The sequence below is a fragment of the Polyangiaceae bacterium genome (assembly GCA_015075635.1).
Classification (GTDB): domain Bacteria; phylum Myxococcota_A; class Polyangia; order Polyangiales; family Polyangiaceae; genus JADJKB01.
The window spans coordinates 2,575,005-2,629,929 of record JABTUA010000001.1 but is presented as its reverse complement, the minus strand read 5'-3'; the positions used below and the strand labels follow the sequence as shown (position 1 = coordinate 2,629,929).

Genomic DNA, 54,925 nt, shown 5'->3' with positions numbered 1-54,925 from the left:
CATCGCCCTGGGGTTGCCGGCCCTGGCCACGCTGCTGCTCGTGGGCGTGGTGCTCTGGGCGGTGCAGCAGGCCAAGAAGGCGCGCAGCGTCGCCGGCATCCTGAACAGAGTGGAGACCGCCGAAGATCGCAAGGCGGCGCTCAGCGAGCTCGACGCGTCGTTCAAGAAGAAGGACCCCGCTGCCATCTTCGCCCGGGCGCAGCTCGAGCTGCAGGAGGATCCGAAGAAGGCGCTCCGGACCCTGGAGCAGATCGACCTCGGCAAGGTGCAGGCGACGGTCGCGGACGAGGCGCGGACGCAGCGGGCGATGATCCACCTCCTGATGGGTGACGTGGGCGAGGCTCGCCCGCTCGCCGACGGCATCGAGGTGAGCCGCCACCAGGACGCGAAGTCGCGCGCGATGATGACCGCGGTGATCGGTGAGGCCTGGGCCCGGAGCGGTCAGGCCAAGAAGGCGCTCGACACGCTCCAGCTGATCGACCCCGAGGATCCGGAGTACGAGCCGCTCCGGCCGCAGCTCTATCGCGCCTACGCCTACGCCTACGCCCACACCAGCGACCTCAAGAACATGAAGAAGTGCGTCAAGCGCCTGGGCGACATCGACATGCGCCTGCTCGGCGGCTTCTTGGCCAAACGCGCGCACCCGCTCTTGCAGAAAGAGGCCAAGCAAGTGCTCGAGCGCAGCGGGCAGATGCCCCGCAAGATGGTCGTGCAGCGGGGAGTCTGAGGCCTCAGGCTTCAGGCTTCAGAGCCAGGGGCACAGGGGGGAAGGAGGACAGGCCCCAGGCGGGGAGGGGTCAGGGCTCAGGAAGACCGAGCGGCTTCGCGCCTGAAGCCTGGCCTGGATCCCGAACCCTGAGCCTTGACCTGAAGCCTGCCCGCCTCCCGCCTTTGGCCCTCACCCCCTGTCGGTCCTGTGCTCCTGGCTCTGAGACCTGAAGCCCGCCCGCCTGCTCCTCACAGGCCCGCGAGCGTCGCCTTGCCGGCGGGGCGGATGGCGATCTCCGGGAGCAGCTCGGCGTAGGAGACGACGCGCAGCTCGGGCATGTCGAGCTCGATCAGCTTCTTGACGAAGCGGCGCACGTCGGGCTGAGTCAGGACCACGCTGGTCGCGCCCTCGGCAGCGTCGCGTGCGCGGCGCACGGCGCGCACCACGTCGCGGGCCGCGGCGGGGGCGAGCGTCAGGAAGCTGCCGGCGGCCGTGCGGGAGATGGCGCCGCGGATCGTGTCCTCGATCATCGAGTCCAGCAGCAGCACCTCGAGCTCGCCGCTGCCGCCGGTGAGCTGGTGGCTGAGCGGCCGGCGCAGGCACGAGCGCACGTACTCGGCGAGGTTCAGCGAGTCTTTCTCGGCGTGGGCCACCTGCGCCAGGGACTCGAGCACGCCGCGCAGGTCGCGGACGCTGACGCCCTCCTCGACCAGGCGACGCAGCACGTCGGCGAGCAGCACGACCGGCACCGGTTTGGGCACCACCTGGCGCACGGTCGCCGGCGACACCTGCTCGAGCTGGTCGAGCAGCACCTGGGTCTCCGAGATGCCCAGGAAGTCCGCCGCGCGGCGCCGCAAGACCGACAGCGACTCTTCGACCAGGTGGGCGGCGACGTCGGAGTCGGGCAGACCGGGGGAGAGCACCATGGACTTGGCCGGCACCTCTCCCAGGCAGAGCACCACCGTGCGCTCCGGGAGCTCGTCGCTGACCGCCACGCGCCCGGCGGGCAAGGGGACGCCCAGATCGCGGAACAGCACCTCCTGGACGGCGGAGGCCGCGGCGCGCACGCCGGCCCGCCGGAGCTCGCCGCCGCGCGTGTCGTCATCGCAGAGCGGCGCGAGATCCGGGCTCACGTCGAGGGACCAGGGCACCACGACGGGCACGAAGCGGGGAGGGGCCTCGGCGTCCTCGCCGCGCTGCACCGGCTCGTTCGCGCTGGCCTCGCCGATCGGCGCGCGGCGCGTGCCGGAGCGCGAGGCGAAGAACAAGAGCGCGCCGATGACCAGGAACGGCAGCGCCGGCAAGCCGGGGATGGCCGCCAGGATCAACACGAAGACGCTAGCCACCCTGAGCGCGCGCGGCGCGCCGAAGATCTGCGTGGCCAGCTCCTGCCCGAGCGGCGTGTCCGGCTCCTCGCTGGCGACGCGGGTGACCAGGATGCCCGCGGCGGTGGCCAGCACCAGCGCCGGGATCTGAGTGACCAGGCCGTCGCCGATGGTGAGCAGGCCGTAGCGCTTCACCGCGGTGACGAGCTCCAGGTCCTTCATCCCGACGCCGATGGCGATGCCGCCCAGGAGGTTGATCAGGGTGATCAGGAACGAGGCGATGACGTCGCCCTTGACGAACTTCATCGCGCCGTCCATGGCGCCGTAGAACTGGCTCTCCCGGGAGAGCGCCCGCCGCCGGCGGCGGGCCTCGTTGCCGTCGATGGCGCCGGAGCGGAGCTCCGCGTCGATCGCCATCTGCTTGCCGGGCATGGCGTCCAGCGTGAAGCGCGCGCCGACCTCGGCGACACGCTCCGACCCCTTGGCGATGACGACGAACTGGATGATGGACAGGATCAAGAAGATCACGCCGCCGACCACGTAGTTGCCTCGCACCACGAAGGTGCCGAAGGCGCGGATCACCTCGCCCGCGTCCGCCTGGAGCAGGATGAGGCGGGTCGAGGAGACGTTGAGCGCCAGGCGTACCAGCGTCGTGAGCAGGAGCAGCGTGGGGAACGCGGCGATGCGCAGCGCGTCGCTCACGTACAAGGTGACCAGCAAGATGGCGACGCTGGCGGCCAGGTTGGACGCGATCAGCAGATCGAGCACCCAGGTGGGCAGCGGCACGATCATCAGGCCGACGACCGCCATCACCAGCGCGGCCAGGGCCACGTCCGCGGTGGAGAAACGCTTCTTCTGAGCGCCGAGGCGCAGGGCTGTGGGAGTGGCCATGTTCAACTCGGTGCCGAGAACAGCGCGACGACGCCAGTGTAGAGCTGGAGCTGGGCGCGCCCGCGGTGGGGAGCGATCTCGAAGGACGAAGCAAGGCCGGCGAAGGGCATTTCGCCGAAGCGCGCGCGCAGGATCTTGGCGTCCACGTCTGCGGCGCCGTAGAGCGAGCTGCCCCGGCCCGCGCAACTGACGTAGATGCCGAAGCGCGGCGCAGCGCCAGCGGCGGTCCGGAGCGCGTCGCGCGCCGCTGCCTCGAGATCCGCGCGCGCGTGTCCGGCGTCGCGCACCGCGAACGCGATGCGCGTGCCCTCCCGCGCTTCCTCGGAGATGAGCAGGCCCCGGCGCACCGGGTCGACGCCCTGCACGGCGCGGACGAGCAGCTCCGAGCGCCCCTCGCCGGGCTCGTCGTCGCTCAGCACCGCGAGCACCAAGGGCTGACCGGCCAGCGACTCGCCCACTGCGGACAGCACGTCGAGCGCGGGCTCGGACTCGATGCGGGTCACCAGCGCGCCGCGAGTCTCGGTGATTCTACGGAGCGGCATCAGGAGGCGGCACGCGGGCGATGTCCGGATGACCGGCGGGGAGAGACCGCGCACGAGCAGTGCGGCGGCGCGACCGGAGCTGACCCGGCCCTCGGCGTCCACCACCACCGGATCGAAGCCCAGTGTGCCGGCGCCCAACAGGTGGCGAGTGACTCGGGCGTCCCACAATGGCTCGAGGGACGAGGGGGAGAAGCCCTCGGGGCGGACGAACGCGATGGCGGTCGGCGCGCTCTTGGCGCTGCGATCGGAGAGGGCACGGCTCAGCCCCTCGAGCGCCTCGTCGGCGCCGCTGGCCCCGACCACCAGCACCTCCGTACGACCCCCGGTCCAGAGGATGCCCGCCGCCGCAGGCTCGTTTTCGACCTCGCCGCGCTCGGTGAGCACGCCGGCGCCGGAAGCGATGAGGAGGGGCAAGCCCGGCGCCGCTGCGACGAGCTCGCGCCCCAGCTCCGAACCGAGCTCCGAGAGCGCGCCGCTGGTGAAGACCAGCGCGCCCGCCGGGCGCTGGACGCGGCCCAGGGCAGTCGCGAGCTCGCGCGCCGCGCGGGTCGGGCTTCGCGTCTGGACAACGAAGCTCACCGCGCCCGCCATGGGCCGCCACGTTATTTAACGGCGGCGCCGGCCGCAAGGGCCTGCGCGGTGCGACTCCGCTTTCGCCGGGCCGCCGGTTCCGCTAAACGTCGAGGCGAGATGGGCGAGCCCGGCCGACTGAAGATCACGTCGTACGGCGCGACCGACTTGGGCAAGCGGCGTCAGGTCAACGAGGACGCCTACCTCTGCGACGACGAGCTGGGTCTGTGGGTCGTCGCCGACGGCATGGGGGGCCATGCGGCGGGTGAGGTGGCGAGCCAGGAGGCGGTGGACACCGTCTACGGCATGGTGAAGCGGGGCAAACGCGCGCTCGAGCTCGAGGGCGACTTCAGCGAGGAGAAGGCCCGGGCCGCGGCGCGGCTGCTCGAGGGCGCAGTTCAGGCCGCGACCTACATGGTGTTCGCGATGGCGGAGCTGGATGCCAACAAGGCCGGCATGGGCACCACGCTGAGCACGATGATGGCCCTGGGCGACTTCGCGGTGCTCGCTCAGGTCGGCGACAGCCGGATCTACCGAGTGCGTGGCGGTGAAGCCGCACAACTCACGGAAGATCACACACTTATCGCCTGGCAGCTCAAGCAAGGCCTCATCACCGCCGAGGAGGCCAAGCACAGCCGGCACCGCAACGTGATCACGCGGGCGGTGGGCAATCGCGACTACGTGCAGGTCGACACCCATTGGGTCGAGCTCGAGTTGGGCGACCAATTCCTGCTCTGTAGCGACGGGCTCCACGGCTACCTGCGCACCGCTGAAATTCCCGACGTTACCGCGCTCGGCGGCGAGGCTTGTGTGCGCAAGTTCATCGAGATCGCCAACGGCCGCGGCGGTCGCGACAACATCACCGCCGTGCTGGTCGAAATCACCTGACGCGGGCGAGCGCGAGGTGCCGGCCGGAAGCGGCGCGCGATCCGCCGCGTTTATTTGGCCGAACGCACCGACCTCCGATAGCGACGAGGTGAGGAGCATCGATGAAAGCGCCGCGTATCGGAGTCGTCATGGGCGGAACCTCGGCCGAGCGGGAGGTCTCCCTCAGCACCGGCAGAGCAGTGGCAAAGGCCCTGGGCTCGGCGGGGCGGAACGTGGTCGAGATCGAGCTCGGGCCCGGGATCGACACCGTGGGGGCGCTGCGCGCGGCTCGCATCGACGTGGCCTTCCTGGCGCTGCACGGCCGCCTGGGTGAGGACGGCTGCATCCAGGGCCTGCTCGAGATCCTCGAGATCCCCTACACGGGCTCGAGCGTGCTCGCGAGCGCCTTGGCCATGGACAAGCTGAAGAGCAAGGAGCTCTTCCGCCTGCACAACGTGCCGACGCCGCCGTACTACGTCTTCGACGCGGAAGGCCTGGCGGACGTGGAAGAAGTCCACGGCTCCTTCGGCTTCCCGGTGGTGGTCAAGCCACGGCGCGAGGGGTCGAGCTTCGGAATCGCCAAGGCGGACAGCCCCGCCGCTCTCGCTCGGGCCATCGCGGACGCGCGCCGCTACGATCAGAGCGTGTTGGTCGAGCGCTTCATCGCCGGCAAGGAGATCTCGGTGGGGATCCTCGACGGCCGCGTGCTCGGTGCCATCGAGATCGCGCCGAAGAGCGGCATGTACGATCACCACGCCAAGTACACCCCGGGGATGACCGAGTACTTCATGCCAGCGCGGCTGCCCGCGACCCGCTACCGCGGCGTGTTGAACCTCGCGGAGCGTGCCGCGCAGGCGCTGGACAGCGCCGGCGCCGTGCGCGTCGATCTACTGGTGACCGAAGGGCAGAACGAGTACGTGCTCGAGGTCAACACGCTGCCGGGCATGACCCCGACCAGCCTCCTGCCCAAGATCGCCGCTGAGGCCGGCTACTCCTTCGCCGATCTGTGCGAAGCCATCGTCGATCGCGCTGGCTTGGGCGTCGCGCAGCCGGCGGCGCCCGCGGAGCACCCCGCGCTCGGAGCCGAGTCCGAGCCGGACACCCTGGCCGTCGCGGTCTGACGACTTTCGCGGCCGAAGCCCGAGTCTGAGCGGTCCGCTACTCCGCCCGAGCCGCCGCCGGGGCCTGGCTGCAGCGGTCTCGCACCGCGCTGTTGTGCCGGTCCACCATCGACTTGACCGCCTCCGGATCGTCCTCCGGCGGGGTGAAGACGTAACGGCTCTGGTCGGCCTTGGCGCGCTCGCCCGCGCCCGGGCTGACGATGATGCCGGCAATGCCCAGGCCGAAGCCGGCGGCGATGAGCGCGCTGGCCCCGGCGACCCGCCCGCCGTTGATGTCCTGTTCCTCGTCGACGCTGCCGTCCGACGCCGTCGTCTTCTTCGTGTCGAACGAGGTGGCGAACAGGTAGGAGCCGATGCCCAACGCGATGAGGCCCGCGCCGCCGAGGCCTGCCGCGAGCAACTGCTTCTGGTCGTGGCGCTCCACCCCAGCCTTGTGCCGCTCGACGATTGGCGACGAGCCGAGGCGCTCGGCGAGGCCGGGGATCTTCTCCGGGTGGTCTTCACCCACCCGGTACACGCCGAAGCCGTCCTTGCGGGCGACGCTGCTCCGCCCGCTGTGGCTGACCTCTTGGCTCTGGGTGGGGGCGAGCACCAGCCACTCCGTGGATTCGCAGGCATTCTTGGCGTTGCCGCTCTGCGTCGGAAGCTCGCCGGGCAGTCGGACGACCGTGGAGGCGCAGCCCAAGGCCGGGACCAAGAGCGCCACCCACAGTCGTCGCATCGGCCTGGGGAGTACCACGCTTCTCGTCCCTCGTCACCGCCCGGGCTAGCATGTTTGGGCCTTGGGCAACGCGCACGAAGCCGGACGGGTGGTCGGCCGCTACGTGCTCTACGACGAGATCGCGTCGGGGGGCATGGCGACGATCCACCTCGGCCGCATGATTGGCCAGGTCGGGTTCGCGCGCACCGTCGCCATCAAGCGTCTCCACCCCCACTTCGCCAAGGACCCGGAGTTCGTGGCGATGTTCATCGACGAGGCGCGTTTGGCGGCGGGCATCCGCCACCCGAACGTGGTCTCCACCCTCGATGTCGTGGCGCTCGAGGGGGACCTGTTCCTGGTGATGGAGTACGTGGAAGGGGACTCGCTCTCTCACCTGATCAAGCGCGTGACCGCCCGGGACCAGCGCATTCCGCCGGGCGTGGTGAGCGGCATCGTGAGCAACGTGCTCTACGGCCTGCACGCCGCACACACGGCGAAGGACGAGCGCGGCGAGGCGCTGCACATCGTCCACCGCGACGTCTCCCCGCAGAACGTCCTGGTGGGTCTCGACGGCGTGGCGCGCGTGGTCGACTTCGGTGTCGCCAAGGCGTCGCGGCGCATCATGGAGACCGAGGCCGGACGCATCAAGGGCAAGTTCCGCTACATGGCGCCGGAGCAGGTGAAGGCGGACAAGTTCGACCATCGGGTGGACGTCTTCGCAGCGGGCATCGTGCTCTGGGAGGCCCTGACTGGGCGGGGGCTCTTCGTCGCCGACGAGCCGATGCGCACCATGACGATGGTGATCGAGCACCCGATCGAGCCACCTTCCAGCCTGGTCCCGGGGATCCCGAGCGCGGTGGACGACGTGGTGCTGCGCGCGCTCGAGCGCTCGCCCGCCGAGCGCTACCAGAGCGCCCGCGAGATGGCGATGGATCTGGAGGACGCGCTGCCGCCGGCGGTGCCGCGCGTGATCGGCGAGTGGGTCGACGGCCTGGTCGGCGAGACGCTGCGCAAGCGTGCCGAGCGCCTGATCGAGCTCGGCAGCGAATCGAACGCCTCCGCTGCCGGCTTGCCGCAGCCGGCGACGGTGCCCGACGCGGTTCCGAGCGCGCCGCTGCCCGCTCCGCTGCCCGTCGACGCGGCGCCGCCCATCCCCGCGGCGCCCGCGCCGCAAGCCCCCGTGCCGCTGCCGGTCCTCGAGGCCACCCCCGTGCCGGCTCATCCGCTGCGCACCGAGCCGAGCTCGCAGGTCTCCGAGGTCTCCACCGCCGCCTGGGACACGGCAGCGCAACGCTCGCTGTTCCCGCTCCGACCGAACAAGCAGCTCAAGGTGGTGCTCGGCGCGGTGGCGGGCGCGATGGCGCTGTTTCTCGTCGTCTTGGTCGTCGTGCTCAAAGGCCGCGCTCCGACCGACGAGGCGCCGGACGTGCTCGGTCTACCCCCGACCGGCGCCGCCCGCCCGGAGGTACCCGTAGAGGCGACCCCGCCGCCCGCGCCGGCGCCCGTGCCGGCACCGCCCGCCGCGACGCCGGAGCCGACGAGCGAGCCCGCGGTGCCGGCGCCGAAGCCCGCGCCCGCGCCCGAAAAGCCTCCGCCGACGCCACAGATCTCAGCGGCCCCCGCCGCGCCCAAGGCGGCGCCGAAGCCCGCTGGGGACTGCAACCCACCGTGGGTGATTGACGCGAACGGCATCAAGAAGTTCAAACGGCACTGCATGTGATGGCGAAACTGATTCTCTCCCAAGGGCTGGCGCTGGCCGTTGTCTGCACTTGCGCGAGCGCGTTCGCAGCGCCCGGGACCCCGACCAAACCCGAGTGCTTCGACGCGCACGAACGTGCACAGCTCGCTCAAAAGGAGAAGAAGCTGCGCGCGGCCAAGCAGGACTACTCGATCTGTGCCAACGCGGCTTGTCCCAAGCTGGTCCGCAGCGAGTGCGAGGCGGAGCTCCCGAAGCTCGACGCCGTCCTCGCGTCGGTGATCGTGTCTGCGCTGGACGCGGGCAAATCGGACAGCACCATCCGCATCAGCATCGACGGCACGCCGGCGGAGCAGGCGTCCGGCCCCATCGAGCTCGAGCCGGGAGAGCACCTGCTCCGCGCCGAGACCAGCGACGGGCGCAGCGTCGAGAAGCGGGTGACGCTCCCGGAGGGCCGGCGCAACGAGAAAGTCACGCTGGACGTCCCGGCGGCCGCTCCCGCCGCTCCCTCGCCCGAGCCGCCGCCTGCCCCAGCGCCTGCGCCGAGCCGCATCAGCCCCGCGGTGTGGGTGCTCGGCGGCGTCGCGGTGCTCGGGCTGGGCGGCTTCGTCGGCTTCGGCCTCTCGGGCAAGGGGCAGGAGAGCGACTTGGACTCCTGCAAGCCCGACTGCAAGCGCGACGACGTGGACGCGATGCGCCGGAGCTACCTCCTGGCCGACATCTCGCTGGGTGTCGCGCTCGTTGCCGGCGGGGTGGGCGCCTACCTCTACGTTTCCGGGAACAAGAAGCAGCAGGAGCAGGGCGTGTTCGTGCGCGCGGTGCCATTGCGGCAAGGCATGGGTGCGCGCCTGGGCGCGAGCTTCTGAGCGTCAGGGGCAGGTGGTCGTGTACTTGACCTTGCCGTTCGCGTCGGCGGCGAGCTTGCTGCAGGAGCCCGGACACAGCACTGCGGTGCCGGCGTTCTCGAACCAGCCGTCGCCGGGCAACGGCCCGCCGGGGCAGCCGGCAGCGCTCGAGTGGTGCGTGAGCGTGAAGGGAGTGCCCCCGACGTCGAGCGTGAACGCGACCTCCGCCGCCGTCTTGCCCGCGGGATAGCTGAAGCGACACGGCGTGACGGCCGAGAGCATCGCGGCGGTGATGGCCTGAGAGGTGGTCGCGCTCTGTACGGCGACGCTGCCGCCCGCCGCGGCGAAGCCGTTGATGAAATTGAGGTCCGAGGCGGGCAGCGCGATGAAGTGCGAGGTCACCGCCGGCCAGGCCGTGCTCAGGATTTGGTTCAAGACCGCTGTCGCGCTGCTACAGCCGCCGCCGGCGGTCGCCGACGTGACGTCGGTGATCACCACGACGTCGAACTGTGTCGCCGGCTTGGTCGCGAGGTACTGTGTACCCGCGTTCTTGCCGCCGTTGAACGTGCCCTCCAGCACCGTTTGGAGCCCGACCGTGGTCGCGGTCAGGGAGGTGGCGACCGCGCTGGCGAGCCCGGGCAGGACACCGAAGCCGACGGCGGGCGTGCTGTAGCCGCCACCGGCGCAGCTGCCTCCGGCTTGCAGACCGAAGTACTGGAGGCCGAAGTCGATGCCGGCGGCCTGCGCGCTGGTGGCGAAGGCGTTGATCGCGCTCGACGCCATGGGGAACTTGTTCTGGTCGGCCATGCTGCCGGAACGATCGAGGAAGACGTAGGCCGCCCGTGGCAGCGCGCTGGCGTCGCCGGTCGTGGGCGTACAGGTCGTGCCGCCGCTGCCGCCGCCGCTGGGAGCGCCGCCGCCGCTGGGAGCGCCGCCGCCGCTGGGAGCGCCGCCGCCGCTCGGAGCGCCGCCGCCGCTCGGAGCGCCGCCGCTGCCTGCGGACCCGCCGGTGGAGCCTGCGGACCCGCCGGTGCTGCCGCCGGCGCCGCCCGCACCCCCGGAGCTCTTCCCGCCGCTTGCCGAACCGCCCAGGAATTCGTCGTCGCTCGGGGCGAGCAGCGAGCAGGCCGCGAGGCAGAGCGAGGCGAGGGAAACGCCCCAAGTTCCGAGCCGCGCCGCCATCGCCAGCGAGCTTAGCACGTGGGCCCGCTCAGGGGCCGAGCATCGCGGCGATCTCGGCGGGGTCGCGGTAGCTCCGGAGCGTCTTCACCAGCTCCTCTCGGCTCGACCAGGGCAGGACGTTGCCGCGCGGCGTGGCGTACTCGAGGTACAGGTTGTCGTCGCTCGACACCAGGTCGCCGACGCCGAGGCCGGCCTGGCGCGCCGAGTCCTCGATGAAGCGGCGGAGCCCCTTGTCGGTGACGATGACGTCGTCGAGCAGCGTGGCCAACAGGCGGTTGTTCGGGATGCTGTCGTGTACCGTCGGATCGGCCTGCATGCGCTCGAGGTGGGCGCGGGAGGCGACGAGGGGGCGCTCGGAGGCGACCAGGATGCCCTGCCCGCCGCCGTAGAACAGCGTGACGTGGTCGAACTCGTCCGCCAGCGTGTGCAGGATGGTCGCGAAGTCGCGCCGGCTCATGTGGTGCAGCTGCACCCACTGCTGGAACACCCCGCCGGGCTCGAGGCGCGAGTGAACCAGCCGGTAGAACTCTCGGCTGTACAGGTTCGACGCGCCGGCGAACCAGACGCTCGACAGCTCCATGCTGACCAGGCCGTAGCGCTCGGTGGTGAGCAACAGGAAGTTGCGGCCGTCCGCCAGGTGGAGCTTCACCTTGGGATCGTCGAGGGCGTTGCGGTTGATGCTGCCGAAGTGCTGCTTCGCGGCGCGGGCGATGGCGGGCGAGATCTCAACCATGTCCACGCCCTGCCAAGGGTAAGCCGCGATGGTGCCCAGGGTGGTGCCGGTCCCGAGACCGATGACCAGCGCGCGCCGGTGCTCCGGCACGAACAGCGAGGGGTAGTGGGCGAAGAAGCGCTGGGCGTTCATCTCCCAGCCGTTGTTCCCCTGGAACTTTCCGTTCGTGTACAGGGTCAAGACGTCGCCGCGCCGCGCCACCGTGGTGACCCCACCGTGGACGTCTTCCTCCATCATCAGGAGCTCGTCCGGCGGCCGCTCGCTGTCGAAGTAGACGTTGGAGCCGCTGGTCAAGCGAGCCAGATCCCAGCGCGGCGCGCCGAGCGCGAGGAGCAGGGCGAGCGCCGCGAAACCGAGCGCGAAGCGCTTGGCGGTCGCCGAGGTCGTCAGCGCCGTGGCGACGCCGAGCAGGGCGAAGACCACCGCGCAGGTCGCGAGCACGCGCTGCGAGCCCAGCGCGGGCAGCACGAGGTACCCGGTTACCAGCGAGCCGGTCACTGCTCCGATGGTGTTGACCGCAGTGAGGCGCCCGACCAGGCGCCCGACGCCGGCGTAGCGCGCGACGCGCGACAAGAGCAGCGGGAAGGTCAGCCCCATCAGCGAGGTCGGCAGGCATAGCACCGCGAACGCGACCAGACCCCGCACCGCCTCGCGGCCCTCGAAGCTCGCGACTTGCTCGCCAGTGCCCTTGAACACCAGCGGCAAGCGATCCCAGAGCGGCAGCGTGAGCGCGAGCAGCGCTCCGGTCAGGACCAGGCTCGCTGGCAGCGTCGCGTCGCCGTAGCGCCTGCCGAGAGCCGGAGCGCGTGACGCGCCCACGAACAGGCAGGTGAGGAAGACGGCGAGGATGAGCCCGAACGCGTAGGCGCTGTTTCCGATGATCAGCGCCAAGAGGTGCGTGAACACGACCTCCGCGGAGAACACCAGGTAGCCCGAGGCGAAGGCCAAGGTCGTGAGCAGGACCTGCTCCCGGGAGCCGGGATCGGCCTGGGGGACCGCTCTGGCCTCCGCGTCCTCTCGAGCTTCGCTCGGCCCCGAGTGGGCGGGCTCGGCGAGCAGGGCGCCCCTGCGGCCCAAGAGCAGGGAGAACACGCCGATGGCGCCGCTCAACGCCGCCGCGGCGGCGAGGGTCTTCGTCAGCCCCAGCGCCGGCAAGATCGCGTAGGCAGCGGCGAGAGCACCCAGGGCGCCGCCCAGCGTGTTGGCGGCGTAGAGGATCCCCAGGCGGCGCGCGCGGCGTGCGGCCTCCGCCGGCGTGGCCGCGGCCCCTTCGCCGAGCGCTCGTGACAGGAAGGGCAAGGTCGCTCCCATCGCGGTGGTCGGCACGATCACCACCAGCATGGCCAGGCACCAGCGTGCGCCGCTCAGCACCACCAGCGAGCCCGGCGCGGCCTGAGCGACCTTCACGTAGAGCGGGGTCAGCGCCTGGAAGGCGAACGGGGCGAGCGCGACCGACGCTGCGACCGCGAGCTCGAGCACGCCGTAGGCGAAGAGCGGGTTCTTGATGCGAGAAGAGAGCTTGCCGCCGAAATGCGCGCCGATGGCCAGGCCCGCCATGAACGCAGCGAGCACCGCGCTCACGGCGTGCGCCGTGGAACCGACGATGTAAGTCAGGTACTTCGAGAAGCAGAGCTGATCGACCAGCCCGGTCGCCCCGGAGACGACGAACAAGGCGACCGGGATCCAGAACGGGGTTGCGCCGGGCGCCGTGCTGGTGCGCGACATTCCGGACTCGACGGCAGGGGCGAGGGGCGTGGACAAAGCGCGCGCACCATAGCGGAACGGCGCCGAACGAGACTCGGGTTTTCGGCATTTTGACGCGGGATCGAGCAGATGCGCTTGGTCCGCGCGTCGGTAAATGGCAGGACAGCAGGGCATGCGTTCCCACCCGATCGGGGTCGTGGCGGCCGAACAGGCCCTGGCTCGGGCCACGGACCGACACCGCAAGGCCCCGCTGGCGTTGACCACCGAGCCCCGAGGGCTCGGACCCTATCGAGGCTACGGCGAGGTGCTCTCCCAGCTCAGCGAGCTGGGCCGGCGCGGCGCGCACGTTTCGGTGATCGGCAAGAGCGTGCGCGAGGAGCCGATCTTCGCGCTCTCGGTGGGGCCGCCGGACGCTCGGCGTACGACCGCGGTGCTGAGCGGGATCCACCCCATGGAGTGGATCGGCGTCGAGACCCACTTCACGCTGCTCGAGCGCTTGGTGGAGCGCCCGCCCACGGATCGCCGGGTGGTCAGCGTGATCGTCGCCAACCCCGACGGCGTCCTGCGCGTGGAAGAGAACCTCCGGCGCGGGCGCCGGCGCTTCGTCCGACACAACGCCCGGCGCGTCGATCTGAACCGTAACTTCCCGAGCTTCTGGGGCAAGCGGAGCTTGGCTCGTCTGCTCTTCAAGCCGATCTTCTCTGCGGGGAGCGGCCCCGCGAGCGAGCCCGAGGTGCGGGCCATCGTGAGCTGCTTCAAAGGGCAGATGGTGGACCGCGCGCTGTCGCTGCACAGCTTCGGCGGGGTGGTGCTGTACCCCTGGGGCGGCCGGGTGTTTCCGGCGCTCGATCGCAGCGAGCTCCGCCGCTGGGCCCGTCACGTCGCCCGCCGTGCCGACCCGCACCAGCCTTACCGCGCCGTTCAATCGTCGCACTGGGTCCCAGGCTTCACGGCGCCGGGCATGGAGCTCGATTGGTTCTACGACAAGCACGGCGCGCTCAGCTTGTTGGTGGAGTGCTCGCGGGGAGGTCTGGGTCTGCCGCGCCTTCGACCCAGCAAGCTCGTCGAGCCGTTCGCCTGGTTCAACCCGCCAGCGCCCGAACGGGTCGCGCCCCACGTGGCTCAGGCGGTCGAGCGCTTCGTGCGCGGTGCGGCGCGGCCCTCCGACTGAAAAAAAGTCACTGGCGCCGTGACAACTCGCCCTGCTCCGCCGTTCAATCCATGAGGTGGACGCGGACGACCTGACGGGGCTGGCGCTGCGGGTGCTCGACGGCGACACCCCGGCCTGGCACGCCTTGTGGCGGCGGGTCGAGCCCCGTATCTGGGCGCTCACCGGCAGGTGGCAGATCACCGGTCCTTTGTGCAAGAGCCCCGACGACCGCCGCGAGATCGTGCTCAAGGTGATGGCGAAGCTGCGCGAGGGCGGGTTCCGCCGCCTTCGAGCCTTCGTCACCTCAGCCGGTGGCAAGAGCGAGGCGGCCTTCGCGGCGTGGCTCCACACGGTCGCGACCCGGGTGGCGGTGGACTACACCCGGGCGCACCCCGAGCACGTCGGTCGCGGCGAGCAGGCGCGCTGGGTGCGCCTGGTTCCCATCGACGACGTGCCGCCGCCCATCGCCGACAGGGACCTGGCGCGTCACGCCACGGTGCTGCGCGTGCTCGAGCGAGCCCGCGACGATCTGAGCGTGCAGCAGCTGACCGCGCTCTCGCTCTGGCTCGACGGCGAGTCGAACGAGACCATCGCCGAGCGCCTGGGGTCGGCGACTCCCGCCGCGGCGGAACGCGCTCTGCGCGCCGCGCTCAAGCGCCTGCGCGATCGCTACCGCGAGCCCGCCGTCGAGGCCGAGCTGTCTCCGGAGGAACCGTCATGACCCAGTGCCCGGAAGTCGATGTCTTGCTCGCGCGCCAGGCCTCGGCGGAGGAGCACGCGGTCGCCTGCGCGGCGTGCAGCGCGGTGCTGTCGCTCGCGGAGCTGCGCGACGAACGCAGCGCCAGCCGCGGTGACGCCTGCGTGGAGGCTGAGGTCCTGCTCGCGCTCCAGAGCGAGGACCTGCTCGACGCGGAGCAGGAGGCAGAGCTCGCGACGCACCTCGAGAGCTGCGCGGAGTGCAGCGAGGTGGCCGTTCGAGTCCAGTCGAGCGCGGGTGCCGTCGCCGACGAGGTCGCTTCCGCGGCGGGAGCCGAGGCGCCCGCCCGTCGCTCGTTCGGCCTGGTGCTCGGTATCGCCGCCGCGCTCTGCGCAGCAGCGGCGCTCGGGGCGCTCGCGCTGCGCGCGCGACCGCGCCCAGCGGAGACGCCGGTGTCGGAGGCGCCACGCGCGGCAGCCCCGGCGCCTGGCCTCGGTCTCGAGCGTCCCGCGCTCGCGCCGAGCGTCGCACCAGCGCCCGCCCCGTCGGTCGCACCGCTGGCGCCGAGCCCGCCGGCGCCCAAGCCAGTCCCGACGCTGGTGGATCCCTGGGCGACCTCGGCGCCGAAGCCGCCGGCGACGAGCCAGCCGCCGCCGCCGGTGCAGGGCACCGGCTTTCTGACGGTGATGTGCGTGCCGACCTGCGACTCCGTCTTGGCCCAGGGCAAGAACCTCGGCGCCAGCCCGGTCGTGCGCGCGCCGCTGCCCAGCGGGCCGGTGAACCTCGAGCTTCGGCGCGGCGCCATCAAGCGCTTCCTGCGCGTGCAGATCGTCGCCGGTCAGACCACCGCCCGGCGCGTCAGCATGAACCCCGAGCCAGAGGTGATGGACCCCTGGCGCTGAGCTCGAGAGCTTCGAAGAATCGACAGCGGGCGGAGGGTAGGCCGGCTTCGCCGGGCGACCTTCAGTCGCCGCCCTTGAGGGCGTCCTTCACGTCTTTCTTCGAGAGCTCGTCGAGCGGGCTCGCGCCGGGCTTCAGGGCCTTGAGCTTGCCCAGGTAGCGGAACTTCCCGTCCACGTAGGCGAAGGACCACAGGCTCGAGCCGATGGTCTTGCCCGGCTCCACGCAGTTGATGGTGTAGATGGCGGTCGGCGCCTTCATCGCGCGGATGGCCGCCTCCTGGAGCGAGTTGGCGTTGTCGTCGTCGGGGCTCGTGTGCTTCTCGATCAAGATCTCGGTCTTGCCCTTGGCTTGCGCGGCCTTGAAGAAGCTGCCGATGGTGCCGAGCTTCGGCACATCCGTCGCGTAGTCCGAGGCGAGCTTGGAGGCGTTGTCGGCGCCGAAGGTCTTGGTGAAGAATCCGCTCGGGTCGGGCAGAGCGAGGTCCTTGCCCATCTTCTCGCCGTCGCTGTCGCTGGCGGTCGAGAGATCCGTGGCGAGCTGCTTCAGTCCTTCTTCGGACTCGGGGTAGCTCTTGCCGCCGCCCAGCATCTTGCAGGCGAGCAACGTCAGCGCGAGCCCGAGCATCAAAACGAAAACCTGGAGCCTCTTCATGGTCTGTCTCCCTCCGCCGCGGGAGCTTAGCCGCAGTCTCGGGCTAAACGCGCGATAATTGCAGGGGCGCTGCCTGCCGCGGGGGCCTAAGCTCTGCTCCGGTGTGTCATGGGAGCGTGGGACGTCGGCACCTTCGACAACGATACGGCTTGCGACTGGGCCTTCGAGCTGCACGGCACCGAGGATCTGTCGGTCGTTCGCCATGCCATCGAGGCGGTGTTGGTCGCGGGGACCGACTACCTGGACGCCGATCACGCCTGTGAGGCACTGGCGGCCTGCGAGGTGATCGCGCGCCTCAGGGGCAAGTGGGGAGAGCAGAACGCGCACACCGAGGCCCTGGACAAATGGGTCCGTACACACCCGCTCACCCCGGCCCCGGAGCTGGTCCAGCACGCGCTCGAAGCCATCGATCGCATCGTCGGGCAGCCCTCCGAGCTCCGCGAGCTCTGGGACGAGAGCCCAGACGCCGACAAGTGGCACGCGGCCGTGGCGGAGCTAAGGGCTCGCGTCGCGGGCCACGGGACAGCGGCGTCCTGAAGCTGGGGGCCTAGGTCCCGCAGAAGGTCTGGCGCACCCGCTCTTCGGCCCGAGGCGCTCTGGCGAGGTGCGCGGCCTCCGGTTGGTCGTCGTAGGGTCGCCCGAGCACCCGGACCAGCGCATCGAAGGGCGCGAAGTCGTCGCGGCGGACCGCGGCTTCGATGGCTTCGGCGATGCGGTGGTTGCGCGGGATGAACGCGGGGTTCTCGCGCCGCATGGCCGCCGCGCGCGCACGGGGCTCGCGCTCCTCCCGCGCCAGGCGGCGGCGCCACGCGCGCGACCAACCGTGGAACGCCTCCGGGTCGCGGAACAGCAAGGCGATCCGCGAGTCCTCCGCGGGGTCTTCGGCGGCGGCGCACAGGCCGCGGAACAGGAGAGTGTAGTCCACCTCACTCTCCGCCATCCGATCGAGCAGGTCGGCCGCGAGCGCGGCGTCGTCCTGCTCTGCTCGCGCGAGGCCGAGCTTCGAGCGCAGCACCCCTGCGTGCGCCGCGGCGAAGATGGGCTGAAAGCGCTGGAGCTGCTCGGTCGCGACGCGGACGGCGTCGTCCTCGTCGTCGGCTAGGAGGGGCAGCAGGGTCTCGGCGAAGCGCGCCAGATTCCACAGGGCGATCCGGGGTTGAGCGGCGAACGCGTAGCGCCCAGCGTGATCGATGGAGCTGAACGTCTTGCCCGGAGCGTATTCGTCGAGGAACGCGCAAGGCCCGTAGTCGATGGTCTCGCCGGAGATGGCGGTGTTGTCGGTGTTCATCACCCCGTGCACGAAGCCGACTCCGAGCCAGCGCGCGACGAGGCTCGCCTGGGCCTCGACGACGCGCTCGAGCAGAGCCCCCGCGTCGTCGCCGGTGCCCACGGAGCCGGGGTAGTGCCTGCGGAGCGCGTGCGACGCCAGCGTGGCCAAGGCATCACGATCGTCACGCGCGGCGAAGAGCTCGAAGGTGCCGACTCGGATGTGACTGGCGGCGACGCGGGTGAGCACTGCCCCGGGGAGCGCCTCTTCTCGAAACACCTGCTCGCCGGTCAGCACGACCGCGAGCGCACGGGTCGTCGGAACGCCGAGAGCGGCCATCGCTTCGCTGACGACGTACTCGCGCAGGACGGGACCGAGCGCTGCTCGCCCGTCACCGCGGCGCGAGAAGGGCGTGGGGCCGGAGCCCTTGAGCTGTACGTCCACGCGCCGTCCGTCTGCCGTGACGAGCTCCCCCAGCAGGATGGCGCGCCCGTCGCCGAGCTGAGGCACGAAGGAGCCGAACTGGTGTCCGGCGTACGCCAGGGCGATGGGCTCCGCTCGGTCGGGCAGCGCGTTGCCGGCGAGCACCTGCGCTCCGGCGGGCGACTCGAGCTCGTCCGGATCCAACCCGAGCTCGAGAGCGAGCGCGCGGTTGATCTTCACGACGCGCGGCGCGCGGACCCTGGTCGGGGAGACGGGCGCGAAGAAGCGGGAGGGGAGTCGCGCGTAGGTGTTGTCGAAGGCGAAGGTCATCGCTGGAGCGCCGGCGACGTAGTGCCCGCGGGCGTGTCGTCAATGGACCCGGCGCTGGCAACGCGATTCGAGCAACGGCGTGAGCCACGAAAGGGGCGAGGGACTGCCGGAAGTCCGTTGGGGAGCGAAGTGAAGCTGAGCGTCCGTATCTGGAGGAGTTTAGAACGGCGCTGATCGAGGTGGCAGCGGAACCAGCACAAGGCGAGGGTAGGGGCCGGTGGGCCGTAGAACGCGGGGCGCATTGTTGACTGAGCAGCCGTCCAGGCTCAATATGTCGAGCAGATGCTGCGTGTTCTCCTCTTCCCCGACACAGGCGCGTGGGTCGCACAGGCCCTGGAGCTTGACGTGTGCGCGCAGGGCGTCACCGAGGAGCAGGCAATCGAGAACCTGGACGCCACGATCCACATCCACGAAGCCCTCGACTCGGAAAGCGGTGCGGAACCGCTGGCCGACGTGAAGCGTGTGCCCCCTGCGATCTTCGAGCGCCTGTACCAGGCCGCCCTGCCGTGGGATCGCGGCAAGCCTGGGCTGGTCGTTCGACGGACACCCCTCGAACAAGCATCTGTCGCGTAGTCGAGCCTGCGTCCAGTGCGCCATCGACTGCCCACATTCGCTCAGCTTCGCGATCACTTGATCGAGGAGTACGGCTGCACCGAGAAGCGCATCGACATCCTTCACCCCGTCACCAAAAGACCGGTGCGCGGGGGCTGCTTCTTCCGACAGGTCGCCGGAGAGAAGCAGCCGCGCAAGTACCCCTACATGGACGACGACATCGGGCCTGTCGTGAGCGAGTACTTGCTCCGCCACCTCTGCGGAAAGTTCGCCGTGGACGCCGACGAAGTGCTCGACTGGTTCGATCGGCACGAGTGACGTGCGGCGGCTTCAGCCGCGCCGCAGCCGAGCGACGAGCCGCTCGCGGACGGCTTCCCAAGGGGCCCCTTGCGAGCCACCGGAGAGCACCCGCTCTGCTCGACCCTCTATCTGCGCAGCCCAAGCGTGCCCGGCGTCCTCGTCTTCGCCTTCGTCGAGGCTGGCCAGCAGAGCAGCGGCGAGCTTGGCTCGGTCTTGGGCGGTCAGCTCCAGCGCGTCGCTGAGGACTTTCTCGGCGTTCGAGGGTCTCACGTCGCGAAGCTTAGCACGCGGAGCGGACTCCAGTGCCGCCAGCGCGTTCCCGCCACGCCAACTGCGCGGGACGCGGCAGCTGGTGGAGGCCCGAACCGGTCAGGCTGCGACCGCCCACGAGGTCGGGTCGCTCGCTGTTGAGAATCCGCCCAGTCGAACTGAACGCGGCGATAGCCATTGACGGTTCGCTATGCCCAGGTACTTTTGATCAGGTCGAGATCATCAGCGGAGGGCGACATGGGGTATTCGCGAGGTGGGTTGATCCTGTCGACGTGGGCGATCTCGACAATCATGGCGGGTTGCGCGGTTTCCGATCCGCCGCTCATCGGTAGCCCCAAACAACCCCACGAGTCCGGCGAGCAGGCCGAAGTGCACGCGGTCGTAGCGCGGCGGCTGAACGGAAGCGTGAATCTGGTGGTGGGGCACCGGTTCACCGGCCCGAACTTCATGAACAACGTGGCCGGTAATCCGAAGGACATCACCTACGACCAGTCGCTGCCCGGCGGCGTTTCGTTCCGGCGGGGTTCATCCATCAACGGCTGGTCTTACAGTGCAAACGGTGCGTCCTGGCAAGCACCCGGCAAGGTCTACCCCCAGTTCGTGTGGGGTGAACCGGTTGCCATTCTCTGGAGTGATCCGGCCCTCGCGGTTGGGTTGACCAACCCATCGCTGGTTGCCTACGCGAGCCTCGCCGTCAGTCGGCAAGCGTTCGACTCGGTCGCGGGCACATCACAGACCTCGCTCAACGGGTGGCCTACGACGTTGACCACCCCGGATGGGATCAATCTCGTCGACAGCGTCTGCGTGGCGCTTTCGTTCGACGGCGGAGTTCAGTTCGGCGACCTCACGTGCATTCGAGAACCGGACATCGGCGATTACGGTACGGATCAAACGACCGTGGCGATCGGAGCTGGCGGTCGCGTCTTCGTTGCGGCGGACGATTTCAGGACATCTACCACTTTGGGCCGACTCCTATTGTACGAACTCGTTTACACCGGCGCGAGCGAGCCGTTCCTTCAGAAGCTGCCGGTCGACGCGGACATGGAGACGTACTCAAGGAGTCCGGAGCTACGTCGTGATCAGAGCGGAGTTGTGTGGCTGTCGGGAATGAACGATGCCGGAACCGTTCGGCTCTGCCAGGTAACAAGCGACGGGTGCACGTACATCGGCCAGGTGACGACGGGAGCCAAGGTCTTTGCCTCCCTCCCCGCCGGGGTCGTGACCGACAAGAAACTCCGGTCGGGCGTGAGCGCCGACTTCGCCGTGAATCGCACTCAGCTCGCGGGCTCGACGGTTCGCGAGTTCATCTTCGTGTACTCACGTGTGGAGCCTGGCGGCGATCCGGATGCTTCACGAACCTACGTGGGCGTCACGCGCTGCTTCCGGTTCGGGCTGGAGGGCGTCCTGAGCTGTCAGGATATCGATGCATGGGGCGCTCGGCTACGCGCCGGCTACCAGACTCAGCCTCGAATCGAGTTCGTCGACAAGAGCCCTGGCCAGGATGGCTCCGGCGCGGACTGGCGCTACGCGTTCTATGAGTTTGGGCGCGACGAAATAGCCCAAGGGCACGCCCAGGTGACTCTCGCGACGCTCTACGGGACGCTGCCAAGCGCGGCGGATCCCACGGTGGTCTTCTCTCCTCTGCCCGGACCCGACCCGGAGGTGTGCCCCGCCTACTATGAATGGCAGAACGCGCACTACTGGGGCGATTACTTCGCCCTGCTCGCGGTTCCGCCGGTGCCGGGAAACGCAAATTGGCGGCACTTGGCGATCTACTCCAGCGACGAGCAACGCGGCTGCGTGCCGAGCCATCCGCTTCAGGGGCGCAACCTTCATGTGGTCGCCTGGGGCTGGGTGGATTGATGCTCGTCCGTGTCTGCGTTGTTCTCGGCGTGGCCGCCCTCGGATGTGGGGGGAACGTCGAGCTTCCATCGACGGGTAACCCGGCGACGGGAGGTACGGGTGGCATGCCGGTCGACGCCGGCCCCGACGCGATCAACCCGCCCGACGCAAGCGTAGACACTGGAGCTGGGGGAACGACTCCAGGATCTGATTCGGGCCCAGAGAGCCCGGACGACAAGTTCCCGTGGGTGTGCAAGGATGGCGGCACGGATCCCCTCAAGAGTTGCTGCAACGGGCACGTTTGCCTGGGAACCTGCGAATCAGGTTCCTGCCATTGCGGGGGCATAGAGGGTGGCTGCGTCCTGCCATCGGTCTGTTGCAACATCGGATCCGAGAAGGAGGCACAGCTCGTATGCGGTGGATACGGCGTTTGCTTGCCGTGGAAGTAGCCGTGTGCCTTCCGATCTGGGCATGCGCCGGCACAACCAGCTACGAATCGTCCGCTGACTCCGGTTCACCCGACGGTTCAAGCGGTGCGGGCGGGATCTCTGGCGAAGCATCGGCCGATCACGCGGTGCCTTCTGATTCCTCGGAGAGCGCCTCTGGATCGTGCGCGGAGGTGGGCACGGGGCCAGGGATCGAGAGCTGCTGCGAAGGGCAGCGCTGCCACGGGTCGTGTCAAGAACCGACTCCGTACTATCCAGCGTGTCGTTGCGACGGCGCTGTGTGCCCGCCCGGCGCGGCGTGCTGTTGGATCGCCAATCCAGATACGGGAGACCCGTTCGGCCCGTTCTGTGTTGCGCCGGAGGATTGCATCGCACCGCAGTAGCCCCAGGCCACCGGCGGCTGATCCGAACAGCATGGATCTCTATGGCAATACCGCATCAGCGAGCACCCGCAGCAGGTTCTCCACGCTCCCCCTGCTCACGGCCCTTCCCGTCCGCGAGCGGAAGCCGTCGTCGGCCAGCACCTGCACGATCCCTCGGATGCTCGTGCAGCTCCTGCATCCGGGCGCTGGCTACGCAACGCGACCGGCGAGCGCGCACAGGATGTTCCAGACCGTCCCCTGAGTGAGCGGCCTCCCGACCCGCGATCGGTAGCCTTCTTCGGCCAAGCACTGGACGACTCCACGGATGCTCACACCCTCGTCGCGCAGGTCGCGAATGCGCGCGATCACGAGCTGCTCATCGACGTCCTCCACGAGCTTGCCGTTATCGTCGGCGCGATAGCCCCAGGGCAAGTTGCCAGCTCGTTCACCACGGGCCTTCTTCGCCTGGAGCGCTGCGCGAGTTCGAGCGGCGATGATCTGCCGCTCGTACTCGGCAAAGGCGTCGATGATCTGGCGCATGAGGCGGTCGGTCGGTGAGTCGTCGCCGGTGCCTTCGCCAGCAACTGACACGATCCGTGCGCCGGCTTGCCTGACCTTCATCTCCAGGTAGCCGGCGACCAAGACGTCCCTGGCCAGCCGGTCTCGTTTGGCCACGACGAGAACACCGGCCTGGTGCTCGTGCAGAGCGGCCAGCGCGTCTGCAAGAGCTGGTCGTTTGCCCGGCGGGAGCTTCCCGGTGAACCCCTGGTCAAGATGCCAGCCGACGACATCTACACCTTCCCGAGCGGCCCACGCTTCGATCGCGTCGCGCTGAGCTTGCGGCCCGATGTGCTGCTCCTCCTTGCTCACGCGGATGTAGGCGACGGCACGCTGGGGATCGCCCGTCGTTCTACGGTTTCGGGCTGTCGTACGACTTCTCGTTGTCTTACCACCGTTCGGTTGTACGACGGAACCAGCTCGTTTCCCGCTGTTTTCGGGATCAAACATCGTCGCCCTCGCTTTCGTCACGGCGGCTCGGGAACTGGATAACCGTCCCGTTCGTGGGCTCGAAGTCGGGCGAGTTCCTGGCCAGCATGTAGATCTGCTTTCTGCCGTCCTTCGGATCCGGACGGACAACGACTATGTTCTGCGCGATCAACACCCTCATGCTCTGAACGAACCTTGAGGTGTTGCCTCCTACTGCTTTGCGTGTATCCCGTCCGCTCGCCCCCTCCGGATGCCCCTCCAAAAAGGCGATAATGGCCGCACGTACGTCGGTCTTGTTCGTCGCCGCAACAACAGGCGTCGCGTCGGGGTCGTACTCCACCAGCCGAAGCCCTCGCGCTCGCCGCGTCTCCGGAGCGATGCCACCCACTTCTTCGATCTCGAACATGAGGGGAGCAACGGGATGCGGCACTGCTTTCACTTGCTCCACGACGAAACGACCGCGCTCGGGCGACGACACGCGGAGCACGCAGCCGGCGCTGTCCTGAATCGCCGACGAGCCTCGACCGTATCCAGTGCCGACGCGTTTTCCTTCGTGATGCACCCAGACCACCGCGACACCAAGCTCGTTCGAGAGTTCACCGGTCATGGCCAATGCGTCGCCAATTCGAGGATCGTTGTCCGTCGCCGAAGTTGCCCTCGAAAGCGGGTCGATGATCACGAGCTGCTTTCCCTCCATCGCTTGTCGTAGATGGACGCGAGCATCGGGTTCGTCGAGCTTCAAGGCAGGGTAGGAACGGAACCAGATGCCAGGCGCTGCGTCGAGATCGAGACCAAGGCCGACGACCATCTGTCGATACCTGACTTGCATCTCGTGCTGGCCAAGCTCGTAATCGAGGTGCAGTACTTCTCCGGCTCGAACGTCGTACTTGCTGAAGAGGGGCAGGTTCAGCGCGACGCAGCTGGCGATGTACGAGGTAAACAACGTCTTACCTCGACCTGATTGACCGAAGATCACCGTCGGCCGTCCAGGCGCAATCGCGAGTCGTTCCGCCACGTATTCCACCCTGGGAAGCGGCTCGTGCGCCAGATCGGCCAGACAGATCGCTCCTGACGTGAACGGGTTCTTCTCGGTCTGGTTGGTGTCTTGTTCCTGCGTATTCGCTTCGGTCGTCTCATTCTCGTTCTCCTTCGTTTCGATGTTGTTCTCGGTTTGCTCGATGAGTTCGTTCATGGCCTGCATGGACTCCTCCTGCTCGACGACATCGCTCGGGATGCGTCGCTTTTTGGTTTCCGGTTTTGTTCTCAAGAAAGAGCGGTTCCCGTGGATGGAAACCGCGAAAGATGGATTGCTCGCGCGCGTGTCGTCGGTACGGTTCAGCTCATGACCATCGCCGACGAATTGGGCGCGCCCGAACTGCAACTGCTCAGCGACGTGCTCGAAGGCGACGTCACCGCAGCGCTCGCACTCGCAACTGCGCCGGGTGGTTGGCGGTCGCTCGATGGCGATGAGCTACGCGCTCTGGAACTTCAGGAAAGCCAGGTGCGCGCGATTACGGCCATGCAGATCCTGGTGCTGCGGACATGGCCTTCAATGCCGCGACACAAGCTGATCGACGCCGAAGAAGTTGCACGGGTGTACACGCCTCGACTTGCCGGCGAGCTGGACGAGATTGTCGTCGCCGTTGCGCTCGATGGTGATGGCTACCTGAGGAGCGAGGTCGAAGTCGGCAAGAACACTGCGGGAGGCTACGGACTCGAAGCAGCGACCGTTCTTCGCAGCATGATCAAGTGTGGGGCTGAAGCCTTCCTGGTCGTCTTGAACATGCCAACCGGCCAGCCCAGAACGATGCCCGACCTGATCCACTTTGCAGAACGACTGGATGCGGCGGGCGAAGCGGTCGGGATCCTATTGAGCGACGTAGTCGTCATCGGGGCGAGGGACAGCGGGTGGATCAGTCTGCGGGCGGAAGGCATCGTGGGCGCGGAAGACGACGAAGAGGCCACCGAGTGAGACGGAGACTTGGCTGCGTGCCGTCGCTGTCGTCGCTGCGCTGACCGTTGAGCCCGAGAGGTTCCCGAGCGATCATCTCCTGGTGATGCAGGCTCGGCTGACACTGGCGCTCTTCGCCGTCGCCGTGTGGCAATGCAGCGAGATGTCGAGCGAGCCCGGCGGAACCGGAGGAATGGCCGGCGCAGGCACGGACGGCGGCGCTGATGGCTCCATCGACGCGGACGCCGACACTCCGCACCTGAACCTCGGCGACGTCCAACTCTATGACGGCCCCGAGTACGACGGCGACCAGTCATGCGCTCCAGACGCAGCCGGATCGTTCGGGGCCGTCGTCTCATGCTGCGAAGGCGTCCCATGCGAAGGGCATTGCCTCCTGCTCAACGGGAAGTGGCAGTGCAGCTGCTTCGGGATCGATGGTGGCTGCGCGCAGTTCAGCAACCACTGCTGCAAGGGCGGCTGCAACGACTGCGTCTACAAGAGGTGATCTCAGGTCGTCTCGGTGCGGTACTCTCTGTCGCCGAGGACACCCGACATGAAGCTCGTCGTCGATCCCCGCCACTGGCTTGACGAACACGGCAACATCCCGCTGGAGCCGGCTCGCCTGCGGCGCAACATGCTTCGCATCGCGCGGATCATCGAATATGGCGGCCCGCTGAAGCCGGACACGATGCTGGAGACCTTGATCGAGTGCTCGCGCAAGCCGAAGCGAAAGCAGTGCCCCGGCCTGCTGTGGGTCGAGAAGATGCCCAACAACGCCATCGCCGCGCACTGTCCCGTCTGCAAGCAGGAGGAGATCTACGTCCACGACTGGGAGACGACGGAATGGGCGGACGGGCCGATGGAGCCGGTGCCGGTGGAAGTGCCGGTGGATCGAAGCGTGAACTGAGCGGCGGCTGGAGTGACCTCGATGCTCTCCCTCGAAGAAGTCCAATCTCTCGCGGTCAACATCTGCGTACAGTTCGGCTTCTGCTTGTCGCCGGAGGCTCAAGAGCGTCTCGCTAAGGAGCCGCCTGCCGACGCGGACGAGTTCACCGTCCAGGTGTTCTTGGCCGAGGGGTTAAATCCATCGACCGCCGACCGAAAGCTCTACCGGCGCGTGAAGGCCGTCGTGGAGGATGCGTTCAAGGCGAGCGAGAAGGCGCGCGGGCAATCGGAGGACGACCAGAGGCTTCGCTTGGGCCGGGAACGACGATGATTCTCACCCTTCAGGACGACACTGTGCTTCGTGTCTACGGGTCCCTTGAGGCTGTTGTCATGGACGTCGAAGCACTGGACGCCGAAGAAGTGCTGCGCGAGGTGTTCGATGAGCGCGGCCAGCGGTACGTGGTCGAGTGGCTGCAACCGAACAGCGAGGTAGAGATCGCCGGCCCCATCAAGGTCGTCGGAAGCGGGCGCTACCGGCTTGTTCCTGTTGGCCAGCCGGACTTGGACGCGCTCCGAAGCTTCATCGTGAAGGCTGCGGCAATCGAGCCAGCGTCTGCCGAGCACGAGGTTCGAGAGCTTTGACGCCGTCTCGTGAAAGGCTGGCGGGCCTCAATCGGAAGCAGCGTCTGAAACGTCGGACACGACGTCCGCAACATCGCCGCTCGAATCCGCGGGAGCGCCATCGCCGGCATCGTTCGCGCTCGCATCGGCGCATGCCGCCGGCACGGAGCACATCCAGCCATCGGGCATCCCGCATTCGAACGAGTGGCAGTCGCAGGTGACCTTGCCGCAGCTCATCTCCCACTCGCACGTCCGGTATCCGGTGCAGCCAAAGCCGTCCGGTGGTGGCGAGGCGGGACAGGGGGCAATGTTGCAGGTCGAACCGCCGAACCCCGGATAGCTGCCGGTGCCGGAGCTGCCACCGCCGCCCGAGTCCTTGCCGGCGTCCGATGGGGTTCCGGCCTCGTTCGTGTTGCCGCATGCGCTGACGATCGCCAAGAAGGCCCAGGCCGCGCGGGAGCGAGTCACTTCGTTGGAGCTTGAGGGACGGGAGCGACCGGCGCAACCCAGCACGTGTAACGCGTTACACGTCCGTTAACGCATGCTGGACGGAAGCTCGGCCCGCGCCTTGGCTCTCGGCTCGCTGGTGCGCTCGGCCGTGACGGCGCGCTGCTGCTCGACCCTGATCATGTCGTACTTGATGGCCGGCGTGGCCTGTCCTGCTTGGACGGCCTGCACCTGGGCGGGAGTCGTACCGAGCCAGATAATCATCGTGATGGCGGGCATGCGTTCCTCCAGGTGCTCCGACTCCGGGGACCGGTTGCTTCTTTGGGCAGCGAGTTATTCGGCGAGCAGCTCCACGGCAAGCTCGGAGTGCATGACCTCGCGGCGCTGAAGTTCGAGTTCGAGGGCGTGGCGGAGCTTCTCCAGGTCGGCGGCGGTCACCGGCTCGGGCGTGGCCACCACCAGCGCGAAGCCGATGGCCGGCGGCTGGATGGGCTGCATCACCGCAGCGGCGGGGCCCAGCAGGCGCTTGGCGCTGGCCGTGAGAGTTTCGCGGACGAGGTCTTGGTCATCGGCGAGGCCAGTTACGATTACGAAGGTCTCGATGTGCACGCCGAGTTGAAGGGCCGCGTGGGGCTTTCCCCTCGACGATCTTTTTCTGCGCTCTGCACGAACACCGGAAAGTCGAACGGCATTCGAAACCGGAGCAATTCGAAGTTGCCGCTTCGATGTGGTCGTTGCGGCTGGTGGTGGGGCCGGCCGAGATCGCCGGCCTCACCAGTGACACGCTGATATCGCCGGATTACCCAGGACGACCCGGAGCCCATCCCGGAGGCAAACGCGCTCATATCGCGTCCGTCCGGAAAGTGATGGAAGGCCAAGGGGTTGCGGCGGGTATGTGTGCTCGCGCGAAGGGGATATTGCCCGCAGTGGCAGCGCAAGTGCGCGACAGCTCGTGGATCTGGCGATGCGGTTGGAGCTGCTGGCCGCCGAGGTCAGCGCTGTGATGTTGGCGGTGGCGCTGGTGATCGCGCTGACGCTCGCGCTGGTACTCGCGGTGGTGCTCGCTGTCGTCCCTGTCCTCGGCCCGCGCGCTCGTTGTTCATGCCCCAGAGTGGATAAGGGGGTGGGATTGAAAAAAGAGGGAGAGAACCTTGCCGGCTCTTTTCACAATATGGCTCCGTCTGCGGAGCCATGGGGGGCACGGCGAGACCGACCGTCAGGGCGGGCGAGAGGGAGAGAGCGAAGCTCTCCCCCGTCCGTAGGGGGGATCAGTTTCTGACCGGTTTTTCGTCATCGTCCCATCGTCCAACTCTACAGGGGACGATGAGCGGGACGATTGGCCGCCGGGCAGTTTCTCCGGCCGGGATAACTCCAGCTGGACTTTCAATGCGCCGGTGACATGCGCCGAAAAAGCATCCCGTATTAGCACCGCCCGCCTTTTGGCAGCGCAGAAGCTTGTCGAGAACTCCTGGGCAATTCGCTGCATCAGATCAAGCGAGATTCTTCGTGGTGTTCCCGTCTCGGTGCAAGCCGGGGCGGGAGCGGTTTTGCCACATGGGGTCGAGCCCAAACCGCAAACACCAAGAGAATCCCCATGCGCTTGATCGTTGATCGAGACGATTTCTACTTCCCGCCGCAAGACTTCGATGCCGCTTCCATCATGCAGACCCCGCCCGAGCCCCCGGCCTACACCATCCCCGGCATGGCCATCGAGCCCGGCCCAGTGACGCTGCTCTCGGCGCTCACGAACCGAGGCAAGTCCCTGCTGCTCACGCACGTCGGGCTCTGCGTCGCGACCGGCCTGCCCATCCTCGGCCAGCTCCAGACCAAGAAGTCGAAGGTACTCTGGATCGACGGCGAGCTTGGGCTCAAGAAGTACCGAGACAACTACTGCCGCAAGGTCATTTCTGGCGCGCCCGAGCTTCTGCCCGAGCCAGGTCAATTCCGCGCCCTTTCCTACTTCGGCGACGACAGCATTCCCGACCTCGGACACCCCAAAGACCTTGAGCGCGTGGCTGAGCTGATGGACGGCCGACAGCTCTGCATTATCGACTGCCTGCGCCGTTTCTACACAGGCGACGAGAACGCGAGCGAGAGCGCCGACATCTTGATCAAGCTCGGCGGCATCAGCGCTCGAACCGGCTGCGCCATCATCCTTATCCACCATCATCGCAAGCCTGGAAGGAACGGCGGCGGCGATGGGGAGTTCGCCATGCGCGGTTCGATCGCATTCGCTGATGTGGCCGACTGCGTCTATCGCATCTCCCGCAACAAGAACGAGATCCTGACGCTGCACCAAGACAAGAGCCGAGCTTCGCAGCGGATGAAGCCCCTCTCCTATCGCATGGAAAACGCCGGCCGCTACTTGGGCGACGGGGTGGGCTACGAGGGCGTTCGGTTCGTGCCGGTGGCTCAGCAGAGCGTCGTCGAGGAGAAGGGCACCGCCGAGATCATTCTGGACGTGCTCCGCTCCTCCCCCATTCCAGTCGCCAAGACCGAGCTGGTCGAGAATGCGGGACGGAAGGCTGAGACCACTCGTCAGGCCATCGACGAGCTGGTGAAGGGCGGCAAGATCGTCGAGCAGAAGCAGGGTCGCACGAAGCTCTACAGCTTGCCGGAGGACGCCGCGGCAACGGGCGACGTGCCGACCGCCGCGTGAAAGGGTTTTCGTTCGGTTTTCTGTTCGCTTTGAAACCGGAACATCTTGCGATTTCGTCGAATTGTCGCGCGACGCATGGGCAACCCAAAACGACGACCAATTAGAAGCGCAAAACGATCTGTCGAGAGTCCTCGGCGAACTGCCTCCGAATTCCAAGGAGGCAAACGATGACCCCAAGACAACTACGAGCAGCAGAGAAGAAGGTGCAGAAGAATCTGCGAAAGAAGATGAGCGAGCACCTGGCCAAGCACGCGCGGGGCAGCTCAATCGCGCAAGACCAGTTTCCGGTTACCGCCGAGTCGGAAGGAATCAGAAGACGCGCCGCATTCGCGTTCAAGTTTCTTCGCTCCGTCGGGTATGGCAATCGACACTGCGCCGCTGCAAGTGAACTCGGTCAGCAGATTTTCGCGTCCGTGAATGGAGCCAAGGTCGTCGCATACGTGCACTGCTACGACTTCGCGCGCTGCCTGCCGAAGTTCTTGGGCCCCGATTCGTATCTGGCTGCAAACCACATTTCCGTGGATGGGCCGCCAGACCGTCCCGATCAGCTCAACGCCCACATGCTGCTTCGCGTGGGTCAGCACTACTACGTGGATCTCACCGCGAGCCAGTTCGACCCGACCTTCCCTGAGCCCTTGGTGCTTCACTGTGAGGACGAGAATCCGACGAAGCTCCGATACAAGCACGGAGAGACGACGCTCCTCTACGTGTTCCGGCCCGGCGACAGGCAATTCGAAGAGCATCTCTCGCGCGTTCAGTCGAACCGAGATCCGGATGCACCTGTGCTGCTTGTCTTCGCGGACGATCAGCCTTGACCAATTCGAAGCCGAAAACGATTCGTCGAGAGCCCGAAGCCAAGCGCCTTTCTTCAACGAGGCCGAGAAAACCAAGCGGCCCAGGAAGAAGACATCATGAGCAAGAATAACTCCCAAGATAACCGATCCAAAAGAACCCACGTTCGGGCCGTCACTGTTACTGTCCCAAAGTCGGGCGTGCCGTTCGACCCTTTGGCGCTCGGGAAGGAAATCGTCGCAATCCTTGCCGAACGCAACGTCGAGGAGCCCGTGTACTCGGCGTCGATCGAGTCCACCTCCACCGGCACTGTCGTAGTCGCGTTGCGCAGCATGTGCGGCGGAATGCGCTTTGAGTCGCCCACCCACCTGCCCGAGAGATTCACCGACAAGGCGAGTATCCTCAAGGTCTCTGCGAACTTGCCCTCCGAGAGTGCGGCGTTCGTCAGAGATTTTCTCTCCATGCTCACAGTGGAAGGCCGGATTGAATTCTTGCTGGGCGCTCTCCGGGAAGTAGGGACCGAGAATCCGGCACTGGCGCTTCGGGCGGCGCTGGCGCTTGCCGACGACTGCTATCAGGCTGCGAAGGGACAGATGCTCGATGCGACTCATGAGCAGGCCGGGCCCTAAGCGACGTGGCCGACTCCCGCGGACGCGCTACTACTCGTGGCGTGGCCGGCTCCGATCAGCATCACTACGTCAGCGAGTTCTTGCTCCAGCCGTGGCGACTCAAGAGCGGCAAAGTCAAATACTACGACTTCGACAACGGCCGCCTTCATCACCGCGGGACGGGCGAGGTGTTCTGTCTTCCCGGCCTGAACACGGACGGGGCGGAGAAGGCTTTCAACAGGTACATCGAGACTCCCGTGTCCCGGTTGCGCGAACGGCTCTTGAGCACGCCGGTGGGCACGCGCTCGGTCAACATCGATGATTGGGCGGCGTATCGCGCTCTGTACCTCCTCGTGCTGATCCAGGGCGCGCGAGCTTCGGAAGCCTTCGACGGGCCCGTTCCTAGCCTGTCCAACGCCGACCTGTTCGAGCTTGGCGAAGCAGCCCTCGACCACATGGTGCAACTCTCGGTGCAGCGGTTCCAGCTCATGCTCATCCCCGTTGGCGACCCCGACCGACTCTTCTTTCCGTCAACAGGCATCTTCGGCTTGCCGCTCCCTGATGAGCGAGCGCCGACGCGGTTCAGCATGTGCATTGGAATGCCGCTGACGCCCAGCGTCCTGGTGGCGCTCACGCCGACCACGGTGCTGGCCAATGCCACCCAAGGCGTCACCCATGTCGCGCAGATGTCGATCGGTGCTGAACGTGCTCGCCAAGTGATCATCCCGCCCGACTACGTCGCTCACGTCGGCAAGCAGGATTTGATCGCGACGATGAACACCGAACGGGTGAGGGTCGTCGCAATGATGCAGGACATCCAAGAGCTACACCTGCTCCTGGAGCGAGCGCACGAGATAACTGGCCTGCCGGCGCGTCCCTGACGACCATGAGCCTGCTCGACTTCGTCAATCTTCCCGACGTGAAGCAGGAGCTGAACCGCATACTGCCCGACTATCAGCGTAACCAGCGAGTCGTCCGCATCGTCGAACCACGCAATGATGACGGTGGTATTCGGCGCACGATTGGTACCGCTTTTGACTACGCGTTTCGGATCGAGCTGGAGCGCCGCATTGGCCGAGTCCAGCAGAAGTCGTGGGTCGCCGAGGCTGGCTTGGCAAACCTGAAGCGCAGAGCAAGGGTCTCGCCTACGCTCGCTCGCATACTTCGAGCGGCCGGTCTTCCGTACAGGCGCACTCGAAGGCTTGGCCCGACGATTCGCAAAGTCGAGGCGGCAATTCGCGATGCACGGGCGTTCACCAAGAGGTACGTCCGAAACCCATCACCTCGATCGCCGACGAAGCTCAAGCTCGCGGCTCACGCGTTCCGTCTCGCTCGTCTGGACGCTATCTACCGAGCCGGCCGCCACGACAAGCTCTTCGTGAAGCCAAAGGCCAGCGACCTCGAAGAGATCGTGACCATGCTTGATGCCGTGCCTTGGGCAAGCTTCAAGAAGCGACGAACTTGCCTGAACCCGACGTTCGGCGAATTCTCGCAGGCAGTGGGCGGAGCCGATGCTGACGTGATCACCGGCGACATGCTGCTCGACATCAAGGTCAAGCAGGACGCCATCATCGACAAGGCCGACATCCGCCAGGTCGTTGGGTACCTGCTGCTCGCTCGCGCGGCTCGCCGCTCCGGTGCGAAGCTGCCGGAGCTGAAGACCATCGGCATCTACTTCGCCCGCCACTCCCACTTGTGGACGGCGTCGGTGGCGGAGATGGTGGCGAAGTCGGAGTTCGCAGAGGTCGAGGCGTGGTTCATCGAGCGCGTCATGGTGAACGGGCCGTAACCTTCCCTGAGACCCCTCGTTGTAGGCCGAAAGTCCGCGGTGGCCATGCTGGGCATTTCCCTGCATGCCCGTATGGCACTCTACATCTACTCCGCAACCAACAAGATCAACGGCAAACGCTACATCGGGAAGACGAAGTTCGACCCGCCGACGCACAGGTGGAATCAGCACCTCGCGGCCGCGAAGAAAGGCCCGAAGGACAACAAGCGGTTCCAGCCGTACTTCCACCGCGCGATCCGAAAACATGGCCGCGACAACTTCTCCTTCGACATCATCCACACGTTCGACGACAACGAAGTCGATGCTTGGATGCAGGCCGAGAAGGACTACATCAAGAAGTACCGGAGCAACGAGCGAGACCATGGGTACAACCTGACCGATGGCGGTGATGGCGTGCCCGGCTGGAAGGCGAGCCCTGCTGTACGTCGTCGAATGAGCGAGCGCCGAAAGGGTAAGTACGTTGGCAACAAGAACCCCTTCTGGGGAAAGCGTCACTCGGATCGCGTTCGGAAGCTCCTTAGCGGGAAGGCCGCCAAGCGAACGGGCCGGCGCAACCCCTTCCACGGCCGGCGTCACTCCAAGGAGTCGCGGGCGAGGATGGCCGAGAACCACCACGACAAGCAGTGCTACCTCTCCGTTGAGCAAGTCGAGGAAGCGCGGCAACTGTACGCGACCAGCGAGTACACGTACGCCCAGCTCGCCGAGAGGTTTGACGTCACTCCCTACGTCGCAGAGAAAGCAATCTGCGGGCTCGGGGCGTACGCCAAGGTCGGGCGACAACTACCGCGCCGAGAAAACGGATGGATCAAAGCGACGCGGCCCACACCTCGGCTGCTCACCGATGACGAAGTTGCGGGCTTTCGTCGCCGCCATCGAAACGGCGAGGACTTGACGACGTTCGCCAAAGAGCGAGGCGTCAGCATCAACTTGATCTCCAGGGCAATCCGAGGGTGCGCTCCGTACGATCGTGTCCAAGTGGAGCCGCCGATTGCTGCGTCCAAGATCTCGGCATCATTGCCCGAGGAGAACGTGGACGAGGCGCGCCAGCTCTACTCCACGGGCAAGTACACGTACGAGAACCTCGCCAAGAAGTTCCAGGTGAGCAAGTCCGTTGTGCAGAACGCGATCAGGGGTAAAGGCCGGTACGGCAAGATCGGCAAGCCGCTTCACGCCAGGTTCGGCAAGTGGGCGAAGAACCAGCGGCGAGCGGCGAACGCGAGGTGAAGCGGACGGCGAGGGGAAGAAGGGAAACGCGCTCCGGCCTCGGCCGGGCGCGCAATCCAATCATCCCCACCTCTTCCTATTCAATCACCGAACCAGTAGGACGCTCAGCAGAACTTTGGAGCGCCGCAGTTCTTGCACTTTTCGAGATCCACGGGCGTGAGCTTCTGGCAGAACTTGCACCGCACGACGACGACCTGCCGTTCGATCGTGTGCCGCCGCACTCCGGTCGGCTTCTTCTTGGTTTTCTTGGCGGCACGCTTCTTTGCCCTTCGCTCCGCTTTCGCGTCGATGGCACGGGCGATCCCCTTGGCGGTGCGGTTGAAGTCCTCGCGGCACTTCTCCAGGTCAGCTTCCCCGCTCAGCCAGTGACCAAACTCGACGCGCACCGACGATCCCGTGAAGAGCACCTTGAGCTTGTGGGTCGCGTTGCTGAGCTTCGTCGCGTACCACTTGCCGCCGGTGAACTTGAACGTGAGGCGCTTGTCGTCCTCGTCCGTCAGCTCGTATCCGATGGCCGCGAGGTAGTTTTCGACGGCGCGCTTTGCTTGGTCGATGTCGTCGCAGTCGCAGTGGCGCTCGATGCGCAGGGTGGCCACGGGATGGGCGTGCTCCTACCGGCTTTCGGCAGCGGGGTTTCTTCCACGCTCACCGAGGGAGGGACATCAGGCCCGACGTCGATAGCCAGTACACGGCTGTCGTAGTTGCTCCGATGCCGGCCGCGCTGGTTTGGCCAGTGGCGATTACGACGGGCTTGCCTGAGCATCCGGCGACCGGGCACTTCATCACCGTTCCCGCAGTTGGGTTCGTCCAAAACACGTCGCCGCCCTGCGCGACCACGCTGGACGGAACCGTCGCGTCGTCCTGGGAGGAGGCCAGCACCGTGGGCGTTGCTGAGCAGCCCGTCGAAGTGCACTTGGTCAGGATCGAGTTGTTCGTGCGCCAGACCACGTGGATGCCATTGACCGAGAGCGCGTCAGGCTGCGTCTGGCCGGAGGCGATGATGGTCGGGTTCCCTGCGCAGCCTGCAATTGGACATTGCCCGATGGCCCCGGTGTCGTAGCCAGCCCAGTACGCCGACGTGTCGTCAAGCGCCACCGCACGCGCCATCGCCTGGACGAGAGTGACCTTGCTTGAGGCGCACTTGCTCAGATCGCCTTGGCACGCATACACCGTCGCAGCCTCACCCCAAACGATCGCCTGATTAGGGGCTTGACCGCCGAAGGCGAGACCGAAGCTCGAAGCCGCGCTCACCTGAACGAGGCCGTTGCTTACGAGGCTCAGATGGACGCCAGACGCGCTGCTCCGGCCGTATTGATTGCCGCTTCCGTCATTGCCGAGGGCTTTGGGCTCGGCAACGCCGGTCTCGGGAGAGGTCGGCCCACCGGCGCAGGCTTTGCTCAGGTCGCACTTCTTGATGTCCCACGCGCCCGAAGATTCGCTTGTGAAGAAGGCGACTGACCCGCGAACGGCAAGGTTGCCTGGCGTACCGTTGACGTCTGCCAGTTTGGTCGGTGCTGGGCCAGAGCCACCAGTACCACCAGCGCCAGCGCCACCTCCGGTGCCGGCCGCGCCGCCGCTCGTGGAACCAGCTGTTCCCCCGGCTCCCCCGCCGCCGCCGCTCCCGCAGTCGCACGTTCCCCAAGTCCCGCTTGGCTCGCACGTCTGGCCGCCTTGGCATGCACCTGGGCCAGTACATGACCGAGTGTCCCCCGCTGTGCACGTGGCGGCACCGCCCGTGCCTCCCGTCTGTGCGCCGCCGGTGTTGCCGCTCCCGCCGCCGCCGCTGTCGTCCGACCCGCAGCCGAGCACGGACACCTGAAGCATCGTCGCCCCGACCGCCAGCGCGGCAGCCATTCTGATCATGGACATCTTCGTCTCTCCCGAGCGGGCGCACCCCGCCCAATCAAAGCGTAACGGCCCGAAAATCAGGCCGTCAAGCAAAACCAGACTATCGGCTGTTATTCAGAATTGCCCTCGCGAGTAGTCGAGCCATGTGCCCGACCGCACTGCAAAGGCTCTCGAAAGCATCGCGGCCAACGTGCGCCGGATCCGCACAGCGAAGGGCATCACTCAGGAGAAGCTCGCCGAGGAGACCGACCTTCACCTGACCTACGTGCAATCGATCGAGCGCGGCACGAGGAACATCTCCGTCGGCGTGCTGCTGGCTCTGGCCGACGCGCTGGATGTGCCGGTGGGTCGCCTCCTTCGAGACGCCAAGCTTGAGCCGCCCAAGCGAGGCCGACCGAAGAAGCGTCGAGTTCGTCGTCGCGAGCCCTGAGCGACGGGCCAGCCTCAACTCGGGCTGTCTCCGACGCGCGCCTTCGACAGCCGCCAAAGCACGACTCTCAACGCTTGCCCCACCGTTTTGCCTTCGCCGCGCTGGACAAGCTCGATCTTCTGGCCATCCCCGGAGAAGACGAGCACATCAACGACATACTGGCCATCTTCGTGAGCGAGGCAGAGGCAGCTCCTGTTGCTTGATCTTGAGAGCACCATGAGCGCCAGCACCAGCAGCTCCTCGACGTCGGTTACGGGTCGTCGTCGCATTGCATTGCCCCCAGCAGCCCGTGCAGAGCGTCGCCGACCGTGGTTCCGTTCCCGGTTTCCATGCTGACCGTGAGTTCGCCGTTCTCTTCAAGGATCACGTCGGCCATGTAGCCTTGACGGGAGTGGCCAATCCGAATGCGGCCCGGACACTTCATCAGATCGAGCAGCACGAGTAGGGAAACGACCGCGCCTTCGGTGTCGTCGTTCATGGCGTGACCTCGATGAAGCGACGCTTGGTAGACGCGCCAGGAGCCTTGGCTCGGAGCGCAGCGACATAGTTCAGGAAGATGTCGCCCATTCGTCGCGGAGAGATGCCAGGCCCTTCGTCCTTGAACTCGATCTGTCGCGCCAGCTCGGTCGGCAACGTAACCCTGACAGGTTTCTCCGGCGTACCAACTTCACGGTGAGCATCTCGTGCGTTGCAGAGATACTCACGAACGCAGGCCCTGATTGGATCCTTGTACAACTTGTTGCGCAAGAGATCCAAAACGATGTGCATGTCTTGCTCGCGGATGCCCATCTGTTGGGACGCGAGCGGTTCGGTGATTTCGACTTCGGGAGTTTCGAACTTGAGTCGCATCCCTCCCTCTCAGGCCAAGGCTTGGCCTTGGCCTGGGCCACCATCACCTCCCTCGCCAAAGGAATATATCCATCTCCCCGCGCTCCTGATCACCGGCCTCGCGTGCGACTGTCTGGAGCGCAGCGACAACCGAGCACTGCTCGCAGAGCGTCGCAGCTCTGCAAGACGGACCGCGCGCGAGAGGTCCACTGCCCCGGTGCCTGATCGGAGTTGCCGAGATCGAGGCCGAAACCTTTCAGAGAATGGCGGCAACCGACCGAGCGGAGCGCTGCGGCGTGCTAGTCTCCCCACAGGAAGATGGCCTTGCCGGTTTCGATTACCGAGAAGCTCAGCTACAGCACGGTGCGGATCGAGTGCGACTACAAGGATGGGGGCCGCGGAACCGGCACCGGGTTCTTCTTCCGGTTTCTGGAGAGGGGCTCCACCCACATTCCAGCGATCGTGACAAACTGGCATGTCGTCGAAGGTGCGCAGGTCGGTCGCTTCCAAGTGCACTTGGACGACGGTACCGGTGGCCCGTCGGGCCAGCACGTCACGGTCGAGTTGCCGGACTTCGCGACCCGGTGGATTCGGCACCCTGACAAGGGAATTGACCTGGCGATAATGCCGACGGCCCCACTTCACCGTGAAGCCGAAGCCAAGGGGAAGAAGATATGGATCATTCCTCTTGATCGATCGCTCATCCCCACCCTCGCCGATCTCGATGACTTGGCGACGGTAGAGGACATCATCATGGTCGGCTACCCGGCGGGGATCTGGGATCCGCTGAACAACATGCCCATCTTCCGAAGGGGTATCAGCGCGACCCACCCGAGACTCGACTACAACGGACGCAGTGAGTTCGTTGTGGATGCCGCGTGCTTTCCCGGTTCAAGCGGCTCCCCGATCCTCTTGCTCAACGAGGGCATGTACTGCAAGAAGGATGGGGGTACGGTGATCGGCACGCGGTTCAAACTGCTGGGTGTTCTCTACGCCGGGCCGCAGTACATGGCCGACGGCACGATTCAAGTCGTCGATGTGCCGACGCAGCAGCGCGCGATCTCCAAGACCAGCATTCCCAGCAACCTCGGGTTCGTGATCAAAGCCCAGCGGATACTCGACTTCGAAGAGCCACTGAAGCCGTTGCTCCCGCCAGCCGACCCAACGTCGGGCTCCTGACCTCAGCGGCGCAGTCTGCGAACATCCCCCCGCTTCTGTTGAGCGCCTTCGGGGGACTCCGGGTCTGCACGCCCCTTCACGATGGATGCGGATCTCCGAGCCAGATCTGTTTCCGGTCAGCGTAGTCGTACAGTTGTTCGAGAGCCTGGGTCATCGCGGAGAACGAGAGCGATTGCCCCGCCGTCCTGACCGCGTGGATCACCTCTTCGTCGAAGAGAGACGAGTCCATCCGACCGACGAGGGCCTCCGCAAGTTCCCCGATCCGCGGATCCCCGTCGAACATGCCCTCGTACTGTTTGTCGGCGATGATCGGGTTGAGCAGCGCGATTGCGGGGGGTTTCATGTTCCACCCAATGTAACGACTGTTCTTGAAGCTCCGCGGCTTGGCCCTTGGCTGGTGCGTTTCAGCGCAGCGCAACCAAAGTAGCTACGAGGAGCGCGAGCATGCTCAGCAGTCCGGCCATGGCGCGCACCACGATGCCAAGCCCAGTTGGTTCGGATAGGTCCCAGGCCGTTGCGCCGGAACCTGCGACCACGACGGGCACGATCTCGTCGTCGATCTCTGGCTCGGCCATCTCGGAGACAACGTCTTCGACGACTTCGGCTGCGGTGCGGTAAGGGCCGTCGCTCACGCTGGGAATTATACCTCTTGGCCGGAGTCCGTCAGCTGGCGTTTCGCTGAGTGGTACACTTCGGGCATGTTGGGCCGGTTGTGCTTCTCATGCTCGCTTGCCGTCGTCGTCACGGGGGCGGTCGGATGCAGCGAAGAGTACACGGAGTGCCACGCGATGGGCTGCCTCCATGGGGCATCGTTCGCAGGAGAGGTTACGGACGCGCTGGGCCCCGTCGTCATCGAGTTCTGTTTCAACGACCAGTGCGAGAGCGGCAGCGGGTACCTGGGCCCTAACAACTGCGCCAACTTTGGAACCACCGAGCCTGCGGACGTGATCTGCTGCTTCCAGTACAAGACTCCTGCCGGGACATGGGTCGTTTCGGGCGACGCGAGCCTCGGGACACCTAAGCCCCACCAGGGTGACCGCTACCGCCTCAGGGTGAAGGACCAGCAGACCGGCGCGCTGCTCGGCAGTGGGGACGCTGAAGTGCAATACGACAACTATTATCCGAACGGGCCGGAATGCGGGCCGGAGTGCAAGCGCGCCACGTTCGGCGTCGCTCCCCCTTGAGACACGGATGCAATTGTTGCTCTTCGCCGGCTGCACGTGTGGCTGAGACCGGCCACTTCAGTCTTGGCGATCGAGCTACGGCCGGTGGGTCTTCCCGAGGGCGATTGTCCGTACAGCCTCGATCTCATTGGCCACTCTCTTCGCCTGCTCTGGAGGGTCGAGGTCGGCGAGCAAGTCAATCGGGACAATGGGTCGCTCCACCCAGTCGAAGACCTGAAGCTCGGCCCCTTCCACGACGCGCCGGCCGCTCGCACGAACTGCCTCGATGTTGACGTAGTCATCGCCGGTGAGCTGGACAATGAACGGACTGGTGCCGAAGCGCGCCGCGACGCGAGCGTACAGGCCCACGTAGAACTCCTTCGCCTTGTCGGGCTTGCCGTCTGCGTTCTTCGGCCAGACAGCGACTCCTTGCCCGTCCATCTCGCACTTGATCTCGCTCTTGTGGCTCCTGTTCAGCAGGGCTCGAACGTCCCGGAGCAGGTCTTCGGCCGCGGTGATCGCTTCGAGGACGGCACGATTGGTGAGGTGCATGATGTGGTCTTTGGTGAGCGGTTTCGCGACTGCTTGAGCAGACGGTCGCAACAGGTACAAGAACGACCGGAGAAGAAACTCGAAGACTGGGTCGGTCACCGTGGCCAAGTGGGACGCGAGCAAGCGTTCCATTGCAGACCAGCCCATGGCCCTGACCAGAACGCCGCCGTAGGACTCTCCTTCCTGCGGCAGTGCTGCCGCGCGACTCCCCATTCGGGCGCTCGTCTCGCCCAGTAAGTGGGGCAGTCTGCCTTCCGGTGCGTGCAAGACCAGCGCAGCGACGCCAGCTGGATTCTCGCGCTTCCATGTGGCGAGTGTCTTGACGTACTCGTGCGGCTGGTTGTCAGTGAACGGCGCGCCAAGCTTGTTCTCGACCAATAGGCGCAGCCGAGAGTCCACGGTGATGGAGATGTCGGGAACGCCCTTTTCGCTGCCGTCCTCGTCCTCCGCGCGGACGACCGCGTCGAGCGGCAAGGCGTTGGCCTCGGGCAGCACGGCGCTCAAGTAGGCCGCGAGCAGCTCCTTGTCGTGCAGCAGGCCGGCCAAGAACTGCGTGATGGATTCTTCCCCGCCGCCCGCAGTGATCGCGGCGGCGAGGAAGCTTGGGTCGCGAGCGACATCGGCCACGTAGTCACGATACTGGTCGAACCTGGCACAGTCCACCGACGGCCTGTCGTTCAAGTTCCGACCGCGGCCCCTTCACCTGTGCTTCCAGAACGCGTTCCGATACGATGCGACACCACTAGGAGGGACGTCATGGCAGCTTGTCCGGGGAAGCGCGGGAAGAGCACTTGCAGCGGGTTGCTCTATCGCTGCAAGAAGTGCGGGAACGTTGGGTGTGATCGTGGCGGCGACGGCGAGTGCACCAACCAGGCGTTCCGAAGCGGGAAGTGTCGCAAGTGCGGGGCGCTCGGGCAGAAGGAGAATTTCCGGTAGAGGAGAGAAACCGCCATGACCGACGAAGATCTCAAGGCCGAGCTGGAACGCCTCCGCGCCGAGAACGAGCGGCTCAAGCAATCGAAGACCCGCACCGTTTCGCTCAAGGTGTCCGACAAGGGCGGCGTCTCCGTGTACGGCCTCGGTCGCTTCCCGGTCACGCTCTACAAGGAGCAGTGGGCGAAGCTCTTGGACATGGCCGACGAGATCCGGGCGTTCATCCGGGAGAACGATTCGAAGTTGAAAACGAAGGGCGAGTAGGCAGGCGTCCTAATCCGCCGCGGCGTCCGAGCTAGTCGTGCATTGTGCCGGGGACGAGCAGAATTCGATCAGCTTCCACCCGTCCGGCACGCAGGCATCGACGAAGTGCCAACAGGACTTGTCGGGAGCGATTCCGCACGTAGGAGACGTGGAGCCTGCGCACCAGTGGGCACAGCCGGCGAAGCCGTACTTTCCGGTCGAGTACTGCTGGCCCTTCAGGGCGATGCACCCTGGCGTGTTCTTGCACGTTGGCTCGTCGAGTCCTTCGCAAATTGGGTTTGGCTCGCCTGAATCGACGTCCTGGCCCGCATCGCTGGCGTCCTCTACCCCGGCATCCCCCGAACTGCCACCACTCGCGTCGCCTTCCGCGTCGGAGCCATCCGTCGTCGAGACCTCGGAGACGCCGTCATCAGAGGACGCATCGCGGGGTGTCGATGCGTCGTCGGACGTTGAACAGGCGGTGGACAGGACCAAGATTATCGCGCAGATCGCGGTCTTCATGTTGCTCACCGCATCGCCGTGTCGGCCGAGTAGTACCAGAACACGTTTACTTCGCGCGCCACATCCGCGGCGGGCACGTAGTACCCGTAGACCCTGACGCAGAGTGCCTTTCCCGCTGCCTGTGCGCCCGACAATCGCACCATTGACTTCGTGTCCCGACTGATGTCGGAGCCAAGTTGCACGCTTCCGGAGCCGCAGTCCTTGTCGCCGACGTATACATCGATGTCAGCGATGTCTTGCCCATCGCTCTCGAAGAACACCGCGTAGACCTTGAACTGGTTCAACGACGAGGGCTCGTTCCCGGCTCCGTTCACAAGGATGTCCTGAATCTGGCCCGTTCGGAGTCTGAAGGCAGTGGTACCCCAAGCGTACACGCCCGAGGGATGATCGGCGGGAGTGTACATTCGAGCCTGGAAGCGACCGCCGCCCCAAACAGGGTCGAAGCCCCACGTGCGGTACGAAGCAGCGCCATTGGCACGATCCGTCATCGGGAGCAAGGCCGCGAAGAGCCGCCCGCGACCGCCAACGATGAAGTTACCCTGCGTCGCGAGGTTCCAGTGTTTCACCAGAACCGCGGCTCCCGCCACTTGGGGTGTGGAGAAGCTCGTGCCACAGATTTCTGGCTCTACGATCGAGTCGTCATAGACGAACATATACTGCGGGCATCCGGGTGCCATCGCGGAGACCGCGCTCACGACGCCGGGAAAGCTCCCACCGTTGATGGTGACATTGATTCCACCCCGGCTTGTCCCGTCTGTAGACGACACGGACCACAAGTCCGATGTGCTGTAGTTCTGGTAGGTGATATCGCTCGTGAAGTTGCCGAGCGCCCCTACCGTGAAGCCAGAAAGATTGTCGGCAACGTTCCCCAAAGTGCACCATGGATTCACGTTGCCGGCGTTCCCTGCCGAGGCCACGACCAGCGTGTTCGCCGTGTAGGCCGAGTAGATCGCGTCATCCCAGTCCCCAGCGTCGCCATCGCACGGCGATGCGTCCCCGCCGATCGTCCCGACGGCCACGTCCGCGGACAACTCGACGGCTTTCTGCAATCCTCGCGCAAACCACGCGTTGGAGGGCGAGATGTCAATCAGGACGAGGTCCGCTTCTTCGGCAATACCCGTCCGATCGAGTTGCCAGTCAGAAGTGCCACCCATCTGTCCGTCCCGCAGATCCCCCGCCGCCAGTCCCGCCACCGCCGAACCATGATTTGCACCGCTTGGCGGGGGAAGTCCTGGCACGCACGGATTCACGGCGCAGTTCCAGGTGCTGACCACTCGCGTTGCGCCACCCGCCGCCGTCAGGAACCCGGGGTGGTTGTAGTCGAAGTTGCTGTCAATTATTGCGATTCGGAGCTTGTTGCCCGTTGCGGGGTTGACGTATCCCCCGTGGTAGTTGTTGTCCATGTACTTGCCGGTGTTCAGTCCGGTCGCGTGTTTCATGTCTTTCCCATCCCACTTGCCTTCTGACGTGGGTGGCACGGGTCGGATCATCTCGACCGCCACCACGTCGTTGCGGGCCAACAGGTCGGAAAGGGCCGCCGCTGGAACGCGCGCGAACATGTTGCCCGTGAGCCAGACACTCTCCACCTCGACCGCGCTCTTTTCCAGCAGATACGCGCGCAGCGATTTGTGCATCTGCTCCACCTCTGCCTGCCGCGCGCTGATGCGTTGCTCGTGCAGCTGCAACTTCTCCGTTTCGGGTAGCCACGAGAACTGGAGCGAGGGGTGTGGACCAAGCGGCGTTGTCGGCTTGTGCGCGAAGCCGATGAACACGGGGATCAACTCTTTGGTGCCACCGGCAACAACGCTCAACAGTTCCGGGCTCAGGACTTTCCCTTTGGCGGGGCCCGCAGGAACACCGCTCGGCTTCCCCGCCAGCACCACCCAGTCTTGAGATGGGGGGTCGCCGGACAAGTACAACTGCTGATAGCGGGTCTCGACCTTGCCGTCCCAGCTCGCGCCGGCCATAGAGACGTACCTTCGGCCGTCCGGCGCAAAGCCATTCTCCAGGCCGCTCCAGAACTTCTCAGACCTCGGTGTGTCGATGAACGACTCGCTCAGCAGCGTGCCGCTTGCATCGAACTTTCGCTCACGAGCGAGAATAGCGTCCGAGACGAGCGGCGCTCCCGAACGCGCCTGCGACCGCTCTTCGTCGGCCCGTTCCCCGCCGCACTGCACTGTGCAAAGAAGAACTCCCCCGACCATCAGGCCAACGGCCAGCGCTCGCGACATCTTCGCCTCCCGACGCCCATGCTAACCGATCTTCTCGTGCGGGAGAGGGCAGTCGTGGTCACTGAGGTCCCGCCCTTGACGAAAGTCAACTCCACACCTGCGACAGGAACGGTCGTCAGACAGGTTGAGGCGCTCTCGATCACCTGAAGAAGCGCTGAGCCTACAGCGGCGGGACGATCTCGGAGTCGAACGAGATGATCCCGTCCTCGCGCTCGGTGAAACCGACCAGCGTCGCTTCGACCTCCAGCTCCCGAGCAATGCGTCGCGCGTCGTCGAGGCAATCTTCGGGCACGACCAAGAAGAACGGCAACGCGAGGCTGGCGAACGCGACCCACTGGTGCTCGGCGTGGCGCTCTTCGACCGTGCTCCACGTCTCGACTTCGTAGATGGCCTGCACGATGTCCGTTCGCTCGTGAACGAGGGCGGCCATCACGTCGGGGTAGTGGCCGCAGACCGACACCATCCGCAGCGGGCCGGGATTGGTTTCGGCGAGTCGTCCGGCGTCCTGAAGCTGCTGGAAGATGGCGCTGATCACTCGGTCGTGAAGCGCTTGCTCGTCGGGAGGTCGGCGGGCCACTGGGACGGAGCGTAGCAGGTGCGCTCGCCAGCGATCACCTACCCAGATCGTGGCCCTCGCTTCAGCCCTGGACGTCGAATTGCCTTGCTGCATGCGCTTACGAACTCACGAAGATCGGCTGCATGGCACTGCGCATTGGTCGGCTTCTTCAGTACCAGATCCTCGGCCGCTCGAACCTCGCTCTTCGTCGAGAAACTCGATGACTGAATCGTGAAACTCGTCAGCTCGTTCTGCCTCGCTGCAACGAACGACCGGAAGAACATCAGTGCCGGGATAGCTTCGTTCAGCCAGTCTTTTCCCTCGTAGACGAAGGCACTGCCGCCGACTCGCCTCCACCCGAACCGCTCGAACGCGCTGCGGAGGTAAAGGTGCTCGTTGGTGTCCCTGACCGACTTCTTCATGTCGAAGGTCAAAGTGATCGGCATCGGGTGAGGCTACGGTGGTGCCTTGCTGGAAGCAACGAGCAGACCGACGCTCGGCATCTTCTCACCGGTCACCCGCTCGCACTCCTCGGCCAAAACCGCTCGGTGCATCCCCCGCTTGTTCGCCGCACCGAAGATCGCCATCGTCAGCTCGACCTTCTTCGCCTTCATCGCGGCCTCGGCCATGGTCACGATGGGCCTCCACTGGGACGAGCCGATCATGTTCGCCAAGGCAACGAACTCGTCGAACCGCCCAAGCCCGACCAAGAGGGCAGTCCAATGAGCCCGAGCCGACTGCACCTGGTACTCGAACAGCCCGAAGCTCTCCAGCTCGTCCACCGTCCCGGCGAAGATCCGCACGGCCAGATCCCCGTGCTTGGGATCGACGGCCTTGAACAGCTCCTCCAGCTCGTCGCCTTGGCCGTACTGCTCCCAGACGGCGAACTCGATGATGTCGCGCAGGTAGATCTCGGGCGCGATGCCGGTTTGCTCCCAGGGGACGCTTCTGTACGCACGAATGGCGGCGGTGAACACCTCGCCCACGGCACCGCATGAGTCGTTCGTTCGCTCTTGAGCCGCGTGACAGACGGCGAGCATCGCGCGGTGGAGGGCGAGCGATTGCTCTGGATTCTGGTCGGCTTTCTCCGCGGCTGATCGCCACGCCTTCGCGAGCCGTTTGGCAAGGGTGAAGCTCTGGCCGACGCTGTGATGATCGCGAGCGTGGACGATCTCGAACAGCGACGACGCGAACGACGCCGGCGAGACGGGGAACTTGTCCCACCGGCCGCTCATGGCCCGCGCCGAAAGCCGAGCGCGAGGCGTGTTTCGCATCGGCTCGGAGAAGTCCTTCAAGCTGGCCGTGCCCTCGAAGATCTTGGTGCGGGCCTTCCTGACGATCTTCTTGTCGCGGGCTTCTTCGAGCGCGATGTCCTCGGGCTGCATGCCGAGCATGGCCAGACGGGCGCGGAGATCGTCGAGGTGCGAGAGCTTGGCCTCGGAGTCGTCGCGGAGATGGCCGCCGGGAGCGTTGATGCGATCGCGGAGCTTTCGTTCGATGCCGTCGAGGCCGGTCGCTTCGCCGATGAGGGAGCAGACGAGGAGCCAGAGATCCCAATGGGAGAATGGGGTGTTGTGGATGGTCTTCCAGGGCTCGGGGTCGCGGAGCGCTGGGCTTCTGGGGGCCACTACGGACATCACTATGCGCCGGCCTGACGGGCGAGCAACTCTTCGCGCGTCGGCGCGGCGGTCTCGCACTTGGGGCAGAAGTGGAATCCCGTAAAGAATCTGTACCCGCAGCTACGACACACGCGACTACCGATCTCGTCCCAGAGGAAGGCGCACCGCTTGCAGAATGTCGTGGCATGGGTGAACGCAAGGTACTCGCGGTAGTGCGCCAGCCACTTCAGCACCGCCTCATGACCGACTGCGTCCCATGCCCTGCTCTGGTAGTCCAGCTTGGATTCCTCGAACGCGGCTTGCTTTCGCGCAGCGATCCGTCGCTTCTGTTCGGGCGATAGAGCCATCACCTTGGTCGGTGTGGTGAACTCGTGCTTGCACGCGCTACACTTCCACGTCCGGCTGCGACTGCGGAAGTAGATGGTCGTTCTTTCGCAGCTCGGGCATGCCTCGCGGCGAATCGGCTTCTCCGTCTTGCCAATTGCCGCCCGCGCTGCGCGCTCGGCCTGGAACTCCGGCTCCTTGACCCAGAGTGCGTACACGTAATGACCGAGGCCGCCCAACTGCACGAGATGCTGAAGCACGAATGGACCGTCGGTGGAGCTGCACTGCCGGCACTCGCTCCCGATCAGTGCTGCGCGCTCCTTTTTCCATTCCTTCCAAGTCCACGGCGCGCCGCGCTTCGACCTGAAGGCGTGGATCAGATCCGCTGCGCGCGCCGCGGTGACCTCCTGGCGGAGTAGAGCCTGTTCGATCTCGACAAGTTCTGCTGGAAACTGCATGCGTCCCGCCTTCGCTTTCCCGCAGGCTCGCTCCATGCCGACGCGCGTCAAGATGGGGTCGGACAAGGAAGGACGGGGCGCGCTGCCGACGCGCGCATGGTCGCGCTTTCCGGCGACCATCGCAGGAGGCCCCTCCTGGAGCATACGGCAAGCGAGCGGCCCCTTCCCCCCATGAACTTGGCCATCTCCAGCCGGGCCTCCGTACGATCCTCGCGTGGTGGCGAAAGGCTCGAAGGGGAGGCTCTACTACGGGGACAACTTGGACGTCTTGCGGCGCTACCTCGCTGACGAAAGCGTCGATCTCGTCTACCTCGACCCGCCGTTCAATTCGGCCAAGGACTACAACGTGCTCTTCCGCGAGCACGACGGGACGCGGTCAGCCGCGCAGGTAAAGGCATTCAAGGACACCTGGGAATGGGACGAGGCTGCCGCGCGCGCGTATCACGAACTCGTCGAGGGCGGCGGCAAGGTCTCGGAGGCGTTGCAAGCCTTTCGGCTCGTGTTCGGCGAGTCCGACATGCTCGCGTACTTGGCCATGATGGCTCCGCGCTTGGTCGAGTTACATCGCGTGATGAAGGAAAGCGCGAGCATCTATCTGCACTGTGATCCCGTCGCGAGCCACTACCTGAAAGTCCTGATGGACGCGATCTTCCGGCCGGCGAACTTTCGGAACGAGGTGATCTGGCGCTACCGCCGCTGGCCGGCGAAGGCGCGGCAGTTCCAGAAGATGCACGACGTGCTGCTCTTCTACAGCAAGTCGGCGGCCCCGGAGCGAACGTTCCACGTGCTCTACGGCTACGAGCCCCTGGCCGAATCGACGATCAAGACGTACGGCACGAAGAAGCAGAAGGCGGACTTTTCGAGCGGGCATCGAAAGCCAAGTACGGAAGAAGAGGAGTCGCTTGGCCCGCCGCTCTCCGACGTCTGGGAGGTTGGCATCATCCCACCAAGCGGCAAGGAGCGACTCGGCTACCCAACACAGAAACCCGAGAAGCTGCTGGAACGGGTGATCCTTGCAAGCAGCAGCCCAGACGATGTCGTGCTCGACCCGTTCTGCGGCTGCGGGACAGCAGTCGCCGTCGCGCACCGCCTTGGGCGACAGTGGGTCGGCATCGACATCACGCACCTCGCGATCAACCTGATCAAGCGCCGGATGAAAGACTCTCTGGGCGTCGATGTCGGCGAAGCAGTGGGCGAGCCTGTATCGCTGCCGGACGCGGAGGCCCTGGCCGAGCTGAACCCGTACCAATTCCAGTGGTGGGCGCTTGGGCTCGTCGGGGCCCGGCCGGTCGTCGAACAGAAAGGGGCAGACCGCGGCGTTGACGGCCGGCTCTACTTCCACGACGAGGTTGGGCCAAACGCGCGGACGAAGCAGATCATCTTTTCGGTGAAGAGCGGCGGCACCTCGGTCGCGGACGTGCGCGACCTACGGGGTGTGATCGACCGCGAGCAAGCGGCGCTCGGCGTTTTCATTACCTTGCGAGAGCCGACCCAGCCCATGCGACGAGAAGCGGCCAGCGGAGGCTTCTACCAGTCGCCGGGTTGGAACAAGAGCTACCCGCGCTTGCAGGTCGTCACCGTGGAGCAGCTCTTGGAGGGAACGGGCATCGACTATCCGCCGGCAGAGCAGGTCAATGTGACGTTCCCTCGCGCACCGCTGGCGAAGTCGAAGCGCCCGACGCAGGCCGCGTTTCCGTTCCCGGCAGCCCCGATCGTCAAGGCGGCAGAGCGAGTGGTTCCGCGCAAGAAGCGTGTGCCTGGTCGGAGATAGGGCGCTGCGCGGGCTTGACCGCGGCCAGGATCGGCGTGGCGTCTTCGTGCTACAGTTCCTGCGTACCGATGCTGCACGCCCCGACCACGCGCTTGACATCCAGCAGCCGCGAACGCGAGCTGCCCGACCAGATTACGGGCTACTGGGTGCGTGATCCGAGTGAGCTGAAGCGGCAACCCAACTACGAGCCGACCGGAGCCATTCTCCTCGACCCGCACGCGAAGCCTGGGGGCAAGCTCGAAGCGCTCACCTTGATGTACCTGGAAGGAAAGTGGCGGCCGCTGTCTCTCGCCGCCGCCCTCACGTACATCCACACGACGGCCCTCGCGGATCGGCAACCGTATTACTTTGTCTACTTCGCCAAGGACGGCCGCCATGTGTATCGGGCCGAGCCGAAGCTTGGCGAGCTGGCCCATGCACGAGTCCGGGCACGGTTCGGCGCAGAGGCGGCCGCGCGAGCCCGAGATGACCGATCAACGATCCTGGTGAAGCTGGCCGCGGCGAACGGTGTACGCCCGAACGGACGTTGAGCAGGTTCTCGGTCTGTTCGAGAAGTCCTGGCTGGCATCGCCGAAGTGCGTCCAGGCTCTCGACGACGCGGTGGTGCAACGCCAGAACGAGTTGCTCCTCGGCGGCACCCGCCCGACCAAGAAGACCAAGGGGTGGCGCGACGATCCGGGGCCGTGGGGCGTGAGCGGGATCGTGGCGTTGGCCGAATCACACGTCGAGCGTTTGGAGAAGGGCGACGAGGCGGCGTTCGATCTGACCTGCGCTTGTGCCCTCGTCGCCGAGATGCTGGCCACTGCGCACGCCCATGGCCAGGGTGACACATTCAAGCCGGTGGCCAAGAAAGACGATCCTGACCGACACCGGAAGCAATCACCCCTTCTGGCCCTTCGGAACGCCGTCTTTCATCCCGGTTCCTTGTCCCACATCGATCTACTGGCCCGTGTGGTCGAGCACGACAGCCCGCAGATCATCGCCGGATTCAAGTCGTCGCCGCGCTACATCAAGGACTTGAAGGTTGCCGAGTGGGCGCTGCGAAAAGTCCGCGACCTCGGCCAGTACGAGCTGACATGCATCGTGATCGAACGAGCTAAAGCCAAGAAGGTTGCGCTGGCGAAAGACGCCCAACGCCGCATTCTCGAAACGATCGATGTGAAAGCGATGGCGGGCCTCCTGGAGCAGTCGGCATCCCAGAAGGGCTTGCGCAACCTGTTCAGCGCGTGACCGACGACTCTGTGTGGTGGCCCGCGACCCACTCGTCGATGGCGCGTTTCAGCAGCTCCGACTTGAAGCTCTCGCTCGTGGTGACGACGCCCTTCTTCCTGACGTGCGCGCGCAGCTCCTTGGCGGGGATCATGGCCACGATGAAGCGCTCGAACTTGCCCCACACCATCAGCCGCTTCGCGCCGACGCCGCGCCAATACTCTTCGCTCACCCGAAGGCCCTGCTCGGGAACGTCAACGACGAGAAGGACTCCGCGGCGGCCCTGCGCGTACAGCAGGGCGGTGAAGGGACAGTCCGTGAAGTCGGTGCCGATCCAGGGGCCAGACTGCCCGTCGCCAACCCTCTCGGGTAGATGCGGTTCTTTCAGGCCGCGGAAAAGCCGCACGTGCGATCTGTACACCCGCGTGCGGTGAGACTCCATCGAGAGGTCAATGAGCCACGAACTGGCCCTGAGCATTGCGCCAGCGCTTGGTCTTGCGATCGTATCGGGGCCGCTCGCCCGACGAAACGAGCGCGGCCGCGATGGCCGCCACGGCCGCGACGCCGACGGCGTTGCGTAGCTGCTGGCTCTTGTGCTCGCCCGTCTGGGCAAGGTTCACAAGATGCTCGCAGTTGAAGCCCAGCAGGTCGTACTTGGTGCCGACCAGCGCGAGAGCACGCTGCGCGACGACGTTCTCATACCCTGGAGCCGCGCGGCCCTCGATGAAGACCTGCTTCCCGCCGGAGAAGCGCGCAAGGCTGTCGATCACCACGCCGTGCTGCACTTTCGAATTGTGGACGACGGCGTGCTCGATCAAGCCACGTCGGTCATCGAAGTACCGGCCGATGTACATGCCGTAATGCCAAGTCGCATAGGGGCCACGAACTCGAATCTTGTCGCCTATCTTCAGAACCATGCTCACTTGAATACCCTCCTCGACGGGGCTGCTGGCTACGGCCACGAAGGCGGATCGCCTGGCACCATCGACGAAACACACGGCCCAACCTGGCAGTGCGGGCGACAACCTAACCACAGCGCCCCCAGGGTCAACGGTGACCGCCAGCCCGCCTGCACGCGACGCGTCACGCCGCATGCCGTAGCGAGCAACTGGGCCTTCCGGAATGCCCGAGAGAGCCGACCGCGTTCAAGTTGCGAGCAAGAGTTTCGGCTCGCGCTCGGCTTGCGGGCAACCCAGATTGCTCGGGGAAGGGAGACTTTCAATGACGGCTTTGGCAAGGGCGATTCAGGCGCGGCTGGGAGAACTGGGGTGGCAGCAGAAGACGTTGGCACACGAGTGGTGCCAGCGGGTCGGGAACGGCAGCCCGAGCACGTACGTGACCCGACTATCGAAGCTCATGCACGACGAACAGGACGGGTACGACTTCCTCCTGGAGGAGAAGGAGGATCGACTCTCCGGCTTGGCCGAGCCGCTGGGCTGGACGCCTGAGAAGCTTCGCGCGCTGATCGACGCCGCTTTGGCCCGCCCGGCGCTCGTACTCCACCCCCAACTGGCCGAACCGGTCGCGGCATTCTTGCTCAAGCGCCAAGAGTCGGGCGCGTACAAGTGCACTCAGGTAGACGGGGCCGACAGCAATGGTGGCGTCCGAGAGGCGCTCAGGGACGCGGCGAAGAGCGCTTGAAACGCGTTCGTGGTCGTGCCCAACGATCGCGACCACGACTTCTTCAAAGGGGCCGACGTGCACACCACCCAGGTCGAGCCAGCAAAGCCAGGGTACCGGCTCGTGGCCCTACCAGACTTGATCCCGCAGCTGCCGCCCAAGCTCCACGACGACGACGGCATGCCACTGGTGCCGGACGAGGCCACCGAGCGCTCGTATAGGGAACGGATGAGCGTCGATCCCAGGCGAGATCCCCACCGCCATCCCCTCGACGAAAACGACCCGTGCGTTCGTGCGATTCGCCAGGCCGACGCCGAAGGACGGGTCGTCACATTTCGACTCGAAAACGTGGGGGACTGGCCTTCTCCGGAGCAGCTCAAGATCCGGGCGCTCCAAGACGCCTTTGAGCGTGTGTTCCCCGAGAAGGCGAAAGAGCGGCGCAGCTACCGCTCGCACGAGAAGCGCCAAGAGGAGCCGTGGGTCTGGGCCAAGGGCAGCGATGTGCTCGTCCTCGGGCCGGCGAGTGACGCGGTGAATGCCATCGCGGAGCATCACCAGCTCCACCAGGTCGAGAGCTTCGCGCCCATCGTCAATGCGTTGGCCAAGGTGATGCCCACGCTGAACCCGGACGGCGATGGCGGGACGCTCGACCTCTCGCGTGAGCTGGAGGCTTTCGAAGCCGAGAGCGGCATCACGCTCGACATCCAGATGAGCGACGTTCGAGCGCTGCTGGCCCCGCGCAACAAGACGGAATTCGCGAAGGGGGAATCCATCCGCATGTCAGCTGAAGCCGATGGCAGGGTACGTGCTCTGCTCGACGACATTCTGGGTCGCGAATTCATTCTCCCCGAGAAGCATCTGCCTAGTGTCTTCGTGCTCCAGGCTATCCGCAACTCACCGCTGATCCAGGTCGCTGCCTTGGGGGAACTCTCGGCCGTCGCGAATGTTGGCGCAGGCCGACTCATTCGTTTCGAAACGACCACGTTCGCGGGTGAAGAGCCTGCGCCGGTCAAGGTCGTCGAGAGCTACGATGGGCGCGGCACGTTTGACGGAGGCAACGTCCGGTTCACGCTCAGGCCGCTCTTCGAACAGAACCTCGAAGGCAGCGTGTTGCGCAGCGTTGGTCGGCGGCGGGCCGAAGAGGCTGCTCGCGCGAGTGACGACGATGACTACCACGACGATTGACGAGATCGGCCTCGCGCGAAGAGGTATGGGGGAGGGCACCCCCTGTTTGCCCCGGCCGAAAACGCGACCAAAACCTTTCGGGAAACTCGCGCGGGGCCCATCCCACGTTGATCGGTAGAATGCACAGCGGCTTCACCATGCCCACAATCCATCATTGCCGCACGCAGCACCCAGTCGGCCACGGCTGCTTTCATGATGGCGTCGTGAGTGACGGAGCGAACAGTATTCGCTACGTGTACGACTGCGGTGCGGTGCGGCGGTCACGCTGCGATCGGCTTGCCCAGGTCTACGCCGACTCCCTGCCCACGAACGAGATTGACGCGCTCATCGTTTCCCACCTTCACTCGGATCATGTTTCCGGCCTTGACGTGCTGCTAGCAAGTCTGACCCCCAGGTATGTCTTCCTGCCATACCTCCGTCCTGTTGAGCATCTACTGCACGTCGCCGCGGCGCTTGACGGAGCATCACCGGTTGCCCTGGCGATGTCCGTCGATCCCGCCGCCTGGTTCATCGATCGAGGCGCAGGCGAGGTGGTGTTGGTCGTTCGAGGCAACCGGGAGGGAGAGGCAGGGCCCCCGCGGCAGCTCGATGAACCACCGCCCGAGCACGTTGATGACCGTCCCCCTTTGAAGTTCCAACGGAGCCCACGGCCTCGCGGCGCACCCGTGGGTGTCTCCTACATGCGCGACGATACCGAAGCGCATGCTTTCCTCGGGGGCGCACGCTGGCGGCTCAGGTTCTTCGTTTCTGACGAGGCCACCAACCTCCAGGTTTTTGAGCAGGCCGCGCTCAGAGAGTTCGAGCTTGATGCGCGCCATCGCAACCTGCTGCGCGACCAGGCGTGGCTGCGGAATGGTCTGAAGAATCGCAGCTGGCGTGCGAAGCTTGCACGCGCCTACCGGTCGTTGGGCCGCGGGCTCAACTACGCGTCGCTCTGCGCGTACAGCGGGCCCACTGGCCGTTGCCGGAACGTCAATGCGCGGAGCAACGCAGGGCCGTGGACATCGGCACCTGGGTGGCTTGCCGCGGGGGATGCTGAGCTGGCGGACGAAGACCGCTGTAACGCTTTCTGCCAGCACTTTGCAGACGTGGCCGAGCACGTAGGCACCTTGATGCTCCCGCACCACGGATCGATCGCTAACTTCAACCCAATGCTAATCGAGCACTTCCGGCCGAGCGTGACTGTCGTCACCGCACCGGCAAGGACGACGAAGAAGGCGCGACGTCATCCGCACCGCTCGGTGGTTCTTGCTGCCCGTGACTTCTCCGAGGCATTCCGGATCGTGACGGATCGCGAGACCTCCGAGCTTTGGGAGCGGGTTGAAGTCGAATTCTGAACGTGCAGTCGTGTCGTGTTGCGGTCTGCGCCGGCAGTAGCTCACATCAGCGCCGACCGGTTCCAGCTCGGATTCCACTTCGGCGCGACCAGTCCCATCCCGAGCACCACGAGTTTGCCCTCCGTCGTGAGCTGCCAGACAGCTGCGCCTGAGTGACGCTCGATCAGGCCGCGGTGCTCAAGGGCAAGCGCGGTGCGGAACTGCAATCTCGTGATGTGATGCGGGCCGAGGCGAAGCTCTCCCAGAAGCTCGCGCTGGGCCCAAGTCAGGGAACGACCGGAAAGACTCCACGCGGCCTTCATCGCGTCCCTCGCCATGAGCAGCTACCTAATGGTCGCGCCGGATTGAAGCCTTGCCGCTTCAAGAACTTGCGCACATGAGTCCAGGGCCACGGGCAAGTGGACGCCTGTTCGCGTGCTCGGGGTTCGGTAGGCCATCGCGACCACACCCGGTAGTCGGGCACCTCTCGGCCGGTGCGTCGGTAGGCGCATTCTTCGACAGCTTCGAGGGTGGTTGTCAGGCAGAGCACCGTTGGCTTCATGTGCGCCTTGAAATTGGGCGTATTCGTGAAGTGGGCGACACCTTTGGATGCTGAGCGAAGAGCGTGGACGCATGCAGCGCGAACGACATCGGGAGCGCCCTGGCCGAACGTCAGGTACTCCTCGACGTTGAGCCGCGTTCCACCGATCTGCTCGATGCCCGCGTCGTCGCCTGAACGGTCACCGTCCACGGCGTAGAGAACGTCTTCGTTTCGCCTGAGCTTGATGCCCAGGAACTCCACCACCTTGCGGTTGCACACCAGGCCGGTCTCGGCGAGCGCATTCGTCAAGGGGAAGAAGCCTGCGTGCTCGGCGACCGGAGTCCCTCCGACTTTGA

The 54,925-nt window shown here is 66.0% G+C and carries 64 protein-coding genes (2 of these 64 only partly in view); 34 read left to right on the top strand and 30 right to left on the bottom strand.

What is annotated here, in order from left to right; genetic code table 11:
• Positions 1-727, top strand: the 3' portion of a protein-coding gene (locus HS104_11880; GenBank protein MBE7480667.1) for a hypothetical protein. 233 nt of this gene lie to the left of the window's left edge; only the last 727 of its 960 coding nucleotides appear in the window; the start codon falls outside the window, past its left edge; it ends in the stop codon at positions 725-727.
• Positions 728-957: 230 nt separating this feature from the next.
• Here HS104_11880 and HS104_11875 read toward each other — a convergent pair whose 3' ends face one another.
• Entirely contained in the window at positions 958-2,925 is a 1,968-nt protein-coding gene (locus tag HS104_11875) for an FHIPEP family type III secretion protein (GenBank protein ID MBE7480666.1), read from the bottom strand.
• Positions 2,926-2,927: 2 nt separating this feature from the next.
• Positions 2,928-4,046, bottom strand: coding sequence for an FIST C-terminal domain-containing protein (locus HS104_11870; protein MBE7480665.1), 1,119 nt, complete (start codon positions 4,044-4,046; stop codon positions 2,928-2,930).
• Positions 4,047-4,175: 129 nt separating this feature from the next.
• Here HS104_11870 and HS104_11865 point away from each other — a divergent pair, with 129 nt between their 5' ends.
• Positions 4,176-4,925 (top strand): serine/threonine-protein phosphatase, encoded by a 750-nt coding sequence (locus HS104_11865; GenBank protein MBE7480664.1) that lies wholly within the window; start codon positions 4,176-4,178, stop codon positions 4,923-4,925.
• A 101-nt stretch (positions 4,926-5,026) separates the two neighbouring features.
• The gene (locus tag HS104_11860) at positions 5,027-6,025 is read left to right on the top strand and encodes a D-alanine--D-alanine ligase (GenBank protein MBE7480663.1); all 999 of its coding nucleotides are present in this window, start codon (positions 5,027-5,029) and stop codon (positions 6,023-6,025) included.
• 37 nt (positions 6,026-6,062) lie between these two features.
• On the opposite strand, the gene HS104_11855 is transcribed toward HS104_11860, so the two are convergent.
• Positions 6,063-6,746, bottom strand: a complete 684-nt coding sequence (locus HS104_11855; protein ID MBE7480662.1) for a hypothetical protein — start codon at positions 6,744-6,746, stop codon at positions 6,063-6,065.
• A 61-nt stretch (positions 6,747-6,807) separates the two neighbouring features.
• Here HS104_11855 and HS104_11850 point away from each other — a divergent pair, with 61 nt between their 5' ends.
• Positions 6,808-8,445, top strand: a complete 1,638-nt coding sequence (locus HS104_11850) for a serine/threonine protein kinase (protein MBE7480661.1) — start codon at positions 6,808-6,810, stop codon at positions 8,443-8,445.
• Entirely contained in the window at positions 8,445-9,287 is an 843-nt protein-coding gene (locus HS104_11845; protein ID MBE7480660.1) for a hypothetical protein, read from the top strand. The genes HS104_11850 and HS104_11845 overlap by 1 nt, the downstream gene beginning before the upstream one ends.
• A gap of 3 nt (positions 9,288-9,290) precedes the next feature.
• Here the strand turns inward: HS104_11845 and HS104_11840 are convergent, their stop codons facing one another.
• Together HS104_11840 and HS104_11835 are read right to left on the bottom strand one after the other, a co-directional pair.
• Complete coding sequence (locus tag HS104_11840) at positions 9,291-10,448, bottom strand: hypothetical protein (protein ID MBE7480659.1); 1,158 nt, start codon at positions 10,446-10,448, stop codon at positions 9,291-9,293.
• Between the two features lie 28 nt (positions 10,449-10,476).
• Positions 10,477-12,942 (bottom strand): fused MFS/spermidine synthase, encoded by a 2,466-nt coding sequence (locus HS104_11835; GenBank protein ID MBE7480658.1) that lies wholly within the window; start codon positions 12,940-12,942, stop codon positions 10,477-10,479.
• Positions 12,943-13,057: 115 nt separating this feature from the next.
• Between HS104_11835 and HS104_11830 the strand changes: the two genes are divergently transcribed.
• From HS104_11830 to HS104_11820, 3 genes are read left to right on the top strand one after another with little or no spacing between them, the layout of a single operon-like run.
• A complete protein-coding gene (locus tag HS104_11830; GenBank protein ID MBE7480657.1) occupies positions 13,058-14,056 on the top strand; it encodes a hypothetical protein in 999 nt (332 codons plus the stop codon).
• 55 nt (positions 14,057-14,111) lie between these two features.
• Positions 14,112-14,756: a hypothetical protein gene (locus HS104_11825; protein MBE7480656.1), complete on the top strand. Its 645-nt coding sequence runs from the start codon at positions 14,112-14,114 to the stop codon at positions 14,754-14,756.
• Positions 14,753-15,634, top strand: coding sequence for a hypothetical protein (locus HS104_11820; protein ID MBE7480655.1), 882 nt, complete (start codon positions 14,753-14,755; stop codon positions 15,632-15,634). Before HS104_11825 ends, HS104_11820 begins: the two co-directional genes overlap by 4 nt.
• A gap of 61 nt (positions 15,635-15,695) precedes the next feature.
• Here HS104_11820 and HS104_11815 read toward each other — a convergent pair whose 3' ends face one another.
• A complete protein-coding gene (locus tag HS104_11815; protein ID MBE7480654.1) occupies positions 15,696-16,286 on the bottom strand; it encodes a hypothetical protein in 591 nt (196 codons plus the stop codon).
• 108 nt (positions 16,287-16,394) lie between these two features.
• Between HS104_11815 and HS104_11810 the strand changes: the two genes are divergently transcribed.
• Positions 16,395-16,823 carry a DUF4259 domain-containing protein gene (locus tag HS104_11810; GenBank protein ID MBE7480653.1) on the top strand — a complete coding sequence of 143 codons (429 nt, stop codon included), beginning with the start codon at positions 16,395-16,397 and terminating at the stop codon, positions 16,821-16,823.
• Positions 16,824-16,833: 10 nt separating this feature from the next.
• Here HS104_11810 and HS104_11805 read toward each other — a convergent pair whose 3' ends face one another.
• Positions 16,834-18,306: a YdiU family protein gene (locus tag HS104_11805; protein ID MBE7480652.1), complete on the bottom strand. Its 1,473-nt coding sequence runs from the start codon at positions 18,304-18,306 to the stop codon at positions 16,834-16,836.
• 282 nt (positions 18,307-18,588) lie between these two features.
• Here HS104_11805 and HS104_11800 point away from each other — a divergent pair, with 282 nt between their 5' ends.
• Positions 18,589-18,879, top strand: a complete 291-nt coding sequence (locus HS104_11800; GenBank protein MBE7480651.1) for a hypothetical protein — start codon at positions 18,589-18,591, stop codon at positions 18,877-18,879.
• Between the two features lie 15 nt (positions 18,880-18,894).
• Entirely contained in the window at positions 18,895-19,176 is a 282-nt protein-coding gene (locus HS104_11795) for a hypothetical protein (GenBank protein MBE7480650.1), read from the top strand.
• A 12-nt stretch (positions 19,177-19,188) separates the two neighbouring features.
• On the opposite strand, the gene HS104_11790 is transcribed toward HS104_11795, so the two are convergent.
• A complete protein-coding gene (locus HS104_11790; GenBank protein ID MBE7480649.1) occupies positions 19,189-19,428 on the bottom strand; it encodes an addiction module protein in 240 nt (79 codons plus the stop codon).
• Between the two features lie 258 nt (positions 19,429-19,686).
• Between HS104_11790 and HS104_11785 the strand changes: the two genes are divergently transcribed.
• Positions 19,687-21,291: a hypothetical protein gene (locus HS104_11785; protein MBE7480648.1), complete on the top strand. Its 1,605-nt coding sequence runs from the start codon at positions 19,687-19,689 to the stop codon at positions 21,289-21,291.
• 997 nt (positions 21,292-22,288) lie between these two features.
• Here HS104_11785 and HS104_11780 read toward each other — a convergent pair.
• Both HS104_11780 and HS104_11775 read right to left on the bottom strand, forming a co-directional pair.
• The gene (locus HS104_11780) at positions 22,289-22,948 is read right to left on the bottom strand and encodes a recombinase family protein (GenBank protein ID MBE7480647.1); all 660 of its coding nucleotides are present in this window, start codon (positions 22,946-22,948) and stop codon (positions 22,289-22,291) included.
• Positions 22,949-23,078: 130 nt separating this feature from the next.
• Positions 23,079-24,446: an AAA family ATPase gene (locus tag HS104_11775; protein MBE7480646.1), complete on the bottom strand. Its 1,368-nt coding sequence runs from the start codon at positions 24,444-24,446 to the stop codon at positions 23,079-23,081.
• Between HS104_11775 and HS104_11770 the strand changes: the two genes are divergently transcribed.
• From HS104_11770 to HS104_11750, 5 genes are all read left to right on the top strand, one after another.
• Positions 24,408-25,037, top strand: a complete 630-nt coding sequence (locus HS104_11770) for a hypothetical protein (GenBank protein MBE7480645.1) — start codon at positions 24,408-24,410, stop codon at positions 25,035-25,037. The two genes, HS104_11775 and HS104_11770, sit on opposite strands and share 39 nt — an antisense overlap.
• Positions 25,038-25,122: 85 nt before the next feature.
• Entirely contained in the window at positions 25,123-25,521 is a 399-nt protein-coding gene (locus HS104_11765; protein ID MBE7480644.1) for a hypothetical protein, read from the top strand.
• Positions 25,522-25,569: 48 nt separating this feature from the next.
• Entirely contained in the window at positions 25,570-25,923 is a 354-nt protein-coding gene (locus HS104_11760) for a hypothetical protein (protein ID MBE7480643.1), read from the top strand.
• Positions 25,924-25,944: 21 nt separating this feature from the next.
• Positions 25,945-26,232, top strand: a complete 288-nt coding sequence (locus tag HS104_11755; protein ID MBE7480642.1) for a hypothetical protein — start codon at positions 25,945-25,947, stop codon at positions 26,230-26,232.
• Entirely contained in the window at positions 26,229-26,543 is a 315-nt protein-coding gene (locus HS104_11750; GenBank protein MBE7480641.1) for a hypothetical protein, read from the top strand. Before HS104_11755 ends, HS104_11750 begins: the two co-directional genes overlap by 4 nt.
• A gap of 27 nt (positions 26,544-26,570) precedes the next feature.
• Here HS104_11750 and HS104_11745 read toward each other — a convergent pair whose 3' ends face one another.
• The 3 genes from HS104_11745 to HS104_11735 all read right to left on the bottom strand — a co-directional run bounded on the left by HS104_11745 (position 26,571) and on the right by HS104_11735 (position 27,578).
• Positions 26,571-26,990 carry a hypothetical protein gene (locus tag HS104_11745; GenBank protein MBE7480640.1) on the bottom strand — a complete coding sequence of 140 codons (420 nt, stop codon included), beginning with the start codon at positions 26,988-26,990 and terminating at the stop codon, positions 26,571-26,573.
• Between the two features lie 66 nt (positions 26,991-27,056).
• Positions 27,057-27,248: a hypothetical protein gene (locus tag HS104_11740; protein ID MBE7480639.1), complete on the bottom strand. Its 192-nt coding sequence runs from the start codon at positions 27,246-27,248 to the stop codon at positions 27,057-27,059.
• Positions 27,249-27,302: 54 nt separating this feature from the next.
• Positions 27,303-27,578, bottom strand: coding sequence for a hypothetical protein (locus HS104_11735; protein ID MBE7480638.1), 276 nt, complete (start codon positions 27,576-27,578; stop codon positions 27,303-27,305).
• A gap of 985 nt (positions 27,579-28,563) precedes the next feature.
• Here HS104_11735 and HS104_11730 point away from each other — a divergent pair.
• The 6 genes from HS104_11730 (at position 28,564) to HS104_11705 (ending at position 34,041) form a co-directional block, all read left to right on the top strand.
• A complete protein-coding gene (locus tag HS104_11730) occupies positions 28,564-29,628 on the top strand; it encodes an AAA family ATPase (GenBank protein ID MBE7480637.1) in 1,065 nt (354 codons plus the stop codon).
• 167 nt (positions 29,629-29,795) lie between these two features.
• Complete coding sequence (locus HS104_11725; protein MBE7480636.1) at positions 29,796-30,443, top strand: hypothetical protein; 648 nt, start codon at positions 29,796-29,798, stop codon at positions 30,441-30,443.
• Positions 30,444-30,539: 96 nt separating this feature from the next.
• Entirely contained in the window at positions 30,540-31,049 is a 510-nt protein-coding gene (locus tag HS104_11720) for a hypothetical protein (protein ID MBE7480635.1), read from the top strand.
• Between the two features lie 41 nt (positions 31,050-31,090).
• On the top strand, positions 31,091-31,909 hold the full coding sequence (locus tag HS104_11715) for a hypothetical protein (protein ID MBE7480634.1): 819 nt from the start codon (positions 31,091-31,093) through the stop codon (positions 31,907-31,909).
• A gap of 5 nt (positions 31,910-31,914) precedes the next feature.
• Positions 31,915-32,817: a hypothetical protein gene (locus HS104_11710; protein MBE7480633.1), complete on the top strand. Its 903-nt coding sequence runs from the start codon at positions 31,915-31,917 to the stop codon at positions 32,815-32,817.
• A 72-nt stretch (positions 32,818-32,889) separates the two neighbouring features.
• Positions 32,890-34,041 carry a GIY-YIG nuclease family protein gene (locus HS104_11705; protein MBE7480632.1) on the top strand — a complete coding sequence of 384 codons (1,152 nt, stop codon included), beginning with the start codon at positions 32,890-32,892 and terminating at the stop codon, positions 34,039-34,041.
• A 104-nt stretch (positions 34,042-34,145) separates the two neighbouring features.
• Here HS104_11705 and HS104_11700 read toward each other — a convergent pair whose 3' ends face one another.
• Together HS104_11700 and HS104_11695 are read right to left on the bottom strand one after the other, a co-directional pair.
• On the bottom strand, positions 34,146-34,637 hold the full coding sequence (locus tag HS104_11700; protein ID MBE7480631.1) for a hypothetical protein: 492 nt from the start codon (positions 34,635-34,637) through the stop codon (positions 34,146-34,148).
• A gap of 49 nt (positions 34,638-34,686) precedes the next feature.
• Complete coding sequence (locus tag HS104_11695; protein MBE7480630.1) at positions 34,687-35,292, bottom strand: hypothetical protein; 606 nt, start codon at positions 35,290-35,292, stop codon at positions 34,687-34,689.
• Positions 35,293-36,034: 742 nt separating this feature from the next.
• Here HS104_11695 and HS104_11690 point away from each other — a divergent pair.
• Positions 36,035-36,319: a helix-turn-helix transcriptional regulator gene (locus HS104_11690; GenBank protein MBE7480629.1), complete on the top strand. Its 285-nt coding sequence runs from the start codon at positions 36,035-36,037 to the stop codon at positions 36,317-36,319.
• Between the two features lie 250 nt (positions 36,320-36,569).
• Here HS104_11690 and HS104_11685 read toward each other — a convergent pair whose 3' ends face one another.
• Together HS104_11685 and HS104_11680 are read right to left on the bottom strand one after the other, a co-directional pair.
• Entirely contained in the window at positions 36,570-36,797 is a 228-nt protein-coding gene (locus HS104_11685) for a hypothetical protein (protein MBE7480628.1), read from the bottom strand.
• Complete coding sequence (locus tag HS104_11680) at positions 36,794-37,168, bottom strand: hypothetical protein (GenBank protein MBE7480627.1); 375 nt, start codon at positions 37,166-37,168, stop codon at positions 36,794-36,796. Before HS104_11680 ends, HS104_11685 begins: the two co-directional genes overlap by 4 nt.
• A 297-nt stretch (positions 37,169-37,465) precedes the next feature.
• Between HS104_11680 and HS104_11675 the strand changes: the two genes are divergently transcribed.
• A complete protein-coding gene (locus HS104_11675; protein MBE7480626.1) occupies positions 37,466-38,326 on the top strand; it encodes a trypsin-like peptidase domain-containing protein in 861 nt (286 codons plus the stop codon).
• A 76-nt stretch (positions 38,327-38,402) separates the two neighbouring features.
• On the opposite strand, the gene HS104_11670 is transcribed toward HS104_11675, so the two are convergent.
• Together HS104_11670 and HS104_11665 are read right to left on the bottom strand one after the other, a co-directional pair.
• A complete protein-coding gene (locus HS104_11670; protein MBE7480625.1) occupies positions 38,403-38,669 on the bottom strand; it encodes a hypothetical protein in 267 nt (88 codons plus the stop codon).
• A 61-nt stretch (positions 38,670-38,730) separates the two neighbouring features.
• Positions 38,731-38,958: a hypothetical protein gene (locus HS104_11665; GenBank protein ID MBE7480624.1), complete on the bottom strand. Its 228-nt coding sequence runs from the start codon at positions 38,956-38,958 to the stop codon at positions 38,731-38,733.
• A 66-nt stretch (positions 38,959-39,024) separates the two neighbouring features.
• Here HS104_11665 and HS104_11660 point away from each other — a divergent pair, with 66 nt between their 5' ends.
• Positions 39,025-39,510 (top strand): hypothetical protein, encoded by a 486-nt coding sequence (locus HS104_11660; GenBank protein MBE7480623.1) that lies wholly within the window; start codon positions 39,025-39,027, stop codon positions 39,508-39,510.
• A gap of 75 nt (positions 39,511-39,585) precedes the next feature.
• Here HS104_11660 and HS104_11655 read toward each other — a convergent pair whose 3' ends face one another.
• Entirely contained in the window at positions 39,586-40,668 is a 1,083-nt protein-coding gene (locus tag HS104_11655) for a hypothetical protein (protein MBE7480622.1), read from the bottom strand.
• Positions 40,669-40,797: 129 nt separating this feature from the next.
• On the opposite strand from HS104_11655, the gene HS104_11650 reads away from it, so the two are divergent.
• Positions 40,798-40,977, top strand: coding sequence for a hypothetical protein (locus HS104_11650; GenBank protein MBE7480621.1), 180 nt, complete (start codon positions 40,798-40,800; stop codon positions 40,975-40,977).
• 15 nt (positions 40,978-40,992) lie between these two features.
• Positions 40,993-41,238: a hypothetical protein gene (locus HS104_11645; GenBank protein MBE7480620.1), complete on the top strand. Its 246-nt coding sequence runs from the start codon at positions 40,993-40,995 to the stop codon at positions 41,236-41,238.
• 9 nt (positions 41,239-41,247) lie between these two features.
• Here the strand turns inward: HS104_11645 and HS104_11640 are convergent, their stop codons facing one another.
• The 6 genes from HS104_11640 to HS104_11615 form a co-directional block, all read right to left on the bottom strand.
• A complete protein-coding gene (locus tag HS104_11640; protein ID MBE7480619.1) occupies positions 41,248-41,739 on the bottom strand; it encodes a hypothetical protein in 492 nt (163 codons plus the stop codon).
• A gap of 5 nt (positions 41,740-41,744) precedes the next feature.
• Positions 41,745-43,970, bottom strand: a complete 2,226-nt coding sequence (locus HS104_11635) for a S8 family serine peptidase (protein MBE7480618.1) — start codon at positions 43,968-43,970, stop codon at positions 41,745-41,747.
• Positions 43,971-44,130: 160 nt separating this feature from the next.
• Positions 44,131-44,547, bottom strand: a complete 417-nt coding sequence (locus tag HS104_11630; protein ID MBE7480617.1) for a hypothetical protein — start codon at positions 44,545-44,547, stop codon at positions 44,131-44,133.
• 38 nt (positions 44,548-44,585) lie between these two features.
• The gene (locus tag HS104_11625) at positions 44,586-44,972 is read right to left on the bottom strand and encodes a hypothetical protein (GenBank protein MBE7480616.1); all 387 of its coding nucleotides are present in this window, start codon (positions 44,970-44,972) and stop codon (positions 44,586-44,588) included.
• A gap of 9 nt (positions 44,973-44,981) precedes the next feature.
• Positions 44,982-46,154, bottom strand: coding sequence for a hypothetical protein (locus tag HS104_11620; protein ID MBE7480615.1), 1,173 nt, complete (start codon positions 46,152-46,154; stop codon positions 44,982-44,984).
• Positions 46,155-46,165: 11 nt separating this feature from the next.
• Positions 46,166-47,047, bottom strand: coding sequence for a hypothetical protein (locus HS104_11615; protein MBE7480614.1), 882 nt, complete (start codon positions 47,045-47,047; stop codon positions 46,166-46,168).
• A gap of 94 nt (positions 47,048-47,141) precedes the next feature.
• Here HS104_11615 and HS104_11610 point away from each other — a divergent pair, with 94 nt between their 5' ends.
• From HS104_11610 to HS104_11600, 3 genes are all read left to right on the top strand, one after another.
• Positions 47,142-48,698: a restriction endonuclease gene (locus HS104_11610; GenBank protein MBE7480613.1), complete on the top strand. Its 1,557-nt coding sequence runs from the start codon at positions 47,142-47,144 to the stop codon at positions 48,696-48,698.
• A 68-nt stretch (positions 48,699-48,766) separates the two neighbouring features.
• Positions 48,767-49,228: a hypothetical protein gene (locus HS104_11605; protein MBE7480612.1), complete on the top strand. Its 462-nt coding sequence runs from the start codon at positions 48,767-48,769 to the stop codon at positions 49,226-49,228.
• A complete protein-coding gene (locus HS104_11600; GenBank protein ID MBE7480611.1) occupies positions 49,206-49,928 on the top strand; it encodes a hypothetical protein in 723 nt (240 codons plus the stop codon). Before HS104_11605 ends, HS104_11600 begins: the two co-directional genes overlap by 23 nt.
• On the opposite strand, the gene HS104_11595 is transcribed toward HS104_11600, so the two are convergent.
• On the bottom strand, positions 49,918-50,139 hold the full coding sequence (locus HS104_11595) for a hypothetical protein (protein MBE7480610.1): 222 nt from the start codon (positions 50,137-50,139) through the stop codon (positions 49,918-49,920). The genes HS104_11600 and HS104_11595 overlap by 11 nt on opposite strands.
• Positions 50,140-50,356: 217 nt before the next feature.
• Positions 50,357-50,824 carry a lecithin retinol acyltransferase family protein gene (locus HS104_11590; protein MBE7480609.1) on the bottom strand — a complete coding sequence of 156 codons (468 nt, stop codon included), beginning with the start codon at positions 50,822-50,824 and terminating at the stop codon, positions 50,357-50,359.
• Between the two features lie 304 nt (positions 50,825-51,128).
• Between HS104_11590 and HS104_11585 the strand changes: the two genes are divergently transcribed.
• The 3 genes from HS104_11585 (at position 51,129) to HS104_11575 (ending at position 54,049) form a co-directional block, all read left to right on the top strand.
• The gene (locus tag HS104_11585) at positions 51,129-51,548 is read left to right on the top strand and encodes a hypothetical protein (protein MBE7480608.1); all 420 of its coding nucleotides are present in this window, start codon (positions 51,129-51,131) and stop codon (positions 51,546-51,548) included.
• A gap of 9 nt (positions 51,549-51,557) precedes the next feature.
• Positions 51,558-52,712 carry a hypothetical protein gene (locus HS104_11580; GenBank protein ID MBE7480607.1) on the top strand — a complete coding sequence of 385 codons (1,155 nt, stop codon included), beginning with the start codon at positions 51,558-51,560 and terminating at the stop codon, positions 52,710-52,712.
• 203 nt (positions 52,713-52,915) lie between these two features.
• Positions 52,916-54,049, top strand: a complete 1,134-nt coding sequence (locus HS104_11575; GenBank protein MBE7480606.1) for an MBL fold metallo-hydrolase — start codon at positions 52,916-52,918, stop codon at positions 54,047-54,049.
• A gap of 41 nt (positions 54,050-54,090) precedes the next feature.
• Here the strand turns inward: HS104_11575 and HS104_11570 are convergent, their stop codons facing one another.
• Together HS104_11570 and HS104_11565 are read right to left on the bottom strand one after the other, a co-directional pair.
• Positions 54,091-54,351 carry a hypothetical protein gene (locus HS104_11570; GenBank protein ID MBE7480605.1) on the bottom strand — a complete coding sequence of 87 codons (261 nt, stop codon included), beginning with the start codon at positions 54,349-54,351 and terminating at the stop codon, positions 54,091-54,093.
• A protein-coding gene (locus HS104_11565; protein MBE7480604.1) for a hypothetical protein crosses the window boundary here: on the bottom strand, positions 54,348-54,925 show its 3' portion. It continues 118 nt past the right edge of the window; only the last 578 of its 696 coding nucleotides appear in the window; its start codon lies beyond the right edge, outside the window; it ends in the stop codon at positions 54,348-54,350. The genes HS104_11570 and HS104_11565 overlap by 4 nt, the downstream gene beginning before the upstream one ends.

Excerpts from the sequence above, each read along its gene's own strand:
- HS104_11875 (MBE7480666.1), bottom strand. The coding sequence starts at position 2,925 with ATGGCCACTCCCACAGCCCTGCGCCTCGGCGCTCAGAAGAAGCGTTTC.
- HS104_11860 (MBE7480663.1), top strand. The coding sequence starts at position 5,027 with ATGAAAGCGCCGCGTATCGGAGTCGTCATGGGCGGAACCTCGGCCGAG.
- HS104_11855 (MBE7480662.1), bottom strand. The coding sequence starts at position 6,746 with ATGCGACGACTGTGGGTGGCGCTCTTGGTCCCGGCCTTGGGCTGCGCC.
- HS104_11845 (MBE7480660.1), top strand. The coding sequence starts at position 8,445 with ATGGCGAAACTGATTCTCTCCCAAGGGCTGGCGCTGGCCGTTGTCTGC.
- HS104_11840 (MBE7480659.1), bottom strand. The coding sequence starts at position 10,448 with ATGGCGGCGCGGCTCGGAACTTGGGGCGTTTCCCTCGCCTCGCTCTGC.
- HS104_11830 (MBE7480657.1), top strand. The coding sequence starts at position 13,058 with ATGCGTTCCCACCCGATCGGGGTCGTGGCGGCCGAACAGGCCCTGGCT.
- HS104_11820 (MBE7480655.1), top strand. The coding sequence starts at position 14,753 with ATGACCCAGTGCCCGGAAGTCGATGTCTTGCTCGCGCGCCAGGCCTCG.
- HS104_11815 (MBE7480654.1), bottom strand. The coding sequence starts at position 16,286 with ATGAAGAGGCTCCAGGTTTTCGTTTTGATGCTCGGGCTCGCGCTGACG.
- HS104_11810 (MBE7480653.1), top strand. The coding sequence starts at position 16,395 with ATGGGAGCGTGGGACGTCGGCACCTTCGACAACGATACGGCTTGCGAC.
- HS104_11805 (MBE7480652.1), bottom strand. The coding sequence starts at position 18,306 with ATGACCTTCGCCTTCGACAACACCTACGCGCGACTCCCCTCCCGCTTC.
- HS104_11800 (MBE7480651.1), top strand. The coding sequence starts at position 18,589 with ATGCTGCGTGTTCTCCTCTTCCCCGACACAGGCGCGTGGGTCGCACAG.
- HS104_11770 (MBE7480645.1), top strand. The coding sequence starts at position 24,408 with ATGACCATCGCCGACGAATTGGGCGCGCCCGAACTGCAACTGCTCAGC.
- HS104_11765 (MBE7480644.1), top strand. The coding sequence starts at position 25,123 with ATGCAGGCTCGGCTGACACTGGCGCTCTTCGCCGTCGCCGTGTGGCAA.
- HS104_11760 (MBE7480643.1), top strand. The coding sequence starts at position 25,570 with ATGAAGCTCGTCGTCGATCCCCGCCACTGGCTTGACGAACACGGCAAC.
- HS104_11755 (MBE7480642.1), top strand. The coding sequence starts at position 25,945 with ATGCTCTCCCTCGAAGAAGTCCAATCTCTCGCGGTCAACATCTGCGTA.
- HS104_11750 (MBE7480641.1), top strand. The coding sequence starts at position 26,229 with ATGATTCTCACCCTTCAGGACGACACTGTGCTTCGTGTCTACGGGTCC.
- HS104_11740 (MBE7480639.1), bottom strand. The coding sequence starts at position 27,248 with ATGCCCGCCATCACGATGATTATCTGGCTCGGTACGACTCCCGCCCAG.
- HS104_11730 (MBE7480637.1), top strand. The coding sequence starts at position 28,564 with ATGCGCTTGATCGTTGATCGAGACGATTTCTACTTCCCGCCGCAAGAC.
- HS104_11725 (MBE7480636.1), top strand. The coding sequence starts at position 29,796 with ATGACCCCAAGACAACTACGAGCAGCAGAGAAGAAGGTGCAGAAGAAT.
- HS104_11720 (MBE7480635.1), top strand. The coding sequence starts at position 30,540 with ATGAGCAAGAATAACTCCCAAGATAACCGATCCAAAAGAACCCACGTT.
- HS104_11710 (MBE7480633.1), top strand. The coding sequence starts at position 31,915 with ATGAGCCTGCTCGACTTCGTCAATCTTCCCGACGTGAAGCAGGAGCTG.
- HS104_11705 (MBE7480632.1), top strand. The coding sequence starts at position 32,890 with ATGGCACTCTACATCTACTCCGCAACCAACAAGATCAACGGCAAACGC.
- HS104_11685 (MBE7480628.1), bottom strand. The coding sequence starts at position 36,797 with ATGAACGACGACACCGAAGGCGCGGTCGTTTCCCTACTCGTGCTGCTC.
- HS104_11680 (MBE7480627.1), bottom strand. The coding sequence starts at position 37,168 with ATGCGACTCAAGTTCGAAACTCCCGAAGTCGAAATCACCGAACCGCTC.
- HS104_11675 (MBE7480626.1), top strand. The coding sequence starts at position 37,466 with ATGGCCTTGCCGGTTTCGATTACCGAGAAGCTCAGCTACAGCACGGTG.
- HS104_11670 (MBE7480625.1), bottom strand. The coding sequence starts at position 38,669 with ATGAAACCCCCCGCAATCGCGCTGCTCAACCCGATCATCGCCGACAAA.
- HS104_11660 (MBE7480623.1), top strand. The coding sequence starts at position 39,025 with ATGTTGGGCCGGTTGTGCTTCTCATGCTCGCTTGCCGTCGTCGTCACG.
- HS104_11650 (MBE7480621.1), top strand. The coding sequence starts at position 40,798 with ATGGCAGCTTGTCCGGGGAAGCGCGGGAAGAGCACTTGCAGCGGGTTG.
- HS104_11645 (MBE7480620.1), top strand. The coding sequence starts at position 40,993 with ATGACCGACGAAGATCTCAAGGCCGAGCTGGAACGCCTCCGCGCCGAG.
- HS104_11640 (MBE7480619.1), bottom strand. The coding sequence starts at position 41,739 with ATGAAGACCGCGATCTGCGCGATAATCTTGGTCCTGTCCACCGCCTGT.
- HS104_11635 (MBE7480618.1), bottom strand. The coding sequence starts at position 43,970 with ATGTCGCGAGCGCTGGCCGTTGGCCTGATGGTCGGGGGAGTTCTTCTT.
- HS104_11625 (MBE7480616.1), bottom strand. The coding sequence starts at position 44,972 with ATGCCGATCACTTTGACCTTCGACATGAAGAAGTCGGTCAGGGACACC.
- HS104_11615 (MBE7480614.1), bottom strand. The coding sequence starts at position 47,047 with ATGGTCGCCGGAAAGCGCGACCATGCGCGCGTCGGCAGCGCGCCCCGT.
- HS104_11605 (MBE7480612.1), top strand. The coding sequence starts at position 48,767 with ATGCTGCACGCCCCGACCACGCGCTTGACATCCAGCAGCCGCGAACGC.
- HS104_11590 (MBE7480609.1), bottom strand. The coding sequence starts at position 50,824 with ATGGTTCTGAAGATAGGCGACAAGATTCGAGTTCGTGGCCCCTATGCG.
- HS104_11585 (MBE7480608.1), top strand. The coding sequence starts at position 51,129 with ATGACGGCTTTGGCAAGGGCGATTCAGGCGCGGCTGGGAGAACTGGGG.
- HS104_11570 (MBE7480605.1), bottom strand. The coding sequence starts at position 54,351 with ATGAAGGCCGCGTGGAGTCTTTCCGGTCGTTCCCTGACTTGGGCCCAG.